This window comes from bacterium (Candidatus Blackallbacteria) CG13_big_fil_rev_8_21_14_2_50_49_14, assembly GCA_002783405.1.
Taxonomy (GTDB): Bacteria; Cyanobacteriota; Sericytochromatia; order UBA7694; family UBA7694.
The window spans coordinates 1-50,167 of record PFGG01000059.1; the positions used below are offsets into that span (position 1 = coordinate 1).

The 50,167-nt window shown below is 45.1% G+C and carries 43 protein-coding genes; 25 read left to right on the plus strand and 18 right to left on the minus strand.

The window, feature by feature from the left end:
- The first annotated feature begins 367 nt into the window (after positions 1–367).
- From COW20_14100 to COW20_14115, 4 genes are all read left to right on the plus strand, one after another.
- A complete protein-coding gene (locus COW20_14100) occupies positions 368–1,150 on the plus strand; it encodes a hypothetical protein (GenBank protein PIW46889.1) in 783 nt (260 codons plus the stop codon).
- Between the two features lie 440 nt (positions 1,151–1,590).
- Positions 1,591–2,556 (plus strand): hypothetical protein, encoded by a 966-nt coding sequence (locus tag COW20_14105; GenBank protein ID PIW46890.1) that lies wholly within the window; start codon positions 1,591–1,593, stop codon positions 2,554–2,556.
- Positions 2,556–3,353: a phosphoesterase gene (locus COW20_14110; GenBank protein ID PIW46891.1), complete on the plus strand. Its 798-nt coding sequence runs from the start codon at positions 2,556–2,558 to the stop codon at positions 3,351–3,353. Before COW20_14105 ends, COW20_14110 begins: the two co-directional genes overlap by 1 nt.
- A gap of 64 nt (positions 3,354–3,417) precedes the next feature.
- Positions 3,418–3,906 carry a glutathione peroxidase gene (locus COW20_14115; protein ID PIW46892.1) on the plus strand — a complete coding sequence of 163 codons (489 nt, stop codon included), beginning with the start codon at positions 3,418–3,420 and terminating at the stop codon, positions 3,904–3,906.
- Between the two features lie 4 nt (positions 3,907–3,910).
- Here COW20_14115 and COW20_14120 read toward each other — a convergent pair whose 3' ends face one another.
- Both COW20_14120 and COW20_14125 read right to left on the minus strand, forming a co-directional pair.
- Positions 3,911–4,702: a hypothetical protein gene (locus COW20_14120; protein PIW46930.1), complete on the minus strand. Its 792-nt coding sequence runs from the start codon at positions 4,700–4,702 to the stop codon at positions 3,911–3,913.
- A gap of 508 nt (positions 4,703–5,210) precedes the next feature.
- Positions 5,211–7,022, minus strand: a complete 1,812-nt coding sequence (locus tag COW20_14125) for an excinuclease ABC subunit C (protein PIW46893.1) — start codon at positions 7,020–7,022, stop codon at positions 5,211–5,213.
- A 264-nt stretch (positions 7,023–7,286) separates the two neighbouring features.
- On the opposite strand from COW20_14125, the gene COW20_14130 reads away from it, so the two are divergent.
- The 15 genes from COW20_14130 to COW20_14200 all read left to right on the plus strand — a co-directional run bounded on the left by COW20_14130 (position 7,287) and on the right by COW20_14200 (position 26,582).
- Positions 7,287–8,429, plus strand: a complete 1,143-nt coding sequence (locus tag COW20_14130) for a hypothetical protein (GenBank protein ID PIW46894.1) — start codon at positions 7,287–7,289, stop codon at positions 8,427–8,429.
- Positions 8,426–9,928: a hypothetical protein gene (locus tag COW20_14135; protein ID PIW46895.1), complete on the plus strand. Its 1,503-nt coding sequence runs from the start codon at positions 8,426–8,428 to the stop codon at positions 9,926–9,928. Before COW20_14130 ends, COW20_14135 begins: the two co-directional genes overlap by 4 nt.
- Positions 9,925–10,833, plus strand: coding sequence for an esterase (locus COW20_14140; protein ID PIW46896.1), 909 nt, complete (start codon positions 9,925–9,927; stop codon positions 10,831–10,833). The genes COW20_14135 and COW20_14140 overlap by 4 nt, the downstream gene beginning before the upstream one ends.
- A gap of 94 nt (positions 10,834–10,927) precedes the next feature.
- Positions 10,928–12,076, plus strand: coding sequence for a hypothetical protein (locus COW20_14145; GenBank protein PIW46897.1), 1,149 nt, complete (start codon positions 10,928–10,930; stop codon positions 12,074–12,076).
- A 185-nt stretch (positions 12,077–12,261) separates the two neighbouring features.
- Positions 12,262–12,906 carry a hypothetical protein gene (locus tag COW20_14150; protein ID PIW46898.1) on the plus strand — a complete coding sequence of 215 codons (645 nt, stop codon included), beginning with the start codon at positions 12,262–12,264 and terminating at the stop codon, positions 12,904–12,906.
- 6 nt (positions 12,907–12,912) lie between these two features.
- The gene (locus COW20_14155) at positions 12,913–14,511 is read left to right on the plus strand and encodes a hypothetical protein (GenBank protein ID PIW46899.1); all 1,599 of its coding nucleotides are present in this window, start codon (positions 12,913–12,915) and stop codon (positions 14,509–14,511) included.
- Between the two features lie 151 nt (positions 14,512–14,662).
- Positions 14,663–15,970, plus strand: a complete 1,308-nt coding sequence (locus COW20_14160) for a hypothetical protein (GenBank protein ID PIW46900.1) — start codon at positions 14,663–14,665, stop codon at positions 15,968–15,970.
- 68 nt (positions 15,971–16,038) lie between these two features.
- A complete protein-coding gene (locus tag COW20_14165; GenBank protein ID PIW46901.1) occupies positions 16,039–16,584 on the plus strand; it encodes a hypothetical protein in 546 nt (181 codons plus the stop codon).
- Between the two features lie 43 nt (positions 16,585–16,627).
- Positions 16,628–18,859 (plus strand): hypothetical protein, encoded by a 2,232-nt coding sequence (locus tag COW20_14170; GenBank protein PIW46902.1) that lies wholly within the window; start codon positions 16,628–16,630, stop codon positions 18,857–18,859.
- Positions 18,860–18,867: 8 nt separating this feature from the next.
- Positions 18,868–19,323, plus strand: a complete 456-nt coding sequence (locus COW20_14175; protein PIW46903.1) for a hypothetical protein — start codon at positions 18,868–18,870, stop codon at positions 19,321–19,323.
- Entirely contained in the window at positions 19,313–20,767 is a 1,455-nt protein-coding gene (locus COW20_14180) for a hypothetical protein (protein PIW46904.1), read from the plus strand. Before COW20_14175 ends, COW20_14180 begins: the two co-directional genes overlap by 11 nt.
- Positions 20,760–21,296: a hypothetical protein gene (locus tag COW20_14185; GenBank protein ID PIW46905.1), complete on the plus strand. Its 537-nt coding sequence runs from the start codon at positions 20,760–20,762 to the stop codon at positions 21,294–21,296. The genes COW20_14180 and COW20_14185 overlap by 8 nt, the downstream gene beginning before the upstream one ends.
- Positions 21,297–21,324: 28 nt before the next feature.
- A complete protein-coding gene (locus COW20_14190) occupies positions 21,325–23,370 on the plus strand; it encodes a hypothetical protein (GenBank protein PIW46906.1) in 2,046 nt (681 codons plus the stop codon).
- 25 nt (positions 23,371–23,395) lie between these two features.
- A complete protein-coding gene (locus COW20_14195) occupies positions 23,396–25,522 on the plus strand; it encodes a hypothetical protein (GenBank protein ID PIW46907.1) in 2,127 nt (708 codons plus the stop codon).
- 52 nt (positions 25,523–25,574) lie between these two features.
- Entirely contained in the window at positions 25,575–26,582 is a 1,008-nt protein-coding gene (locus tag COW20_14200; protein PIW46908.1) for a hypothetical protein, read from the plus strand.
- Between the two features lie 8 nt (positions 26,583–26,590).
- Here COW20_14200 and COW20_14205 read toward each other — a convergent pair whose 3' ends face one another.
- The 5 genes from COW20_14205 to COW20_14225 form a co-directional block, all read right to left on the minus strand.
- Positions 26,591–27,028, minus strand: a complete 438-nt coding sequence (locus tag COW20_14205) for a hypothetical protein (protein PIW46909.1) — start codon at positions 27,026–27,028, stop codon at positions 26,591–26,593.
- Positions 27,029–27,063: 35 nt separating this feature from the next.
- Entirely contained in the window at positions 27,064–28,704 is a 1,641-nt protein-coding gene (locus tag COW20_14210) for a hypothetical protein (GenBank protein PIW46910.1), read from the minus strand.
- 19 nt (positions 28,705–28,723) lie between these two features.
- Complete coding sequence (locus tag COW20_14215) at positions 28,724–29,320, minus strand: hypothetical protein (protein ID PIW46911.1); 597 nt, start codon at positions 29,318–29,320, stop codon at positions 28,724–28,726.
- A gap of 302 nt (positions 29,321–29,622) precedes the next feature.
- Positions 29,623–30,057 carry a large conductance mechanosensitive channel protein MscL gene (mscL, locus tag COW20_14220; protein ID PIW46912.1) on the minus strand — a complete coding sequence of 145 codons (435 nt, stop codon included), beginning with the start codon at positions 30,055–30,057 and terminating at the stop codon, positions 29,623–29,625.
- Positions 30,058–30,102: 45 nt separating this feature from the next.
- Complete coding sequence (locus COW20_14225) at positions 30,103–31,743, minus strand: hypothetical protein (protein PIW46913.1); 1,641 nt, start codon at positions 31,741–31,743, stop codon at positions 30,103–30,105.
- Between the two features lie 81 nt (positions 31,744–31,824).
- Between COW20_14225 and COW20_14230 the strand changes: the two genes are divergently transcribed.
- On the plus strand, positions 31,825–32,502 hold the full coding sequence (locus COW20_14230) for a hypothetical protein (protein ID PIW46914.1): 678 nt from the start codon (positions 31,825–31,827) through the stop codon (positions 32,500–32,502).
- Positions 32,503–32,577: 75 nt separating this feature from the next.
- Here COW20_14230 and COW20_14235 read toward each other — a convergent pair whose 3' ends face one another.
- The 6 genes from COW20_14235 to COW20_14260 all read right to left on the minus strand — a co-directional run bounded on the left by COW20_14235 (position 32,578) and on the right by COW20_14260 (position 38,676).
- The gene (locus COW20_14235; GenBank protein ID PIW46915.1) at positions 32,578–33,210 is read right to left on the minus strand and encodes a site-2 protease family protein; all 633 of its coding nucleotides are present in this window, start codon (positions 33,208–33,210) and stop codon (positions 32,578–32,580) included.
- Positions 33,207–34,487, minus strand: a complete 1,281-nt coding sequence (locus COW20_14240) for a hypothetical protein (GenBank protein ID PIW46916.1) — start codon at positions 34,485–34,487, stop codon at positions 33,207–33,209. Before COW20_14240 ends, COW20_14235 begins: the two co-directional genes overlap by 4 nt.
- A gap of 79 nt (positions 34,488–34,566) precedes the next feature.
- Positions 34,567–36,231, minus strand: a complete 1,665-nt coding sequence (gene groL / locus COW20_14245; GenBank protein ID PIW46917.1) for a chaperonin GroEL — start codon at positions 36,229–36,231, stop codon at positions 34,567–34,569.
- Between the two features lie 19 nt (positions 36,232–36,250).
- Positions 36,251–36,550: a co-chaperone GroES gene (locus COW20_14250; protein ID PIW46918.1), complete on the minus strand. Its 300-nt coding sequence runs from the start codon at positions 36,548–36,550 to the stop codon at positions 36,251–36,253.
- A gap of 228 nt (positions 36,551–36,778) precedes the next feature.
- A complete protein-coding gene (atpB, locus tag COW20_14255) occupies positions 36,779–37,786 on the minus strand; it encodes an ATP synthase F0 subunit A (GenBank protein PIW46919.1) in 1,008 nt (335 codons plus the stop codon).
- A gap of 215 nt (positions 37,787–38,001) precedes the next feature.
- Positions 38,002–38,676: a uracil-DNA glycosylase gene (locus COW20_14260; GenBank protein PIW46920.1), complete on the minus strand. Its 675-nt coding sequence runs from the start codon at positions 38,674–38,676 to the stop codon at positions 38,002–38,004.
- A gap of 192 nt (positions 38,677–38,868) precedes the next feature.
- Between COW20_14260 and COW20_14265 the strand changes: the two genes are divergently transcribed.
- Together COW20_14265 and COW20_14270 are read left to right on the plus strand one after the other, a co-directional pair.
- Positions 38,869–39,441, plus strand: a complete 573-nt coding sequence (locus COW20_14265) for a hypothetical protein (GenBank protein PIW46921.1) — start codon at positions 38,869–38,871, stop codon at positions 39,439–39,441.
- Entirely contained in the window at positions 39,438–40,529 is a 1,092-nt protein-coding gene (locus COW20_14270) for a peptide chain release factor 1 (protein ID PIW46922.1), read from the plus strand. Before COW20_14265 ends, COW20_14270 begins: the two co-directional genes overlap by 4 nt.
- 13 nt (positions 40,530–40,542) lie before the next feature.
- Here the strand turns inward: COW20_14270 and COW20_14275 are convergent, their stop codons facing one another.
- A complete protein-coding gene (locus COW20_14275; GenBank protein ID PIW46923.1) occupies positions 40,543–41,373 on the minus strand; it encodes a hypothetical protein in 831 nt (276 codons plus the stop codon).
- Position 41,374: 1 nt separating this feature from the next.
- A complete protein-coding gene (locus tag COW20_14280; protein ID PIW46924.1) occupies positions 41,375–41,878 on the minus strand; it encodes a hypothetical protein in 504 nt (167 codons plus the stop codon).
- A gap of 189 nt (positions 41,879–42,067) precedes the next feature.
- Here COW20_14280 and COW20_14285 point away from each other — a divergent pair, with 189 nt between their 5' ends.
- Complete coding sequence (locus COW20_14285) at positions 42,068–44,803, plus strand: hypothetical protein (GenBank protein PIW46925.1); 2,736 nt, start codon at positions 42,068–42,070, stop codon at positions 44,801–44,803.
- A 113-nt stretch (positions 44,804–44,916) separates the two neighbouring features.
- Here the strand turns inward: COW20_14285 and COW20_14290 are convergent, their stop codons facing one another.
- A complete protein-coding gene (locus tag COW20_14290; protein PIW46926.1) occupies positions 44,917–46,152 on the minus strand; it encodes a hypothetical protein in 1,236 nt (411 codons plus the stop codon).
- Between the two features lie 45 nt (positions 46,153–46,197).
- Complete coding sequence (locus COW20_14295) at positions 46,198–47,325, minus strand: hypothetical protein (GenBank protein PIW46927.1); 1,128 nt, start codon at positions 47,323–47,325, stop codon at positions 46,198–46,200.
- 278 nt (positions 47,326–47,603) lie between these two features.
- On the opposite strand from COW20_14295, the gene COW20_14300 reads away from it, so the two are divergent.
- Positions 47,604–48,491 carry a shikimate dehydrogenase gene (locus COW20_14300; GenBank protein ID PIW46928.1) on the plus strand — a complete coding sequence of 296 codons (888 nt, stop codon included), beginning with the start codon at positions 47,604–47,606 and terminating at the stop codon, positions 48,489–48,491.
- Positions 48,492–48,755: 264 nt separating this feature from the next.
- A complete protein-coding gene (locus COW20_14305) occupies positions 48,756–49,826 on the plus strand; it encodes a leucine dehydrogenase (protein PIW46931.1) in 1,071 nt (356 codons plus the stop codon).
- 86 nt (positions 49,827–49,912) lie between these two features.
- Here the strand turns inward: COW20_14305 and COW20_14310 are convergent, their stop codons facing one another.
- Complete coding sequence (locus COW20_14310) at positions 49,913–50,080, minus strand: hypothetical protein (GenBank protein ID PIW46929.1); 168 nt, start codon at positions 50,078–50,080, stop codon at positions 49,913–49,915.
- Positions 50,081–50,167: the final 87 nt, after the last annotated feature.

Below are 50,167 nucleotides of genomic sequence, written 5' to 3' on the forward strand. Positions count from 1 at the left end.
GATTGGCGGTGCAGTGGGTGGTTTGGGTGCCGTCACGATCGGTGGCTTGGGCAATCTGGCGCTGGGCTCCCTGGGTCTGGCCGGCATGCCCTTAACGATTGCAACCGTGGCCTTGGGGGCTGTCGGTGGTGTATTGGGTGGCCAACTCGCCAAACCCATGACTGATTCTTTCTAAAATTAAAGTTTATTTTGTAAAACTCATCATTACTCCCTTGTGTCTGGAAATCTTGCCCAAGATTTCCAGACATTTTTTCTTTTTTGAACACCAATTTTCTTGGAAATGAGCCTGTTTTCTTAACCAGAAACAAGCAAGTTCTTAACCTTTTCTTCTATAACTTAACTAGGAATATTTTCAAAGAAGAAAGCCATGATAACCCTTCAAGCACTTCCTACAACACCCTCTCTTCCCGCTTTGGGCCAACTGCCTGTCAGCGCGCCGACAAAACCTGTCGTTACGCGGGAAGATATCGATTGGGCACAAAAGCTTGATAAAAAGATGGAAATTGGCTATGTTCCCAGCCCAGAGGATCAGAAGCGCTATAATCAGATTGTGGCCAACCTTACCGCCGTTAAGGATGGCGGAGGCTACGCCTACCAAGACACCACTTCTTTCAGCAACAATCCCCGTGGTTTCTCTGCGATTGGCAGTTTGGTCGGACGCACCCTTTCAGGGGGCTATGTGGGTTATGCCTATGGCGCAGAATTTGCAACGGTTACCCAGTCTACTTATCAAACCGTTAAGAACGGAATTGTGGGCGGGCAGTTCGGTCAGGCCTTTAAGGGCTTGGCGGGAGGCCTGAAGCAAACAGGAATTATTTCACTCAAGGCCGGTGGTATTTCGAGTGCCATCAATGCCGGCACTTCTTTGATTTCCAACGCGTTTGAAACCATTTCCGGCCGCCAGACAGCCAAAGAAGCTGTGGGCAATGTGGCTGCAGATACGGTGGGCGGCTTTCTCTCGGGGGCTGGTGCCGCTGTCTTTTCGGGCATGACCACTTTGGGGGTTTCAATTGCCGGAGCAGGCAGTTTGCCGCTTACGATTGCCAGCGTCGCTGGCGGCGTGGTGGGAAGTTTGTTGGTAGACAAGGGTTTCAAAGCTTCAGGTCTGTTCACCATGTTGAAAAACAAAGTCACCCGGATGTTTGAATAGCTCATTTTTCGCTGGCTCCAAGGGTTTACGCATTTCACGCTTTTCTTTCTGATTTTCATCCCTTTCACGCTTTTGCTTTTTCCGTGCTCTGAGTTTTGAGCGCTTCTTCTCTTCACTGTGCTGCATTTAAACTGGGCTCGTCTTGCTTGTTTTTGAGTTTTACAGGCTAAAATTCGTTTCTATCGCCCATCAATCAAGCGCCCTCTTGCTGCCCGCCTTCGGATTTCTCTTTTCTGATTAGAATGCTTGTGGCTTGTCTTTACTTGGTTTTGGCTTTGTAGGATCTGTATGAGATAGGTGACGACTTGCTTTGCTCGAATTTCGCACAAGAGTTTAAAAATTTAAGCAAAAATAGTTAAAAATTGCCAATCGCATATTTTCTTTTTGAAATGATTATGATAAGATTAAGAAATAGTAAAGCTTTGTTTGGGTTAATCGTAATGAAAAAGTTAAATTTAAGGTTGTCAGTTTCCTTTCTTTCTTCACTGTTTGTGACAACCGCTCTCATGGGCTGTAATGCCTTGCCCAGTGTGCAGGTTGTACCTGCCCAGCTTCAGCGTGCAGCTGCCTCACAGCCTAAAAATCAAACAGATCGTTATCTGTGCAGCGTTGAAAACCGTGAAGGCAGTGCAATTGTTAAAATTCTCGATCTGCAACAACAGGGTGTCCGTTCGGTCATGATCCCCGGGCGTGTAAAAAATATGGATGGGGTTCAGAGCGAAGGAAAGCTCTATGTCAACGCCATTCCAGCAGGCAGCCAGGATCAGACGATCTACGAAGTCACCATTCAGACGGGCCAGGTACGCCGACTTCTGTCGTTCTCTCAGATTGGTTTAAATACCGAAGACTTTCTGATTCAAAATGGCAAACTCTATGCTGTAGGTGTTCAGAACCACCGTACCACCTTGATGAGCTATGATTTTAAAGCCTATGGCTGGCAACCCGTTGTTTACGATTTTCAACCGGGTGTTCTGCAATTTGGCAATCAAAGTCAGGATTTGCAGGTTTTGCATTTTGGTTCAGGCATTATGACCCGCACGATGGTGAACCTTGCCAACCGTCAGACCTATTCCTTTAACTATTCGTTCAATTACAAGGCGCAAGGCACTGAAGATTATCTCTACAGTGGCATTATTTCACGCAATGGGCGTTATATCTTTGCCAGCATCAATGATAAAATTGAGCGCTATCAGCTGGAAGACAAGCAGGTCAACCGTTTGGCTCCGATTACGCTGCCCCATGCCCTGCCCCGCTATGTCGCACTTTCTCAGGATGGGCAGCAACTGTATATTTCACATAATCAGGAAAACCGAATCAGCAGAGTTATTTTTAATCCCGATGGCGTCACCTATCGGATTGAAGATTTGGCTTTTCCAGGACATCATCAGGAATTGGCTGTTTTTTAATGCAGAAGCCCCTGGCTTGGGCCACAGATATCCATTTGGATCATTGTGACGCGAATGTGATTGCAGAATTTGCAACGCAGATTCGCGCCACGGGAGCCCAGGTGCTTTGTCTGACAGGGGATTTGGCTGAGTCTCAGAATCTTGTGGACTATCTTCACTCCCTGGCCGAGATGATTCAAATGCCGATTTATTTTGTCTTGGGCAACCATGATTATTATCATGGCAGCATTGCTTCTGTACGTAAAACCCTGGCCGATCTCCAAATCCCTGCGCTTCATTGGCTGCCGCATACGGGGCCTGTGGAGCTGGGGGCAAAAGTTTGCCTGATTGGGCATGACGGCTGGTCAGATGGGCAGCACGGTGATTTTTCACGCTCTACGATTCGCCTCAAAGACTATCGCTTGATTGAAGAATTGGCGCAGGCAGGTCAAGCGGGGTTGCTTGCGCAATTGCAGGCTTTGGGAGCTGAGTCTGCGGCGTGGTTCCGGGCCCGATTGCCTGAGGTTCTTGCGCATTATCAGCAGGTTTATCTGCTCATGCACCCCCCGCCTTTTCGCGAGGCTTGTCTCTATGGCACTGAGATTGCTGATGATAATTGGGCTCCCCATTTTATTTGCAAAGCAGTCGGAGATTTGCTTTTGGAGCTGATGCCTCAGTTTCCCCAAACCCAGTTGACTGTTCTGGCGGGGCATACTCACAACCCCTGTGATATTCAGATTTTAGCCAATCTGCGCGTGCAGGTGGGCAAGGCCGAGTATGGGGCACCGGCCCTGGCAGGTTTGTTTGATATTTTTTGATTAAACTAGGTCTCTGCTTGGGGGCCGTGTTATCTTAAACGTATCATCTGCAAGGAGATCCGCTATGTCTGCATCGGTCTATGATTTTGAAGTCAAAACGATTACGGGTGAAACAACCACCTTGGAGCCCTATCGCAACAAGGTGCTGGTGATTGTCAATACGGCCAGCAAATGTGGTTTAACCCCACAATATGAAGGGCTTGAAAAGCTTTACAGGTCCTACCGTGAGCAGGGACTTGAAATTTTGGGGTTTCCCTGTAACCAGTTTGGTTTGCAGGAACCTGGCAGCGAAGCTGAAATTCAAAGTTTTTGTCAATTGAATTTTAAGGTTGATTTTCCCATGTTTTCTAAGATTGAGGTCAATGGGTCTGATACCCATCCGCTCTATGCCTATTTAAAAGATGAAGCTCCGGGTCTTTTGGGATCTAAGCCGATCAAGTGGAATTTCACCAAGTTTCTGGTCAACCGTGAAGGCAAAGTTTTAAAACGTTTTGCACCCACCGATACCCCTGAAAGTATGGAGTCTGAAATCAAACGGGCTTTAAAGAAATAGGGGTTTATCTGAACCAGGGCAGGGGATCGACCGGCGAACCATTTTTACGCACTTCCAAATGCAGGTGGGGCCCTGTACTGTAGCCAGTGCTGCCCACGGCCGCGATGATTTGGCCCTTACGCACTTTTTGACCCGGTCTGACATAGAAGGCTGAGGTATGGGCATAAAGCGTGACGATGCCTTGCCCATGGTCGATCATGACGGCTTTGCCATAGCCTCCCATCCAGGAGGCATCGAGCACAACCCCGTGATCCGCTGCGCGGATCGGTGTGCCTGCGCCTACGCCAAAGTCCATGCCTGTGTGTAAACGCCGTGTGCCAAAGATCGGGTGTACACGCCAACCATAGGGAGAGGTCATCGTGCCGCCAAGAATAGGAGACGAGAAGCGACCTGAGCCGAGGGGCACTGTGCTCATGCGGTTGCTGCGTGAAGCATAGAGTTCGCGCAGATAATCCGCAATTCTGCGCGATTCAGCTTCTAAGGCTTTCATTTCCCGTTCGTAATAGGCTTTGTCTTTTTGAACCTGTAAAAGTCGGGCCACTTCTTTTTTCTTCTGGTACTCGTGCTGGGCTTTGGCTTCGGCTTGTTTTCGCGCTTTAATACCCAAATCCTGGCGTTTGATCATTTGCTGGTATTGCAGGCGTTCCAGTTTTTCTTTTTCCAGGCGCATTTCTTCGAGCATTTTTTTGTCCTGAAGCGCCAGAAATTTGAAATAATTCAGGCGCCGCATAAAAGAGGTCAAATTTTGAGCCTCGACCAATTGGTTAACCTGGGAATAGCGGCGCAGTTTATACATTTCACGCAGGCGATCCTGGGCGCCATCGAGACGGTTTTCCCAGGCCTGTTTGGATTTGAGCAATTGTTGGGTAATTTCTTCGACCTCTTTTTGGGCCACTTCATAGCGCCGGTTGGCTTTGTCGAGTTCCAGCTTGGTTCTTTCAAGCTCTTGCTGAATATCTGAAATATTTTCTTTGGATTCTTTGGCCTTGAGTTCGAGCTGTTTGACCTTGTTTTTGAGGGCCTTGATCCGTGTTTCGTTGTCTTTGAGCTCTTGTACTTTGGTGCGCACTTTTTGCTTGGAAGGCGCACTTTGAGAGGGCAGAGACAGAGACAAGACAAGACAGGCCAAGACGAGGGCCGCAGATCGTGAAAGATGTTTGGAGAAGCGCATAAGCTTATTTTACAAAAAGCTGGCGAGGGATACAACCAGACTCAAAAGGACACTGAAGACCATGGCGGTGATAATGAACCAAACAACGATTTTTTTATTGTTTTGACGAGATTTACGTGACATAAAGCGAAAATTATTTCCTGAAATATTGGTAAACAGTTTGCGCCACTTTGCGTGGCAGACCGCCTTTGAGCATCAATTCCTGAAGCTCAGCTTTTTTTATTTTATCGAGGGAGCCAAAGACCTGCAATAAATGCACCGGGCGATGCGCTCCAATACCGGGTACGCGATCCAGTTCAGAGTGCAGGGTACGCTTCTTGCGCAGACTGCGATGATAGGTCAGGGCAAAGCGATGGGCCTCGTCTCTTAACTGTTGTAAAAGTTTCAAGGCGGGGGAATGACGCGGCAAGCGAACAGGTTCGTGGCGATCCGGGAATATCAGCAGTTCTTCTTTTTTTGCCAATCCTACCAGGGCCGGGGGTTTCAATCCTGCTTTGTCAAAGGCGCGCATGGCAGCGCTGACCTGACCTTTGCCTCCGTCGATCAGAATTAGATCGGGCAAGGCCTGGTTTTCTTGAGCCAGTTTACGGTAGCGCCGTGAAACCACCTCTTCCATGGAGACGAAATCATTGGGAATGCCTTCTGCGCTGCGAATTTTATAACGGCGGTAAAGCGCCTTGGCCTGCATTCCATTTTCAAGCGCCACGAGTGAAGCAACGGTTTCCTGGCCTTGGAAATGCGAAATATCAAAGCCTTCGATCAGATGGGGTGGGTGTTTTAGTTCCAAGAGTTGCCGCAATTCCTCAAGGCCTTCCAGGGCCAAATCATAGTGCGCATCAGATTCTGCTTTTTTGAGACCGGCCAAGGCATTTTTTTCAACCATCTCCAGCAGGGCTTTCTTTTCGCCTCTTTGGGGGCAATGCAGGCCCACTTTTCCCTGACGGCGTTCACGCAACCAGTTTTCCATTAAGGAGGGTTCTTCTAATTCCTGGGGCAATAAGATTTCAGGGGGAATATCAATATCCCGTGAATAAAACTGATAGAGAAAACGGGTCAGTATTTCAGAGGGTTCATCTTCCTGGCGAATACTGAAAGTATGGGGTAAGGGGGTTTGTAGAATGCCTTCGCGCACTGGAAAAACCGCCAAATGGCACATCAGGGGGTTGCGGGCCATATGAATCAGATCCAGATTCCATTCGGGTTTCCCCACAATTTTCTGGTTTTGGGTTGGCACGATATAGCGTTGCAGGGCTGCCAATATATCGCGCATCTGGGCGGCCTGCTCATATTGCATCTGGGCGGCATGGCTGCGCATGCGGGCTTCGAGTTTTTCGCGTAAAACCTGAGATTTGCCTTCGAGAAAAAGGCGTATGTCCTGCAACATGTCTTTGTAAGCTTCAGAACTTACTTTTTTTTGACAATGCCCCAAACAGCGTTTGATTTGAAAATAGATACATACCTGTTTTTCTTTGCGGGGATCTTTGCATTTTTCAACGGGAAAAATTTCACGAATGGCGGCCAAAAGACCATTGATGGCACTGGCACTTGGGTAGGGGCCAAAATAAAGCGATTTGTCTTTGTGCTGGCGTTGTCTGACCATTTCTACCCGTGGGTAAGCATCTTGCCAGTTGATGCGGATATAGGGAAACCCTTTGCTATTTTTGAGCAAGGTATTGTATTTGGGTTGGTATTTTCGAATCAGCTGTTCTTCTAAAACCAAAGCTTCGACTTCAGTATCGGTGATAATGGTTTCGATCCGCGTGACCTGTTCCACCATTTTTTCGATTTTGGGGCCGTGCAAGGGCCGCCCTGTTTGAAAATAACTGCGTACCCGGTGCGTGAGTGAACGGGCTTTGCCAATATAAATAATTTGGCCCGCGTGATCATGCATTAAATAAACACCTGGCTGAGAAGGAATGAGTTTGAGTTGTTCCTGAAGATCCATTATCTCAGTTTAACAGGCGAGGTGAGCGTCTGAGAGCAGAACTTTTCAGGATATTTTCAAGCGACACAAATGAGAGGTGCTATAACCCGATGGCGAAACGATTCAAGCAGGCATTCTCAGCGAAGTTGGGGCAAATTATGGTAAAGTATTTTCAGATGGCTGGGGTGGGCTCACCTTTTTTGATTCCTGTTTTAAGCAGATGCATTATTCAGGCCCAGCACTTAAACCGGTGGAGACTCAGAGCATCATGAAACTCACAAGCGTATGAATCCCAAGCTGAGGGGTTGGCTGACCCTTGGGTTTTTTCTGGGCCTGGCGGGCTTAATTTACCTGATTCGCGATATTTTACTGCCCTTTATTTTCAGTGGTCTGTTTGTCTATTTATTGGCCCCTTTTGTTGATTATCTATCGCGTCAGAAATTTTTGGGTAAACCTGTTTCGCGTGGTCTGTGTGTCTTGCTGGCCTATATTTATGTGTTTATTGGTTTTGGTATTTTAGCCGTGATTGTTTTGCCGCCTTTATACCAAGAGGTGGTGCGCATTGGGCGGGATTTGCCCAATCAGTTTGAGCATTTGCGGGCTGTGACCTTGCCGACCTTTCTTCAGCAATTGGAGTATCTCAATACCCGGTTTCAGTTGCATCTTGATGTGCAAACCTATGCCAATCAAGGGCTTGAGACTCTTTTAAAAGCCAGTGAGGGTCAATTCGAATCCTTGGCCATGCATATGCAGACTTTGGTCAAGCTTTTATTCTCGGCTTTGAGTACCTTTCTGGTTATTTTTATCGTCACTGCTTTTGTTTTGATTGACCTGCCCCAAATCAAGCGTGGCTTATTGGAAAATATTCCGGTTCGTTATCGTTCTGGCATTTTGGATCTGGTACATGCCATTGATAAGGATCTCAGCGGCACGATTCGCGGGCAATTGGTGATTTGCATGATCAATGGCTCTCTGACCACTTTGGGACTCGTTTTATTAAAGGTTAAGTTTGCCATGACGATTGGTTTGGTGGCAGGGGTCTTCAGTCTGATTCCTGTCTTTGGTGCGGTGATCAGCACCGTTCCCGCTGTGATTATCGCCTTGACTCAGTCTCTGTGGACCGCCCTGGCTGTGATTGGTGTGATTATTATCATTCATTTGATCGAAGCCAATCTTTTGAATCCCAAGATTTTGGGGCATACGGTAGAGTTGCATCCTGCGATTATTGTGTTTGCAATTATTGTTGGAGAGCATTTCTTTGGGGCGGTAGGACTTTTGTTTGGGGTGCCTGTGGCGGCTATTCTGCGTTCGATTTTACGTTATCTTTATCGCAAATACTTTGCCGATGAACTTCTTGACTCCCCAGCCCCCGATCCTGCTGTGGAGCAAAACCTTGCCGAAAATCTCTTGAAGGGAGATCTGGGATGAGCAAAGAAAAAAGCGGCGACTATTTTTCCATGTCGGATGAGGAGCATGCGCCCTCTCAAAAACAACCTTCACGGGGTCAACAGCACAATCTTCGCAGTCAGTTTCTTGAAAAAGCAAAACAATTTATGGATGATACCGCTCTCGGTGAAACCAAAGGTTTGCTCAATCAGCTTTTGGGAAAAGCTGAGGAGCCCCAGGCGCTTGAGCCTGAAACAGAAGTGGTGCAGGAAGATTGGGAAGATGACTGGGAAGAGGATGAAGAAGAAGAGTTTGATTATTCTGATCCTGAATCGATTCGGGTAGGTTATGCCAAACCGGGCAGTAAGCCGCCCCCCAAACGTAAAACGCTGGATGAAGCACGGGATGAAAGCTTTGATATGAAACTGGAAGGCCTCTCTGGTCTTTTGAATCGTTTTGGCGCTGAACGTGTCGAGGAAGAAAAGCCCGAACCCAAAAATACAGCCCAGATCGACATGGCTTTGTTTTCTGGGCAGATGCAGAAGATCTATGCCTTGATGGCTGAACAGTCGGGTGAAAGTGCCCAGACCGAATGGCTTCGGCCTGAAATTCTTTCGCTTTTGCGAATTTCTAACAGCCCTGAACTGATTATGGAGTTTGTGATTGCGGGGGTTTTTGCTGCAACCCCTGAAAATTTTATGGCACAGAGTGATGTGGATTATATTATCCGTCTTTTGCATCAAATTGGGATTGACTTGCCTGCAGAAACCGTCATGGAGGCCATTTCACAAACCTTTATGTTTGCAGAGCGGGTGCACCGTCTTTATGCCAAATTGCTTGAAACGCCTCCGCAATTAAGTGCTGAACAGGTGGCCCGCCAAAAAGAAAATCTGGCCAAACTTTTTATTCATCAAGTGGCTCATTTTTATGAGACAGATCATAAGAGTGTGATTCGCACCTTGGCTGAACGTTGGACCGCCACTTGCAAAATGCTGGTTGAAGATCTAAGTGAAATCGAGCGGATTCACCAACAGCTTTCACTTTTTAAAGAGCGAAAAATGGCCTCTGCGACGATTTTTCAAAAATCCATTCGGGCTGAGGAACGGGCTTTGGCGCAATGGGAGTTATTGAGAAAAATCGCATGGGATATTTCGGCCTTAAAAAAAGTCACCCTGCTCTTAGAAGAGCATGAAGCACTTCAAAAATTGCAGATTTTTCCAATTCAGTATCTGCTGCCTGAAGAGGCGACTCTTGCTTGGGATGTGGTTCCTACATGGCAGGATATTCAAACCATTTTTGCGGTTTTTCAAGCGCATAAAATTCAGCCTTCTCAGCACAAACAGCCTGAATTTCAGGCCCAGTCACAACCTGATTTATCGCCCTTAAACCAGAAAAAAATTGTGACACGGGCTAAAAATGGTGAAGTCAGAGCGCTGAAAGAAATTACAGCCTATAAACATGTGCGTATGACCCAGATTCGGAATGATTTGGGCCGCCCCAAAGGCGAGAAGCAAGGGCCTGCTGCGGTGCATGAGGTATGAAAAAAGAGTCTTTGCCTCCGGCGATTGAGGCGCTCTTGGCACCCTCAGCTTCGCTTTACCCCCAGGCTGAAGATTGGAAACCCACCCAGAAAAAACACAGTTTGAGTGGGGATTTTCGTTTGCACCGTCAATTTCCTTCGGCCTATCTGAACTATGCGCGCGATATTATTGTGTATCTTCCACCGGGTTACAAACGTACCCGTTTACGTAGATATCCCGTGCTTTATATGCATGATGGCAATAATATTTTTGATACAGCCACTTCTTTTGCCGGGATTGAATGGCAGGTTGATGAGCATGTTGAACGCTTGGTGAAGGCCAAGCAACTTGAAGAAATTATTGTGGTGGGGATTTATAATTCACCCGATCGCGAATTTGAATATACCTGGACCCCTATGCTTCAGGCCGATGGCGTAACAAGAGGGGGGGACGGGCGAAAATATGCGCGTTTTTTAACAGAAGAACTGAAACCTTTTATAGACCATGTTTACCGTACCCGACCTGAACCTGAGTATACCGGCGTTGCAGGCTCTTCATTGGGGGGATTGATTTCTTTTTATTTGGGCATTTACTACCGGCATGTCTATTCGCGGATTGGGATGCTTTCTCCCTCGTTGTGGTGGAACCATTACCAGATTTTAGAGGAAGTCCAAGCTTTAGATACAGGTTTAAAAATTTGGGTTGATATGGGCACCGAGGAAGGCGCTTCGCCTGAAGAGACGATTACCTGGACTACCCGCCTGGTGGCACGTTTGGAGCATCAGGGCTATACCTGCGATCAGGATTTGCGTTTCTGGTTGGATTATGGCGCTCAGCACAATGAGGCGGCCTGGGCCCGGCGTGTAGGAGAGATGCTTTTGTTTTTTTATCCCAGACGGCCCACCCTCAAAAAAACAAAGATATAAATAAAGCTTAAACTGAACTAACCTTTCAGTACGAAAAAAAGCTTTGTTTTGGGGTATAAAAACAAAACAGAGTTCATTTCTTGAGGAGAATCCTATGCAAGTTGGCCAAAATCCGCTGAATCCAACCTTCGTCAATCAGTTGCAACAAATCACGTCAGATGGAAAAATCTCTCGAGATGAGTACAAGCAATTGAAGCAGATGGTTCAGAATTTGGATGTACCAGATTCTGAAAAAACCGCTTTCCTGAAAATGGCTGACAAAATGAAAAATTTGACCAATATTGGTTTCTTTAGCAATGGAACGCTTGAAAAAAGTGAAATGGCCAATCTCGAAAAGATGGCGGGTGAGCTGAAAGATTCTCAGTTGGTACAGGAACTCTTTGGTCAATTTAAAGATGCAGCCAATCCTGTTGCGGATAAGTCTTTGTTTGGCTCGATTGGCGAGTTCTTTCGCAATCTTTTTTCATCCGGCGAACCCGACGACAGTTATCAGGAAGCAGATTGTCGCATTGATAATTCAGGCTATGGACAATCCTGTTTTGATCCCAATGGTTTTCAAATGCCACAAACGGGAACTCCGGGAGCGAGCGATCCCAATGCTCCCCAAGGCCCGGCAGGGGTCAGTGGGCCTCAAACCGTAGGGGCTCCTCCCCAGGCTCCAGGCAGCAGCAATACCTATACTTCGCAATGGGAAGAACGTCAGGCGGCTCGGGCGGGTCGTTTAAGTGGCAACCCCGCTGTCTATGCACGTGAATCACAGGCCAATTGTGGCCCCGCTTCAGCTTCTATGATTATGAAACAATTTGGGCTTTCAGCCCCTTCTTTGCACGATATCCGCCGCAGTGTAGGCGGGCGTTTATCTACCTCTGGAAACGAAAGTGGAGCCTTTGCCTTGAGTACGGATCAGGTTGCTTCAGCCGTGATTAAACAGGCTGCTGCCCAAGGTAAGCAAGTGACGGTGAGTACCCATTCGCTCTCCAGCAACGGTCGCCAGGCCTTGGCCCAGATCAAAGAGCGCTTGGATCGTGGCGAAAAGGTGATTCTGTTAACCGGGGGGTTTGGTGGCACAGCAGGACACTATACGGTGATCAAAGGAGTGAACCCTGATGGTACGTTTATTGTGGATGATCCTGCCCGCGGCCCCAATCAGATCCGCACTGCTGACGAGTTGCAACGGGCCATGACCAACCGCCGCGAAGCGGGTCGAGGGGTTAGCCAAATCATTGCCTTTCAAGGGGCTTGAAACACGTTTGTAGATAAGGGTTTGAGTTTAAAACCGCAGGGGAGTTATCTGAACTCCCCTGCGGTTTTTTGTATTAGATTTGATTGATAAGAATCAATAATAAAAGTTCAAGTCTAAAAAGCTTTCGCTTTCTCCCATGTGGTTTAATTATAGGTAGCTTATGTAGCCTATTTTTGGGGTCTGTTATGCTGAAAAAATTATGTAAAAGTGCTGCGATTTTAATCTGTCTATGTTCCTACTCAGCTTGTTCTGAGCCTGTTTTGCAATCTGAAAAAATAGAAGCCTTTCAGGGGGTTTTTAAGCAAAGATCTGATTTTTTAACCGAGCAAAATCCTGCTGTTCCAGATTTTTTAAAAATTCTGGAAGCTGAGCTCTTACAGGATTTAAAAAATGGACATCGTTCGCTTTATCAAAATGAGACAGGTTTTTCTGTTTTGCTTTTGGCTGGCAGTGAGGGAAGCCATTTTGTGCCTGAAAATGCTCAAACCGAATCGGAAGTTGTTTATCCCGCGATCTTGGTGACTGCACCTCTGGCTGGACAGGCAGAGGTTTTTAAAGGGACATATCGTAACCACACTTTTCTGTCTGCAGATGCTGGAGCGAAATTGCATTTTACAGGGGCCGCCTGGTTGCTTGTCGCAAATGAGCAAGAGAAGGTTCAGATTTCGCAAGGTGAACTCTCTGCTCAAGACAGTGCCAACCAACCTCCTGCAACCAATCCCACGGTGCGTGCTGTGATTACGCCTGGCGAGCGTCATGCACATGAAGATTTGGAGACTGCGGCAGAGGAATACCTCGAGCACCAGGATCCAAATTATCAGGAAGAATAAGCTTCCATGAGACCTGTTCTGAAAACAGAGCAAGTAATTAAGATTCGCAAAGCCAAATTGGTTTTGCGAAATCTTTTAGAGCAAAGTGGCCTGAAACATAAATATGTCATGGAGCGTCTGGTCGAGGCTGGTTTTGAAATTAAAAAATCGACCTTTGCCAATTGGTTTGGAACGGCCGATAATAACTTACACCGTCCACCAGAAGATGTGTTGGCGCCGCTGGTTCGTATATTTCTACAAAACCAGTCCCAAATTTCTGAAGCAGAAACGCTCGAACAACTGTGTTATTTATTGGGATACCGAGCGCCGGTTTTGAAAACTTCAGAAGAAATTCTTTCTCAGCTTTCAGCTGAATTGGAATGGGTGGGGCTGGAACAATTGGAGCACCGGCAAAATCAGCTGCAAATCTATATCGATCGTCTCGATCAGCTTTTAAGCAAAATCGAACCCCTGGTCATGGATTTTGACAAGGGTGCCCCTGTGATTCGGATTCCCTATGGTGAAGGGCGTCAGGTCACTGCCCTGACAGGGAAAAAAGGGTCTGAATTACAGCAGTACCGAACGTCTGAGGGCTATGAAGTTCCCTTAACGCATATTCAGTCTCTGGATATCCTCAGTGAAATTATCAACCAGATGAATGAGGGTATTCATATTCTCAGAACCTATGTTGAAAACTTGCTGATGGGAGCCGACGAAATCTCTTCCGCTTGTTTTCAAAGGGTTGAGGATTTTGTCTCTTATACTTGGGAGATCTCAGATCGTCTGCTTTATAATAATTTTTTATGCCGTTCAAATCCGCTCTTGCGTAAAACGCTTTTGCGTATGATGGCGACTTGCCAGGGCATTCGCTATTTATTGCAAAGCCAGGAAGGCAATTATAATTTTCAACCCTTTAAAGCGATTCTCAGCCACAAGGGAGATTTGCACTCCTCAGAAATTAATTGTGCAGTGGCTGTCTATACAGGAATTATTGCCCGTCAAATCATTAAAACCTTTCGCTCTCCCAATTCTCTTCAGCAGGGCTTGCAGCTCTTTGAAAAATCCAGAAACAAGCTCGAACGCTGTGCCCAGTCTTTATCGTTGGAAGAAGATCGCTATTTTTTTCTGAAAGAATTGGCGAATTTATACCATGATATTGCCTCTTTGATGCTGACGCATCAAGAGCATCTACCCCATATCATGGAGCAGGCCAATGAATGGATGGGGAAAGCCGCTTTTTATTATGATCAGGTCTTATCCGAACCCAATGCTTTTACTTTGGGTTTGAATCCTCCTCGTCTGCTGCGTTTGCAATCCTTTCGCTTGATGGCCAAGGCCTGGGTCTGTTCAGACCCAGAAACCGTACTTTCTGAATTGAGTCTGATTCAGGGGGTGGACGATCTTTCGGGCACCTATTGGGTCACCATGATGTCACAAGCGATTGTTTGGGGGATTTTGGCCCTGCGTTTTGATGCCCAATTGCCAAAAGCCAAAGAACAAGCCTGGGATGCGCTGCGCAAAGCGAGTTTGGTGACGGGTTTGTCACAGCGCACAGAGCAGGAAATCCAAAATGATTTTGTACTAAAGTCTCTTTTTAGTAACAAAAATATAAAAGTTCAAGCTTAAGTTTAAATCACTGTTTCCTAAATGATGTAATAAGATCATTTGGTAGGAAAGGTGTATTTATTTCGTTATAAAATAGCAATTCCTTTTATTAATATATGATCTAATGTAATAATTTTTGCCCAATTATTGATTCTTGAGGTGTCATTCTGTCATGCAAAAAAATTTGAAAAAAATGTCTTTAAGTTTAAGTTTGAGTGTTTTGTTTTTAACTGCCCAGGCTTGGGCGCTGCCTGCTGCCCAAGCCGCAGATCCCTTGACTGCTGCAGCCCAAGCTGCTTCTGACGAAGAAGAACCCAATTTAGATGATATTGAAGAAACTCCGTCAACAGAAGAGCCGACTCCTGAAGCTTCTTCTGAACCCCAATTGAAATTGCCTGATGAAAAACCAACGGATCCCAATGCTGCATCCATTGATGAAATTGATGAACTTTTGAACAGTGAAATTGCCTCTGGTAAAACAGGGTCTTTTGGGGCACGCTTGAATGAATTGGGCGTATCTACCTATCTTCACGGTTATGCGGTGATTGATGCCAATGCAGAATTAAGTCCGGCGACTTTTGATATGCATTATTTTAATATCTTTGTGGGTGCCAATATCAAAGACCTTTTGATTGCTGAAATTCAGCTTGAAAAAGAGCACGGGGGCGATGACCAACAGATTCGTTTTGGTCAATTGGATATTGTGGCCAGCCCCTTGAGCATTTTCAGAGTGGGTAAATTCCTGGTGCCTATCGGCTCTTTCAATACCTATCTCTATCCTGAATATATCAATAAAATGCCTGACCGCCCCTTTGCCATGCAAGAAGTAATTCCTGTCTCCTGGGGGGATGTCGGTGTTCAGGTCTTTGGGCGTTATGATTTTGGCATTGACCAGAATATTAACTATGCGCTTTATGCCATTAATGGTTTGCATGATGCCACCGAAACCAGTTCTGATTCAGATGATGCCAAACTCAGTTCCGGGTCTTTGCGCAAAATGCGCAATAACCATATAGATAAAAATCTGGACAAGGGTTTGGGCGGACGCGTAGGCGCACGCTTGCTTCCTGGCTTGGATTTGGGTTTCTCTGCCTATACCGGCGCGACCAGCAATGATGGCAAATTGCGCACCAGTATCTTTGATTTTGATTTGAACTATGAAGTGGGTAATTTTGACTTCAAAGGGGAATATGCCATGGCCCTGCAAGGCACAGGCAGTGGCAATATCACCAAACAGGGCTTTTATCTGCAAGGGGCCTATAAGGTCTTTAACTGGCTTGAGCCTGTTCTGCGCTACGACATGATCAATTACAGCAATTCAACGGCAGAGAATAAACAACGCGTATCCGTAGGGGTGAATTTTTATCCCTTTGCAGATACTTGGTCTCTGTTTATGTTGAAAACCGCTTACTCCTATACCCTGCAGGAGAATAACCAGACCCCACATTCTCTGATAGCCCAAGCAGCAATGGGCTTCTAAGGTGGTTCTGCCGCGTGTGTCTTGAATACACGCGGCAGGCCTGTTTTTTTATCAAAAAGGAGTAATTCATGAAAGCAAAAATTAAAACGTATTTTTCAATTTGTCTTGTTTTTATGTTGGTGATGGGGTTTTCTGGGGTCGCAGATGCAGCCTCTTATAAAGTGATTTCTGATAAAACCGGGGTTGTTTTCTTTGCAAAATTGATTCGTTTTGTCAGTACTCTGCAGGGAAAGCCGATCAAGGTCGGTATTGTTTATGATTCCGTAAACTCAAGTTCTGTTTCCTCAATGAAACAAGTCAAAGCGGGTTTAGGCGCCTATGGCTATGAAACTTTCCCTGTGCCCCAGAACGCGGTTGGAAATGCCCCGTCCTATGGCATCAATGTCTTTTATTTTGCAAAAGGTTCTAATGCGGCTGAAGCTGCATGGGTGGCAAATGCCAGCCATATTTTTACCTTTACGACCAATGTGCGTGAAATTCAATCAAAATCTGCTTCGCTCTGTGTGATCAACTACAAGGGCAAGAACCGTATTGTCGCCAGCCAAACGGCTTTGTCTCAACAGGGGCATAGTTTAAGTTCTGGTATTTTGCGTTATGTTTCAATGCTTCCCTAACCTGTCTGTGAATATTTGAAAGTTTTTTTTGAGGTGAGAAAATATGTTTTTTGGCGGTTCTAAACTCAAGCTGAGAATTGAAGAGCTTGAGAAAGAGTTTCAGACTGAGAAGAAGAAAGTTGAAGAACTGTCTTCTGAAAAAGTGGCTTTAAAGGCACAAAAAGATGAAGTCGAAACAGAAATTCAGGCACTCAAACAGAAAGTTTCTCAACTCAATCAACAGCTTGATCAAAGCAAAACAGACAGAGAGTTTCAGTTGAAAACCCATCAGGATCTTCAGCAGAAATACGCTCAACTGCAAAAAACAGTTCAGGAGTTGGAGCTTAAAAATCTTAAATTTTTAGACGCCGACTCAAAGATCAAAAAAGCAGAAGATTCAGCCCAAAAGTATAAAGATGAGCAAGATCGTTTAAGCCTGCGCCTCAAGCAAAGCGAATCTGATTTGCAGGGGGCCCAGGCTGATCTTGAGACTTTGTCTCAAAAACACAAAGAACTTCAGGATCAGTATCAGAAGATCAAGCCTGAATTAGAGAAGTTGAAAAAACTGCATGAAGAAAATCAGCGTTTAAAAGAGGAGGTTCAGAAGCTTAAACAAAAAAGTCTCTCAGACAATTCCACTGTGAAAGCCGCTCCGGCCCCTGTTGAGCCCAAAAGCCCTCAAGGGTTTACAGGAAAGGTTGATGATATCACCCTCTTTGACCTCTTGCAGATGTTGGTGAATGCCCATAAAAATCAGATTGTTAATTTTAAGGACCGCGCAACAGCCAAAGACGGACAAATTTATGTGCGCAATGGTGAAATTATTCACTCAGAGTTTGCGCATTTAAAGGGTTTACAGGCCTTTCTTCTGATCATGTCAAGTAAGCATGGTTCTTTTTCTGTCTCCGCTTGGAAAGAGCCAACAGAAGAGACGATTCAAATGCCTGCAGCCAATTTGTTTATGGAAGTGGCGCGTGTCATGGATGAGCGCGAGGCCTATCTGAATAATTTAGAAGTGCCTGTCGGCTCGATTGAAAATATGTCTGAAGAAGAAGTTTTGGCGGCTGCCAAAAAGATTGAAAACACGATTCAGATAGGAAAATCTTTGGTGAAGTCAGTTGCTGGCAATATTGTCAGTGATGAGCCGATGAAGCAGGCCATTCAAAAAATTCTGGTGGTGGATGATTCCGCTACCATTTTATCGATTATCAAGAAATATTTACTTTCGCAAGGTTATACCACTTCCACCTGCACCTCGGCCAAAGATGGCATTGCCCTGATGCAGAAAGAAGAGTTTGATTTGGTCATTACTGATTTGGATATGCCAGAAATCAATGGGGTGGAGTTTTTCCTGTGGATTAAAGGCAATAAGCCCCAAACCCAGGTGATCATGATGACGGCCTTTGGTTCCGAAGATATTCGTGAATTTGCAAATTCCGTGGGAATTCTTCGCTATTTTGAAAAACCATTGAATATGAAACAAGTCAAACAAGTCTTGGACGAAATCAGTGAAGAGCACAAAGTAGGGGGAGATATTACCAATGTCAGCCTGCTTGATTTTATTCAAATGCTGGTTTTGTCACGCAAACAGAAATTGGTAGAGGTGATTGACCCGATTACCAAAACCAGTGGAAAAATCTATTTGGCCTTTGGTGAAATTGTGCATGCCGAATATCTCGATAAATTAGGTGAAGAGGCTTTTTATCCTTTGATGGCGATGAAAAGTGGACATTTTCAAGAGTTGAGTTGGGAAGAGCCTGCTCAAAAAAGCATTGAAACCAGTCCGATGAGATTGTTTATGGAGGCTGCACGTCGAATTGATCTGGAAGATATGAACTTGAAAAATATGGCCCAGATTGACGATATGTTCCAAAGCACGCTTGCTGAAACGGCTGTTGAGAGCAAGCCTGAGTTGCAAAAAGCAAAAGAGGAACACGATTTTACGATCTATGAAAGTGGCAAGGTCTTAAATATTCAGGTAGGTTCAAGCAAGAAAAACGAAGTGCTTGAAATTTTGAGTGCCTTTACACAAAATCTGAATGAGAGCGCAAAAATGCTTGTGCTCAAAGAACTCACCCTGTCAGTTATCTTTGAGTCTGATTTGGTTTCTGAAATCAATATTGGCCCCCGTTACCCAGGCGCAACGGCCAAAGGCTTGAAAATGGGCGATAGCATGGAAAAGGCTGTTGGCTTATACGGCACGCCCCGCCTCAGTTCGAATCGTGGGGTTATTTGGGACAGCATTTCTGTCTTTTCTCAAGATTCTGAAACGATCAATACGATTCGATTGGCTTGATAATTCAAATGACAGTCGAAACACAGGCCATCTTGTTCAAAAGCAAACATTTTCTCTTTGCGATAGAAGTTGAAAATATTGTTGAAATCACGAGGATTATTAATTTTGAGCCCGTTTCCTCCCATGGCGGATGTGCTCAGGGTTATTTCTACTATCGGCAGGAAACCCTGCCTGTAGTAGATGTTTGCCGTTATTTTAACTTTAATCACGGGCCATTTTTGATTGAGAACCTGATTGCTGTGGTTTCTGGCCCAGAAAATAAAAAAGCGGGTCTTCTCTTGGACGAAGTTCTTGATATTGTCAATCCTTCAGAGTATCCCAGGGTGACCTCTTATCAGATTGCTCCCAAATATTGCCGATATGCGATTGAATTAGATAAAAATAAGATACCTGTTTTGAATATCTCGAATATATATCTTGAGCTTGTTCAAAACTTATCTTCGTCACGTCAAAATGCTTCTTAGTGAACACGTCAAAATGACGAGATCTTTGGAACAACTTTCTGTTCAATTAACCCATGAGTTAAGTCAAACCTATGGTTTGGCCATTGATCAGAAAACAAAAAAATCTGTTTTACGAATTTTGCTTGAGCATCAAATCGATATTCAAACAAAGTCTTATGCAGATCTTTGCCAATGGCTGATCAATGAGATGTCAGTCAATGAAACTTATTTTTTTAGAGATCAGGTTTTAACCCAGTGCTTTATTAAATATTTGCATCAGTGGACGAAATCTGAAAACAGGGATTTAACCATTTGGTCGATGGGATCCTCAAGCGGTGAAGAAGCTTATACCTTTGCCATGTTGCTCGATGATTACGGCGTTTCTTCACTGGCCAATGCAAAGATTCGGATTTTAGGTTTTGATATCAGTACTCGCGTTTTGGAACAGGCAAAGTCAGGTCGTTATCAAGAGTTATCCTTACGGGCCACCAATTCTTATTATCTTGCCAAGTATTTTAAGCGAGAGGGCGAGAGCTACCTTTTAGCGGATCAAATTCGAAATGCTGTGCAATTTTTTCATTTTAATCTTGCCAAAGATATTTTTAATCAGCCATTGATTGACGAGTTGATTGCTAAAAATGGGGTGCCCGATATTATTCTCTGCCGTAATATTTTAATCTATTTTAAAAAAAGGTTGGCATTGAATATTGTTGGCCAGTTTTCTCAAATTCTGCAGCCCGATGGCTATTTTATTACCAGCCCTCAAGAGGCATTTCTCTATCAAATACCACCGTTTTTGTCTCAAAGCAAAGAAACTGCTTTTATTCTTCAAAAATCAGACCCCAGTCTTTGCCTGCCAAAATCACGTTCTCACGAAATCAAAAAAGAAGAACCCGATTTTGTTGCTGTGTCTGAGCCGGTTTGCTTAACAGGATCTTTAGAAAATCAAGCTCCTGAAATTTTACCCAAGCCACAGCATTTGATGTCACAAGAGACAGATTCTGATTTTGAACCTATTTTACGTACCTTGACGGATCAATCCTCGTGGGAAAGAGTGTTCTTACATGAGGCTGTTTTAAAATTTCAAAAACAAGAATATCAACAGGCCGATCAGATTTTGGGGCGGATTATTGAACGGGATCCTACCTGTTACTGTGCCTATTTGGTTCAGGCTTATCTTTCACAAAAGCAAGATTTCTGGGAGAAATCATTTGAGTATATTCGAAAATCAAGATTTGTACGGCCTGATACGGTTTTGGAGCATTATTTACTCAGTCAGTATTTTCTGAACTCTCATAAACATGAGAAAGCTTATCAGTCTGCAAATCGGGCTTTGAGTCTTTACCAAGATTCTGAAATTTCGCCCTTGGAGTTTCAGCTATTAGAGTGGCTTGGAATCAGTCTTTCAGATTTACTGCCAGCTTTTTATCCAGCCCAGAAAAAAGGAGAGACCTTCCATGTCTGAGCGTAATCCCTATATTCTTTTAAAAAATGAAAAAGAAACAGAATTACTGAAATCCCGTACCCAAGCGCTTGCACAGTCCTCTGCCGCGATTGAAGAAGCCTTGATGCGTTTGGGGGCTGTTGAATATTTGATCTTTTGGGCTGGGAGCCACCGCTATGCCCTGGATGTCCGCTTTGCGGGAGAAGTGCATGTAGAAGTGTATTGTGAGCCTTTGCCCTATGTACCGGAACTGATCCGGGGGATTGCCAATATTCGCGGCGAGATCATGGTACTGATCGACTTAAGTTTGCTGATGGGGTTTGAGCCCCAAGCCAAGCGCAGCCAATACAATGTGATTCCTCTCCATTTCAATGGGCGTAAGTTGGGGATCATCGTCGATGAATTTGAAGACCTTTCAAGTATTCCGACCAAACATATTCTAAGTGAGGCTGCTGTTCCCCGGCATATTCAAGGTATGACCATCAGCCAGATTTATATTATTCAAGCCCAGTCGCTTATTTATGATGAAAGAATTTATATTGTTGATTAATTTGCCCCAAAAGAAAGGTATTTAGCGAATGAAATTTAAATTAGCTCAAAAACTAGCCATTATTGGAGCTTGCTTTTGTCTTCCTACAGTTGGGCTCTTGACTTTTTCAGTGACTAAAATGAATGCTGAAACCCAGGCGGCTCAAGAGGAAGTTCGTGGATTGAAATATGTTTCGATTTTAAAAACTGTTTTTGAAAAAATAACCGCGCATAAAACTCTTGTGCAAAAATTAGCCGGTGGTCAACAGGAATTGAGACCTCAAATTATGAACCTGCAAAAAGAATTGTCTCAACTCTTTACTGAAATACAGGAAATCAATAAGACCAACAATAACCGTATCGATTTAGTCAAAGATATTAGCGCTACTGCAGCAAAATGGAATGAACTGAAAAAAGAAGTGCTTGAATTTTCAGTGGAGGGCAGCAATCAAGCGCATCTTGAATTTTTATCAGTACTTAAAAAATTGATTATTGCTGTGGGTGATAGATCAAAATTAATTCAAGACCCAGAGATCGCTTCGTTTTATTTGGTGGATTCAACCTTGAATAAATTGACTTCAAAAGTACAAATGAATGCCCAGGTTACAGAGCTGATTGATAAAATTATCGAAGGCCAAGGACTTTCTGCCGATGATTTGAGCAGTGCCGCTGAGTTGGAAGATTTATTGGGAAATAATAAAAACAAGGGCCAGATTGATACCGACAATACTTCAAAAGTGGCAATTTTCGCTGGTTTATTGAGTACTTCAGCCCGTGATTTGAATTCGGGTTATGAAAAAGTACTTGCTTCTCTTGTCGGAAAAAAAGGGCAAGTTTATCAAGATTTACAGGAAAGTCTCAAAAAAGATCAGGCTTTAACGAATAAGTTTTTGGTCTATATCAATACGAATTTTATTAAACCTAAAAAACCAGTCGTGCGTGTTGATGAATTCAATGCGCTCAGAAAAGAATATCTTCAAGCAGATTTCACATTGTGGGACAGTTCTCAAAGTTTGCTGCAAACGATTTTGCAGGAACGTATTTCAAGCTTGAATCAAAATAAATGGATCAGTATTTTACTGTCCTTGTTATTGACTTTGATTGCGCTTTCTTTGGCTGTTTACATGACCCGTTTGATTCTGGTTGCGATTACGCAGTTAGAGCAGGCTGCCAATAAGGTGGCTGAAGGGGAATTGGATGTTCAGGTTTCGCAAATCTTAACCGGGGATGAACTCGAAAGTCTGAGCAAAGCTTTCAACCAGATGGTTCAGAATATTGCTTCTGCCGATTCACAATTGCGTGAAGGCACGGTGAGCATGGAATTATTAGAAGAGAAAATTGACAGCTTGAATCAGCTCACAGAGCAGATCAACCGTGCAAAAGAGGAGTCAGAGCGTAACAGTTATTATTTGCAGTCTCTGATCAAAACCACTTCTACTTCGATCTATGAAATTAAACAAACTTCAGATTTGGTGGCCGATAATGCCCGAATTGTAAGAGATGTGGCTGAAACCTCGGTGAATATCTCCTCTGAAGGACAGAGTGCTGTTTCCAATTCGATTAACAGCGTTGAAAAAATCAAACAACAAATGGAAACCATTGCCCATACCATTCTCAATTTGAGTAAGCAGACCCAGGCCATTGGCGATATTATTTCCACTGTAAATGATATTGCCAAACAGTCGAAATTGCTGGCATTCAATGCGACCATTGAGGCTTCTAAAGCAAATGAATATGGAAAAGGCTTTTCTGTGGTTGCCAATGAAATTCGTATTCTCTCAGAGGAATCCCGTGAAGCTACTTACCGTATTTCAGAAATTTTGGGTCAGATTCAAGGGCTTACCAATCAGGTCGTGATGCTGGCTGAAGATGGTATGAAACTCTCCGATTCTGGAGTTCAACTTTCACTGACCGCTGGAGAAACGATCGACAAACTGGTCGATTCGATTCGCAACTCTGCTGAAGTGGCCACCCAGATTGCACTTTCTTCTCGCGAGCAAAAAGAGGGCATGGAGCAACTCGAAGATACCATGAGAAGTATCAACCTCAAAATTCCAGATGAGGCTGAAATTTTGAATATGATAGCGACTGCCTAAACCTCAATCATCCAGGAATTAAATTATGAATGATATGGATTTTGAGCTCAGTGTAGATCCTGAAATTTTTGAGATATTTCGTACCAGTGCGCAAGAGCATTTGGAAAAGATTACTGAACATTTGTTTCGACTTGAAAATGACAGTAGTCAACTGACTCAGGTATTAATCGAAATTTATAGAAGTGCCCATACGCTCAAAGGAGATTCCAATTCAGTGGGTTTGACCCAGGTGGGCACGATTGCCCATGGAATGGAATCGTATATCGGCAGCTTACAAAAAGAACAAGATTCTTTTGATGCGGTGAAGTTAAACAAGCTGTTTACGTTTGCCAAAGATATCCGTGAAAGTTTGGCAGAAGAAGAGCGTAAATTGGGGTTGGCGCCTGCACTGATCGATGTGGATGTGGCGGTTCAGGAAGAAACGCCTCCCGAAGATATTTCTGCGGGAATGCCTTCTGATACTTCAAGCAAGGCTCAAAACTGGCTGCGTGTCAATGCCAATAAGCTGGATTTCCTGATTAACCGTACAGGAGAATTGGGAACCTATCGTGCCGTTTATGATACCTATATTGCAACGGTGAAAGAATGGGTCTACGCTTTGCGTCGCAGCCAGGAAGAAAGCCGCTTGAAAATTCTCAAAAATAGAATTGAAACAGAAGCTGCGGATCTCCTTGAGCAGATGCGCCACCACGCGCTTGTTTTTGACTCCTTATTGGATGATTTGAGTATTGAGCTGGCCCAGATTCGCCTGCTTGAATTTAAAACCCTGTTTAATTCTTTGCGTGTAACCGTTAAGAATACTTCTCTTTCGTTGGGGAAGTCGATTCAGTTTGTCACCGTGGGTGAAGATATCAAAGTGGACAGGTTTATTCTCGAAAAATTAAAAGAACCTCTGGATCATATTGTCAGAAATGCTTTGGATCATGGCATTGAAAGTGCTCAAGAACGGCTGCTTCAGAATAAAAATGAAACAGCCAATATTCAGCTGCGTGTGGGCTTGAGCGGGGGAGACCTTTTGATTGAACTTGAAGATGATGGCAAAGGTCTTGATTTTCATAAAATTAGAAACAAAGCGCTGCACTTGAATTTATTTCCTGAAGAAAAAATCATGGCGATGTCTGAACAGGAACTGACCGATTTGCTTTTTGTTCAGGGCTTTTCAACTTCAGAAACCATTACCAATGTCTCAGGACGTGGTATGGGGTTGGATATTGTTAAAAATATCATTGAAAATACCCTTCAGGGTTCTATTTCAATTCGGTCTCAACCCGGACGGGGAACACGTTTTTCGATTCGGGTTTCATTGCAACTTACCAATTTCGAATCAATTTTTATTCAAGTTTCAGATCGTATTTTTGCCGTTCCAAATACTTCGCTTGAGTCGATTGAGGCCTTGAGCTCTCAATTGCTTCTGCGTGGAGAAGAGGGGCAAACCTTTTTTAACTACCGGGATCAATCGGTTCCACTTGAAGATTTAGCGGCTATTTTGGGAATTGAGCGTGTTCGGCCGGTGGTTTACGATCAAGGATATGTCATGATTTTTCAGCGTGAAAGTAAAATTGCGGCTGTGATTATTGATGAAATTCTTGAGAGCCGCCAGATTTTTATGAAGCCTTTGGGGCAACAAATTACCAAGTTAAAAAATGTTTCTGGAGCAACGCTACAGGCAGATGGAAAGCCCGTACTGGTTTTAAATCCGGTTGAAATCATCGATGAGGTATCAGGTTTCTCTAAACTGGTGGTTCATTCTGACGAAGATGCCCAGTTTTCTGTAACGCGTAAGAAGGTCTTGGTGGTGGATGACTCGATTACTACCCGCACGTTGGAAAAAAACATCTTAGAAACCAGTGGTTTTGAAGTGGTGATTGGCACCAATGGGGAAGAGGGCTGTCAATTGCTTGCGCAACATCGTCCTGATATCGTGATTACGGATTGTGAAATGCCGTTGATGGATGGCTATGGCTTTACGCGTTGGATTCGGGCTTCGAAATATAAACATTTGCCTGTGATTATGGTAACCTCTCTTGCCGATGAAGAATTTAAACGCAAGGGGGTGGAAGCTGGGGTGGATGCTTATATTGTCAAAGGTGAATTTAACCAACAAACATTTTTGGAGCGCATCAGTAAGCTTTTGCAGCAGTCCTTAGAATAGCTCCTGTGCTATACTGGCTTTTATTTTGACTTATTTAAGGAATTTAATTGGCATGGGTCCTGCTCTTAAGGTTTTAGTTGTGGATGATTCTCTGGTTGTTCAAAAATCCTTGGGTAAATCTTTAAGTGGTTTGGAAAATCTCGAAGCGATTGATTATGCCTGCAATGGCGTAGAAATGTTGAATAAAATCAGTATTTTTCAGCCAGACGTGGTGATCTGTGACTTAAGAATGCCCTATTTAGATGGAATTGATGCTGTTGCAAAATTGCAGCAGGAACTAAAAAAACCACCGATCCCGATTATTTTTTTCTCAGCAAATTTTGACGATCAGCAAATAGGCTCTAAACTCTCTGGTTATCTTCATTATGATTGGGTGCGTACCGTAAATAAGCCCAAAGGCTTGCATTATGATGGGGTTGCTCAGGAATTGAGAGATTTGTGTCTTACGCTCAGTCAACGTTTTCCCCAACATTATCGAAAATTAGAAGAAAATCAAAAAATTGAAATTATTTGTTTGGGGGCCTCTGCTGGTGGGCCTGATGCATTGTGTGAGTTATTTCATGTCATGGGTAAAGTTTCTTTGCCTATTTTAATTTTGCAGCACAATACGCCTGGTTATAGTCGAAATTTTAAAGAGTGGTTGAAGGGGTGTACCCAGATGCCAATTCAAGTCGTTGAGCAAAGGCAAGACATTCACGCTGGAGTTATTTATTTGCCGCTCGATAACCATCATTTATGGGTCAGCCCTGATCGCAAATTGAATTTACGAAAAAATTCAGAACAGGATCGTTTTTGTCCTTCGATTAATTTAACATTGAGTTCAGTGGCTTCTGCTTATGGGGCTTCTACAATGGGCGTTTTGCTGTCAGGCATGGGAGACGATGGGGTGGAGGGTTTGCGGGATATTTTTAACTATAAGGGTGTCACGATCGTGCAGAACCAGGCCAGTTGCAAGGTATTTGGCATGCCAAAATCGGCTTTGCGGCAAAATATCGTACAAATGACGCTTTCACCTGAAGAAATTGGACTTTGGATTAAACGGATAGCTCAAGTTGATTGAGTTAATTTTTAGCGTCCAGATTCGTTTTTAAGATAATTTCGAATCGATTCTTTTGAAATACTGCAAACCAGATTGAGTTCAATCATTTTCTCTGCCAGTGTACGCAGACTCCACGTTTTTTGACCTTTTGGCGGGGGGCCAGAAGCCAACCGTTTGAGGGTAATCTGAGCTGTTTGATCCAATTTCGGCGGTTGACCACTGCGCGGTTTATCTTTGAGACACAAACCTTCGGAGCAATAACGCTTTTTGATATTGATAATGGCCTGTTCCGACAAGCCCGTTTCTCGGGCTATTGCCTTATTGGATTGTTGATCATCGGCCATTAAAAGCACTTGTGCTCTTCTAAATTCCCGCTTTTTAGTTTCCTTCGGGGATAAGATGAGTTTCTCAAGCTCTTGTTTTTCTTGTGTTTTTAAATGGATGGTATACTGTTGATTTTGTTTCATCAGACGACTTCACTGTTTATTTTCATTTCAGCCTCTTAAAAATTCCAACTTGCTGAAAGATTGAAAGAGGGGGAGGCTTGATCCGATGACAGTTTTAATTCTGCCACCAAAGGGATAGCTTGGGTTCCATCACCATAAAGCCTGATACTGCTGTCCCACTTTGCTTGCCCCCCTTGTGGAATATACCGTGAATATTTACAATCCATAGCAACGCCATCATCGGGGCGTTGGGTAGAATAGCTAACGGTATAGTTCCGATTATTCAGTTGTGGATCAATTTTGCTGCGTTCCTGATCTATTTGAAATTCCCATTTGCTACTGACAGACGAATAGGGCAAATCAGCTTGTGGGGCAGGTGTTTCTGCGCCTGTATTTGGATCGACGGCTGTATCTGTAGTGGGCTCCGGCGAGGCAGGATCGGTGATGGTCAATTTGGCAGAGTAAAGTTCTGCATTATTGACTTTATTGGTGTATGAGAGTGCACCGCTCAGATACGTATTGAAGGTGTGTTTTAAATTGACTTGATTTGATTCTGTTGAATTGACCACACCCGATTGTGAGCTACTGGTTAAGACCTCTCGTGAATGCACGTAGCCCAGCGTGGTGGCTTTGCTGATTTCATAATCTAAGTTTGCATCTGTGCTGGTGGTCGTATTGCGCCCTACGATTGAGTTGCCATTGCTGTCGCAATCCAGAAATGAAGCAACAGTTTGTTTTTGACTGACGCCGACTGAAAGATCTTTCCCCAATTTGGTATTGGCACTGATGTTTTGTTGGGTTTGGGGGAGTGCAAATCCTTCTGTAAGCTGGGTGGGATCAATCCGTTCCTGTCCATAATTGATGCTGGTATCACCATAGGAAACACCTGCGCTCAGGCTTTGTTTATGGGCCTCGAGGGTTTGGTTCTGCTGAATTTCTCCGGAAACAGAAAATGTTTTAGGGTCTGGTGGGGATGCTTGTTCACCTTCAGTTTTGGAGGGGTTCTCAGTTGTCGCTGTGGCTTGACCTTCTGGTGGATCTGGGAGCTTTTCGGTATGGCTGTAATTAAAACCCAAGGTGGTGGTTTGGCTGTCTTTTTCCGTTGCATAGGAGCCATTGAGCTGCAGATCCGGGGAGGCGTGATAAGTGCCTGCTGTTTCGGTGGCTTGGTCGCCATTCTCTAAAAAGCGTTGGGTATGATCGATTGCAAAGAGCTCATTTCCTTCTGCATCCCGTTTGGTCATACCCAATTGAACCGAGACATCTGTTTGGGTATAGCTTGGCTTCTCCGATAAACGACGAACACCTGAAATCAGAGGTGCAGGGGTATCGCTGCTACCTTTTTTCAGTCCCATACTAATTTTTTGACGAAATTCTAAACTGCCTTGGCTGTCTGTTTTTTGGTTGGCCCCGAAATTAAGTTGAGAGGCTTCAAAATCGGCCGAAGTAGGACGTACTCCTTGCCACGTGCCTTGAAGATCTGTTTCTGTGGAATAAACGGGCCCCTTTGATTCTGTACCCAAATCCGGTAGATGAGAGGGCGCATTTTCGGTGTCAGTAGATACTTCTGAAGGACTCCAGGTACTTGAGTTGGAAAGGATACTCCCGCCCTGTTGTCCTTTTGAGACACTGTCAATATCTGTGCGGGTATTGACCAGGTATTGGCTGGTAGAAGAAAAATTGGAAACGTTTGGCATTGTAGAATTACCCTGAATCCTAGTTTTCTTGATTCAAAAGCAAATAATGGCTTCTGGATCTCTCAACCTGAAGTTGCAATTTATCGACCACTGTATTTTGCTGTTCGAGTGCCCAGCGTCCCTGTTCTGTTTCCGCATGCAGGCGCTGCACTTCAAATTTGAGCGTGTTTATTTTTTGTTTCAGTTCTGAAGGGGCATTTTTTCCGGGGTGGATCTGGCTTTGATAATCTGAAAGCAGATCCTGAGCTTGTTCATAGCGGCGGAAGCTGAGCAGATATTTACTTTGAATTTGGCTGAATTTGTCTTGGGCCTGGTGGAGGGATTTTTCGTCTTTGAGCAAGCTTTGCTTGGCCTTTAGTTTGCTCTCTTCTAAAGCTTGTTCTTTGGCTTCGGTTTGCAGGTCTTCTGGTTCGAAGAATTGAATATTCATTTCTTCGGTGTCTATTTTATTGGGGGATTCCAATGATTGTGGCCATTGCAGTGAGACTTGATCCTGGGGAAGTTGGAGATCCAGACTTTGATTGACAAGGCTCTCTTTTGCGGGCATGGCCGTGGGATTGGGGGGCCAGATCTGGTTTTGTAAAGGTTCTGGCGAACGGTTGATATTGGGTAACATGACTGGCTCCTGTCAGTAGCTATATACTTTGATCCTAGCAGTTCAAAAAACCTAAATTGTGTTTAGATTTGTACTTTTGAGAGATTTGATTTGTCTATTCTGAGGCATTTGTCTACAAGGTGATTTGAAAATAGGATATTTGAATACTTTGGTTTAATAGGTGTTGTTTTTTGAGAAAATCGCGATATATTTTGTTGGTGCATTATTTTTAGATTGTTTCAGAAGAAAAGCCCAGAAAATCACTCTTTTGAGTCATCTTCTGGGCGCTTGTTTTGGCCTTGATTTTAGGCGAGGAAGCTGAATTACGCTTTTTGTTTTAAGAGAGCATCGCGAATTTCGGTCAATAAAATCTCTTCGCGGCTGGGTTCTGGGGGCGCTGGAGGAGCAGCGGGTGCTTCTTCCTCTTTCTTTTTCAGGTTGTTGATCATTTTTACCATCACAAAAACGGCGAGGGCCATGAGGGTAAAGTCGAAGACATTTTGGATAAAGTTGCCCACGTTGAGGGTGACAGCTTCAGCCGTTACTTTGCCTGCGGCATCTAAAACGGCTGCTTTAAGCGGAATTTTAATTTCTGTAAATTTAATGCCTCCTGTGATTAAACCCAAGGGAGGCATCAGTACATCTGAAACCAGTGAGGTGGTGATTTTACCGAAGGCACCCCCAATAATGACACCTACAGCCAGATCGATGACATTGCCTTTGACGGCAAACTCTTTAAATTCTTGAATAAACCCCATATGATATCCTTTCGAGTGCGTATTCTTGTGCAGTATATAAAGAGTTTAACGGCGAGGGCCGGGATATCTTTGTAAGAGAAGCGGCGTGGCTCCTTTTGCTGCAATTACGGCTTGGTAAGCTGCGACGCCATCGGTTGGAATACGTTTCAGACTGGCATCGGTTTGGGCTTCAACCTGATACAGCCCAAAGCGGGAATCGAAATCTCCCCATTCATAATTATCCGTGATCGACCAGTGAAAATAGCCGATTACCTGTGCGCCATCCTGAATGGCCCTTTGCATATGGTAGACATGGTGAATGATATGGTCACTTCGTCTCCAGCCATCTGCACGGGGTTGGTTTTGAAAGGTTCCGATTCCATTTTCAGCAATTACAATGGGTTTGTGAAATCTGCGCTGATAATCCATCAAAACATTGTATAAACCTTCAGGGTAAATGGGCATGCGCCAAGTTTCATGTGCGTTCATGATTTGTTCAATTTTATTGAAGCGATAGTAGTAATCAAACGCAACATAATCAAAGCGGCCCAATAAGGCGACTGTGCCATTGTTGCGTGCGGATGTCTCGCTGGCGTAATGAACAGGTTTAAAGATCTGATTGGCATGAATCGCATAGGCAAAATCACCACTTTTGAGTCCGTCAATAAACCAGTCTGAATCAGCAAAGGCTTCAATTGTCCTGGCGTTCATTGGATCTGCTGAAGACGCATAGGATTTGGGTGTTTTTGCAAAAGGATTGTATTGAAATTGGAAGATATTTGCAGAGACCATGGCCTGTGGATTGATGCCGTGAATTCGATCATAGGCTCTGGCATGGGCTTTGAGTACATTCCAGCCTGATCTCAGAAAACCAAGGGGAGAATGGGTCCCGGGTGGGGTTTTCCCAAATAGATGGGCAATGGGTAGCCAGATATTGGGTTCATTAAAGGTGATCCAGAAACGCACATCGTTGCCCATTTCCCGAGCGATGCGATCTACATAGCGCAGATACAATTCGATAGTATCAGGATCTTCCCAGCCTCTCAAACCATCCCGATCGCTGTCCTCTAGAAGCCATTGCGGATAGGTAAAATGTACCAAGGTAACGAGAGGTGTCATACCATGCTTGCGTACGGTTTGAATTAGGCGTTTGTAATGGGCAATCTGATTTTCATCAAACTCTCCGGGTCGGGGTTCGATGCGACTCCATTCCACACTCAGACGGAAGGCATTGACGCCCATTTGCTTTGCGAGCAGAATATCTTCTTCATAGCGGTTATAAAAATCAACGGCTTTCCCACTGCGATGCTTGGTTTTGCCTGCCTGTTCCCAGAAATACCATTGGCTGTTGGTTTCATTGCCTTCAGCTTGATAACCCGCTGAAGAGACGCCCCACATAAAGTTTGAGGGGGTTTGGCGGAATGAGGTTGTTTTGAGGGTATTATTCTGTGCTGCAGGTAGGGCTTGAGGAAGGGGAACAGGGCTGCACGCTGCAAGAAAGATACAAAATGTAACAATATTTAAAAACAGAGGAATTTTTTTGAAATTCTTGGATTTCATGCTGACCATCGCACCAAAAGGGATTATTCTTAATAATATCTTAATTTCATATAAAAGTAAATTCAAAAAAAGCAGATTGAATTGATTTTGAATCCCATTTTGTTGACGCGGAATCCGTTTAAAGTGTGATCTGGGTCTATTGCTCATTCAGGATGTCTTGCCTACAATAGCCTTAGGGTTATTTTCAAAATTCCTTGTATTTACTAATTCAGGAGATCTGTTTTTATTATGAAGATGCGTTTTGCTTGTCTTTTTTTATTGAGCTCTTCGATGCTGATCGTTGGTTGTGACAATACCACCAATAATGCACCTAAAAATGTCGTGACGCAAACGACCAATAGCGCTCCTCAGCAAGTGGTCAACAATACTACAATTATTAATCAGGGTGAAACCCGGTCGGATGAAACCACACGTTCTACTTCTCCTTCTGCTGCCCCTTCTGCTCCTTCTACGGCTCCTGCTGCAACGCCGGCCCCTGCTGCTTCTAACTGTGGCAAGTTAGATATTCGCGATGACGGTTCCTGGCATTTTCCACGGCCAGATAAAACGCCACGTATTTTACAAAGAGGGGAGTATCAACTCTTTCAGGATGGTTCAGCAAAAATCACCAAAGCGGGTGAGCCTGATGTGGGAGCGGTGATTAAACCACCGGGATGCCCCACATCCAATGCTTCGCCGACGCCGACTACACCTGTGGCCAGTCCTGCCTCTTCTGGAACGACGACTCAGCCCACAAACTGCCGTCTGGATATTAAAGCTGATGGTTCCTGGTCTATTCCCCGCCCCCCCAGCGGTACGCCCCGTACCCTGCAAAAGGGAGAATACCAACTCTTTCAAGATGGTTCAGCAAAAATCACCAAAGCGGGTGAGCCTGATTTTGGGCAGATTGTAAAACCACATTGCTGATTTAAGTTTTTTAAAAGCCCTCCGTTTTTACGGAGGGCTTTTTTATGGTCGTTTGAGCTGGCTTTTGAGGCGTATTTAAGCCAAGAATGAAAAAAGATGCACCAAAAACTCAAAGATAACTTGCATGACCTTATAAATTTGTCCAAAGAATATATCCCGTACACCCGGCAAGAAGACCAAGGCAATTAAAATGGCGGGGCCATAGGGTAAGAGCTGATCAAATTGAATTTGCAGCCTGCGGGGCAGAAATCCTCGCAAGACCCCTGCACCATCTAAGGGAGGCAAGGGCACCAAATTAAAGACCATCAGCAGCAAATTGAGTGAAATACTGATGACCAAAGGTTCTTTGATAAAGTCCTGTCCTGTTTTGTTGCCCAGATAGAGCAGAATAATGCTCAGAATAGCCAAAAGCAGATTGGCCAAGGGGCCAGCCGCTGCAATAGCCGGCATTTGCCAGGCGGGGTTGCGCAGATTTCGCGGATCAACGGGCACGGGTTTGGCCCAGCCAAAGCCTACAAAGACAACCATCAGCGCGCCCATCAGATCGAGATGCGCTATCGGGTTGAGTGTGAGTCTGCCTTCACGGGCGGCGGTATCATCTCCAAAAATATGGGCGGCATAGGCATGGGCTGCCTCATGAAATGAAATGGAGATGATGAACAGGGGCAAGAGGATCAGCAGATCCAAAGGGTTTGAGCGAAAAATCATAGTACCTCTTTGAGTTCTTGGGCCCATTTTTGAGCCAGTGCAAATTCTTCTTCTTTTGAATGGACCAGGCCATCCAGTCGAAAATGGTGGAGCTTTTCTAAAATTTCGCGCATCTGGGGGCCTGGTTTGAGTATCGTTTTTAGGTCATGCCCAGAAATTTCAGGCTTGGACAGACGCAGCTCGCCCCAGAAGTATTCTGCGGCTTGTGCCAGTTCGCTTTCGGGAAAACGGGCCAACCAGAACCAAAGGGTGAGATCTGGGATGGGTTTAAGCGTTTGATACACTTGGTGAGGTTTGAGGGTTTTCCAATTCAGTGCCAGCATTTTTTCCGTTTGAACCACGATCGCTTCCCAGGAACGCACTTGGTGCTGATTGAGTTCCAAGTGTGGGATCAGCTCTGCTCTGCGCGGGACGCTCAGGGCTTCTAATAGGAGACAAAGCGGGGCAGCCCATTGGTCATGGGCTTCGGCAAACCAGGGTTCCCACTGTTCCAAACGATTGAGTGCACCGAGTAAATTTTCGTTGAGTCTCAATTCTGGATCCAGGCAACGCAAGACATTCAGCGCTTCCAACGCGAGAAGACTGGGAAGTGGATCTGCAAAACTTAAAACTTTGCGGAGCTCTGTTCGGATCCGGGGCGAGAAAAAGCGATCAAAAATACCTGTTTGCATGGTTTCAGAGATCAATTGCGCGGTTTGAGATTCTATTTGAAAACTTAAAGCATGTTGTAAGCGGCAGGCCCGCCAGCAGCGCACAGGGTCTTCTCTGAATTTATTCTCATGCAGGGTGCGCAGGAGGCGATGTTCGAGGTCTTGGTAACCATTGAAATAATCAATCAGTTCTCCAAACTCTCCGGGCAGCAGCGCAATCGCCATGGCATTGATCGTAAAATCTCTGCGTATCAGATCGGCGTGGAGATCACTGAAGCTGACTTTGGGATTCGCGCCAGGATGGGCATAGGTCTCTGTTCGGGCTGTGGCGATGTCCAGGTGAAGGCGCTGATCAAATTTAAGTTTGGCTGTACCGTACTGTTCAAAGATCTGAAGCTGGCCTCCACAGCGTCTTTGCATTTCCTGCCCAAGCGCTTCTGCTCCTCGGTGTTCAACCACCAGGTCGATATCCCAGTCAAACTCACGGTGGGGGAGCAGCAGATCGCGAATACTTCCGCCAATTAAAAAGACGCGCAAATCAAGAGCTGCAGCGCTTTCACCCACATGATGAAGGAGTTCCAAAACTTCTGCAGGAAAATAAGCCTGCATTGAACGAATCAGTTTCATAGCCGTATTTTACCAAAGGAAAAGGGGCCCGGAGGCCCCTTTTAGATTATCTTCGTGTCGGGAATCGGTGCCGGGAGGCTTACATCATGCCGCCCATGCCGCCCATTCCACCCATGCCGCCCATATCCATGCCAGCGCCACCGCCAGCCTTTTTATCGAGCTTTTCAACCACGAGAGCTTCAGTGGTCAGGAGCATGGCTGCAATACTGGCAGCATTCTGAATCGCAGCGCGTGCGACCTTGGCAGGATCCACAATACCGGCTTGGATCATGTTTTCGTAACGACGATCCAGGGCATTGTAGCCGACGCCTTGTTCAGCAGCGCGAACATTCTGAGCGATAACAGCGCCTTCTTCACCGGCATTTTCAGCAATCTGGCGCAGAGGAGCTTCCAGAGCTTTCATGACGATATTGAAGCCGACTTTTTCATCGGAACTCAGGGTTTGTTCATTTTTGATCGCATATTCATTGAGGTGTTTGGCAATCTGCAGCAGGGTGGTACCACCGCCAGCAACAATGCCTTCTTCAACGGCTGCTTTGGTAGCAGACAATGCGTCTTCGATGCGCAGTTTGCGATCTTTCAGTTCGGTTTCAGTGGCTGCACCGACTTGAATCACGGCAACACCGCCAGACAGTTTGGCCAGACGCTCTTGCAGTTTTTCACGATCGAATTCAGAATCGGTTTCTTCGATCTGACGACGGATTTGACCCACGCGTTTTTCAACGGCTTCTTTGTGGTCTCCACCCGCAACCAGAGTGGTTTTGTCTTTGGAGATGCGAACCTGACGGACAAAGCCCAGCATTTCAACGCTGATATTGTCGAGTTTCAGACCCAGATCTTCGCTGATGACTTGGCCACCGGTCAGAATAGCGATGTCTTCGAGCATGGCTTTGCGGCGATCACCGAAGCCAGGAGCTTTGACAGCAACGCTGTTGAGAACACCACGCAGTTTGTTGACCACGAGGGTTGCCATGGCTTCACCTTCAACGTCTTCAGCAATGATCACCAAAGGACGGCCTGAGCGAGCAACCTTTTCTAGAACAGGAACGAGGTCAGCTACAGCGCTGATTTTGCGATCGGTCAGCAAAACATGGGCTTCTTCATAGACGGCTTCCATCTTTTCAGAATCGGTCACCATATAAGCTGAGATATAGCCTTTGTCGAACTGCATGCCTTCAACCACATCCAGTTCAGTAGACATCCCTTTAGATTCTTCAACGGTGATAACGCCATCTTTGCCAACAGCTTCCATGGCTTCTGCAATCAGATTGCCAACGGTCAGATCGTTGCCAGCAGAAATGGTAGCTACTTGACCAATCGCGGTTTTGCCTTCGATGGGGGTAGATACATTGTGAATTTCTTCAACAGCCAGAGCGACTGCTTTTTCGATGCCGCGTTTGACCAGAATGGGGTTTGCACCTGCGGTTACGTTTTTCAGACCTTCGCGGATCATGGCTTGTGCCAGAACAGCAGAGGTGGTGGTTCCGTCACCCGCAACATCGTTGGTTTTGCTACAAACTTCTTTAACCAGTTGGGCACCGGTATTTTCAATCGGATCTTCGAGTTCGATTTCTTTGGCAATCGTGACACCGTCATTGATGATTTGGGGAGCGCCAAATTTCTTTTCGAGTACAACGTTGCGGCCACGGGGTCCGAGGGTTACTTTTACGGTATCGGCCACCGCATTTACACCACGCTCAAGGGCGTGACGTGCATCTTCACTATAAACAATTTGCTTTGCCATCTTAATTTATTCCTCCTGATTATCTTTCAACAATTGCGAGAATATCTTTTTCAGAGATAATCAGATATTCTTCACCCTGAGCTTTGACTTCTGTGCCACCGTACTTAGCGAAAATGACACGGTCACCTTCACGAACTTCCATGGCTGAGCGTTTGCCGTCTTCCAGCAATTTGCCGGGGCCTACAGCCAGAACTTCAGCTTCTTGGGGTTTTTCTTTAGCGGTCTGGGGCAACAAAATGCCACCACTGGTTTTTTCTTCACCTTCGATTACTTTTACCACCACCCGGTCACCCAGGGGCTTCAGAAATGTCTTTGCCATGTGTGTCTAAGACCTCCATTTGAGTTTGGCATATCGGAGAATTTATTCTTTAGCACTCATTAACATAGAGTGCTGATATATGTATTCATGATGATCGATTCTTTCAGGACTGTCAAGAGAATTTTGAGTTCAAAAGCAAAAAAATTATCACTCGCACAGTAAGAGCGCTAATTAAAATTCAAATAAAAAGAGGGGCTGTTGAAAACAGCCCCTCTTCCTGGGTTGGTTTTAGTGGTGTTCGGCGACAACCGCTCCGATATAAGATGCTGTCAACATAGAGAAGATAAAGGCTTGGATAAATCCAACCAAAACTTCCAGGGTCATCATGGGTAAAACGACCACGCTGGTGACGATCAGGGGAGCGGTTAAGAAGAGCAGAATCCCCATCACGATTTCGCCTCCGATGATGTTTCCGAATAAACGGAAAGTCAGTGAAAGAGGACGGGTCAAATCTTCCATCATATTGAGCGGGAAGAGAAACCACATGGGTTGAAAATAATGCTTGAAATGGGCCAGGCCTTTTTTACGAATGCCAAAATACCAATAGGAAATAACAGAGATGACTGCAATAGCGCCATTTGTATTTACATCATTGGTGGGAGAGGCAATTTCAAAACCATGGGGAGTGCCAAAGAGTTCAAGCACGCGCCAGGGCAAAAGACCCAGCCAGTTTGAACAGAGCACAAACAAGAAAATGGTGCCGATCAAAGGCACATAGCGATAGGTGTCTTTGTGAACCTGTGAAGAGACGATGCTGTTCGCCAGATCGACTACAGATTCAAAGAAAACCTGTTTTTTCTCGGGTTTTTTGCTGAGTTTGCGCGTGCCCATAAAGGCCAGCGCAATCAGAATGGCCATGACCAACCAACTGCCCATCAGGGTATCCAAATGGACTTTGGCTGGACCGATCTGAAGATTGTAGTGGCTGGGAGGATGATAAGAAGAACTTGCTTCATGGTGTTCTTCTGCTCCGCCATGTTCTTCTGGGGTGCCATGTTCTGTATTTGAAGCATTATGTGTTTCTTCGGCACTGTGCTCGGTCGTCATGGTGACGCTGCCGTGCTCCGTGTCGGAGGGCTTACCGTGAGTTTCATTACTGCTGTGCTCAGTACTGGAGACAGTGCCTTGCTCCGTGCTGGAGGTGCTGTGTTCTTCTACAGCGCTGTGCTCAGTACTGGAGACAGTGCCGTGCGATTCTTCGGCCTGATGGTGTTCTGTTGCAAATGCAGGCTGCACAACCGTTCTCCTTATATATATTGCTTGATTGGATGTACAGAGTAGTTAAGCTCAAACCTTGAAGCTCAATTTGGTGTAACCAGACAGTCTCAAACGTGTTTGACAGGAGGGTTTTGATTCCAGCGCAAACAAATCGAGGCAGGTACACACTGACTCATGCTCAGGAATTTTAGCATAGGCCAAGAGCCTCCCGCCAGATCATCACGCTTTTGAGATCAGTTCTCTGGGGGAAGGCTGGGATTTAGCTCCAGATATTTGCGTTTGATCTCTTTGAGATCCTGCCAGGCCAGCCATTTGGGAGACCCTTTCTGGCGGGAATCATTGCGTAAGAGATAGGCTGGGTGAAAAGTGGGCATACACCAAATCGCGTTCCAAAAAATCCACTTTCCCCGTGCGCGGGAGATAGATTGATTTTCGCCAAACAGACCTTTTAAGGCGGTTGCTCCTGTCAGGATGATGATTTGGGGTTGAACGAGCTGAATCTGTTGTTCCAGAAATGGGAGACAGGTCTGCATCTCTTGCTGTGTTGGGGTGCGGTTCTGGGGCGGGCGGCATTTGACTACATTGGCGATATAAGTGTCTTGCTGACGATCAAAACCCACCGAGGCAAGCATTTTTGTAAGCAATTGCCCTGCTTTGCCTACAAAGGGCACGCCAGTTTCATCTTCGTGTTGCCCAGGGCCTTCTCCTATCACCATTAAGTGGGCCGCTGGGTTGCCATCCGAAAAGACGGAAAAAGTTCGGCCCTTGTATAGCCCACATTTTTGGCACTGACTACAGGCTTGAGCCAGTACCTGCAGGGCTTGCTCTTTTTCACTCTGTTTTGGGGCGCTGAAATGCGCCCGATCCGAATCTGGATTTTGATTAGAGAATGAATTTTGATGGCTCATCTGATTGATAGATGGTTTTTTATCAAGATATTAATTGTAAAGGCTCTTCAAGATTATATCATGCTGTTCAGAGCTTCTGAAGATTGAATTAAAGGCGCGAATCCCCATTCTGACTTGCTTGGCAGTGGGATATGCTATGCTATAATAGACTTTCATAAAATTCGACCAAATCGGGAAGAGAGAAACTGCCCCATGAGCGATTCTGAGACCCAAATCTGGGAAGATGAAGACACCAATAGCATCATTCAGGAAGACGCCGTCTCTGATGCCCTGTCTTTTCTGGATGATCCAGAAGAAACCCCTTATGACTTCGAAGATGAGGAAGTGCAAGCGGCTTTGGAAGTGGAGCAGGGTATGGATGATGATTATATTCCTGCCATGGATCAGGATGACAGTCTGAATGAAGATTTTCCCGCAGAAGAAGCATCTGATAATTTTGAAATACAGAGTGATCTGTCTTTGGAAGAAGAAGTAATGAATACTGAAACCGAAATGATAGAAGAAGAAGTGCTTGAAGCAGAAAGTTTCGAAGCCTATCCCTCCTATGAAGAAGAACCTGCTGTCGAAGATGCCGCAGCCACGTCTGTCGAAGTTTCAGAACCCGCCCCTGCCGTGCAGGAAGGTGCAGATGATTTTAATCTTGCCACTTTAAATCAGTTGGTGGATGAAATCCGTCAGGAAAGTGAACGTGTTGCCGAAATGAAGTCTTCTGTGGCAAAAGCGTTGAGCCTGATCCAAGAAATGACTGAATCGCTAAAGTCGTGATAGCCCCTTTTGAAGCCATTCTACAAAAGCATCAGGAACTGACAGAGTTATTGTCAGATCCTGATGTGATTCGTGATCAGGAGCGTTTTCGCAAATACGCCAAAGCACATGCCGAGCTTGAAGAAAAAGTGGCGATTTACCATGAATTGGAAAAGGTCAATCAAGACCTTGCCAATACCCAGGAAATGGTACGTGAAGAGCAAGATGCTGATATGAAAGAGCTGATTCAGAGTGAACTGCAAGAGTTGACCGAACGACAGGCTCATTTAGAAAACACACTGCAGTTAATGCTTTTGCCCAAAGACCCCAATGATGAGAAAAACATCATGTTGGAAATTCGTGCGGGAACAGGGGGCGAAGAAGCTGCTTTGTTTGCTGCCGATCTGATGCGGATGTATACCCGTTTTGCAGATCAAAAACGCTGGAAAACCACCATTTTGTCCTTAAATGAAACGGGCTTGAATGGGATTAAAGAAGCGGTTTTGGCCATTGAAGGCGATAGCGTTTACAGCTATTTGAAATATGAGTCTGGGGTGCACCGTGTTCAACGGGTGCCCGATACTGAAGCTTCAGGGCGGATTCACACCTCTGCTGCGACAGTGGCTGTTATGCCTGAGGCTGAAGATATTGATATTGAAATCAATCCTGCGGATTTGCAGATGGATACCTACCGTTCAGGTGGGGCCGGGGGCCAAAACGTCAACAAGGTTGAAACCGCTGTGCGTATTACCCATGTGCCGACAGGTATTGTGGTGGCTTGCCAAGAAGAGCGCTCCCAATTGCAGAACCGCATGAAGGCGATGTTGATGCTCAAGACCAAAATGTTGGATCGCTTGACCCACGAGCAGAACCAAGAGCGTGCAGATGCGCGTAAGTCCCAGGTGGGCAGTGGAGATCGCAGTGAACGTATCCGGACCTATAATTTCCCAGAAAGTCGGGTCACCGATCATCGGATTAAGCTGACCCTGCATAAACTGCCAGAAATTTTAAATGGCGATCTCAATGAAATGATCGATGCCTTGATCACTGCCGATCAGCAGGCCAAGCTTGAGGAACTCACCCAGCAGGATGAAGTGGCTTTGGCCTAACGCTTCGCTGGTTTTAAGTTTTTTCAAAGTAAAAAGGCAATTTTTCACGAATCACGACGGGTGTTTCTATTGGGATTAATTCTGAAAGTTCAGTCACATCCTGATTAAACATGCGAACACAGCCATGTGAGGCTTCTGTGCCGATGCTGTTTGGATTATTGGTGCCATGAAGCGCATATCCCGACCAGTGCCTGCTGGGATAGGCCGATTTTGTATAGATCAACAGACGTCTAACCCCCCAACCTGTATTCGGGTAGGGCATGATTTCTTTTTTTCCCATGATAAAAAGTCCTGTAGGGGTGGGAGTACGTGGGCGACCCGTTGCAATCGGATAGGTTTTCTCAAGAATATCATTCTGTACATAATAAAGCGCAAAATTGTATTTATCGACCAGAACAAAGGTGGCTGCAGGGCGCTCTGAAAGATGGTAGAGGGTCAATTTTTGTTGATTGATAAGAGTCTCTTTGTTTTGGAGTTTTAGAATCAGTTCATTGCTTCCTGTTTCCAGGGCGATAGCGGGTAAAAAGAAAGCCTCACCTGCTTTTATTTTCTTTTGGAGGACAGTTTTTTGATTGAGCATTAGGCTTAGCTCAAAGTTCTCCGATGAAGTTTTTTCTCCCAGCACTGAAATCCAAACACCTTTTAAATTGGAAATGACCTGGTGATTGGCGAGTGCGACAGAGAGCCAGACGTTGGGCGGCTGCTCTGAAAGCGAAATCTGAGTTTCCTGCTTTTGCAGGGGAGTGGAAAAGGCTTGTATTTCATAGTCCGGTTTGAGGGGGAGTGCGAGGGCCGAAAGGTTCAGAAAACTCCAACAGAAAAGGGCAAGGCCAAGACGTTTCATTTTAATAATCCCGGATTAGAATTTGCGTGATCTTTTTGTTGCGTACGTAAAAATCGGTTCCTTTTCGGCCGCCCAGCGTATATTTCAAATAAATGGAACCCCGCTGAATTTTTTTGAGTTGTTTGCCATAGGCTTTCAGCAATTCTGCTTCAGAAGAGCCGACATGGATGCCTTCGGGGGTTTTAAACTCAGGAGTATTGACTTCGAAAATAAAAATATGATGTTTCACATCGCTGTAAACTTGCAGAGGATAACTGTTGTTTTCTTTGTTTTTTGTGCCAAAAAAGAAATAATAAACAATTTGCCCTTCATATTCGGTGTCTTTTCCAGTGAGTGTTGGTTTTGAGCCTAATTTCTTTGTGAGCTCTTGGATTCCTGTTGTATCAGGCATTCCCAGGGCAACATTTGCAATGCTTTTTCCTGGCTGGATCGGGGTGGGCGCAAATGCCAGGGCCGGAAAACTCAGCGCGAAGGTCAGAAACACAAAGGGTATTTTAAATCGCATACAGGAAACTCCTGAAAAACTTAGTCTGTTCAAGCTTCTGGATTCATTATGCCTGATCTTCTTGTCAGAGTCCAAACCAGAGTCTTTCTGGCTTGGACTCTCGCCTGAATTAAGGTAAACTGTTAATGTGAAATACAAGTATCAGCTTGCTATTTCCTTATTTCTCGGCAGAAAATCTAACAGATAATCGTGATACAACAATTCAAAGCTTTGTTTGTAAAAAATACCCCTGTCTTTGTCAGCATGATGGGGGTTTTGGTTGCTTTGATCCTGGTCAGCACCTATTTAACAGGTTCTTTGATTGGACCAGAGGACGCGCTTCAAGATTTTTATTTTAAGACCCGTTTTCGTACCTTTCAACCCCATCCTGATATTGTTTTGGTGGGCATTGACGATAAAACGACTTCCAATCCGAAATATGGCTACCCCCTTCCGCGTACGGAATATGCCGCTTTTCTGAATAAACTTCATGAGCAGGGAGCCAAAGCGATTGGTTTTAATATCCTTTTTGGTACGCCCAGCAAGGACCCCTCGGTAGATCAAAAACTGTTTGATGTCCTTGATAAAAGTAAAGACCACAAAAATATTGTGATGCCTTTTTTCTATGATTATTCTACTGGAAATACCAATACTCCCTTTGCTAAGTTACAAACCTATATTTCAGCCTTGGGGAATGTCTCTACCTATCCTGGAGATGTTACCCATTTTATTGAAGCCCAGGCGATAAATCAAAATGCTGTGCCCAGGCAAGTTCTTTTTCCCATGGGGTTGGAGCTGGCGCGCTTATATTTGGGTTTGCAGAGTACAGATATTCAGATTCATGGCAATGAATTGATTTTAGGCAATTATGCGAAATTCCCGCTTGAGAATAACAATCTGATTCGTTTGCCTTACCAAGGACAATCTGGATTCTTTCCTGTTTATTCTTTCGCAGATGTCATGTCGGGAGAGGCCAAAATTAATTTTCAAGGTAAATTGGTCATCTTGGGTGTTATGGCACCTACCCTGGGCGATGTCACGACCAGCCCATTTGGCGATCAGGCCAGTAAACCCATGTATGGAATTGAAATTCAGGCGCATTTGGCCCAGAGTTTGCTCAATAAACGCCCCCTTCACCACGCGAACTCCATTCTTTTGATCATTTCTCTTTTATTAATCGGTGGGCTTTCTGGCTTGGTTTTGCCGCGTTTTGCCCTTTCGCGTCAGATCATAATGCTCTTGGGCCTGTCGGTTGTATTTTTATTTATTGCAGTTTTACTGTTTAATTTTACCGATTTCCTCTTGGATATTGTGCCTGTCTTTATTTTTTCGGTGGCCATGATCATTGGCGTTACGATCATGATTTGGGTGCGTTCTAGTTTGGCTCTCAGTGAACAGATTCAGGCCATTCAAGAAGATCAGCGCAAAGTTCCCAAGCCCAATTTTAATCAAAAGATTGAACATACCTTGACCACTCTGTTGTATATCAGTCAGGCGGCTTGGGTGAGTTACCGTGAATTGAATCTTGATAAAAAGCAAATGATCTTACGTGAAGTGAAAAGCCGTGACGGCAAGTTCAGCGATGAAGAGCGCCTGGAAATTGACGAAGAGCTGGATGAAAAAGAATTGCCCACCCGTTACGAGCATTTACCACCCTATTATGAAGCGCTTTCTGCTCAGGAAGTTCCTTTACGTGCAGTGCCGATTGATTTTTCCCGTTTGCCTGAGAGCCTTCGTGAGGCCTATACCCAGCATCTTGATTTCAAACGCCGTTATAGCAATCTCAGAGAAAGTCAGTTTGTGCTTTTGCCTTTCTTTGATCCGCACCGTCAGTTGATCGGACTCTTTGAGATTTTCTATCCTGTTCATCTTGAAATGGATGAACTTTCAGGACAGTTGCTTGAAAATGTGCATCAAGCGGCCACCACGACTTTGCTGCAAACCTTTACCAAAGAGGGACCGGCCCGTGATTTGATTCCTGGCTTTGAAGAAAGAATCGAAGCCTTGCGCCAATTGCGCAAAAAAGCAGATGATGAAGCTTTGTTCTTTGAAACGGTTTTGCAAAGTACCACCAACCCCGTTGTGGTTTGCAATCAATTGGGCGAAATTAATTTCTACAATGAAAATTTTGTGCATACCTTGCGCCTGTCTGAGGAAGAAAATTTAACCCATGCCAATATTATTCAGCTTTTGGGACGTGTTTTCCATATGCAATCCCAGCAATGGCAAGATATTTGGCAGACAACTGTATTCAGACGCAAGCAAAAAGAAGTTCAGGTCACCACCGAGTGGGGGGTCTACCATTTGTCGCTTACGCCTGTTGTGGACAAGCGCGCAGAGGTAACCGGGGTGGTGATGGTCTTGACGGATGTTACCAAACTGCATCGCCAGGCCAATTTCGATAAGCTGACAGGTTTATACAACCGGCGTTATTTCGATGAGCTTTTGCTCAAAGAGTTTCAACGTACCCAGCGCAACCCTGACAAGCCGTTCTCTATTCTTTTAATGGATATTGACCATTTTAAAAGCTTCAATGATACCTATGGTCACCAGGTTGGCGATCAGGTTCTTGCAAGTTTTGGTCAGGTTTTGTCCAAAACAGTGCGACGAACGGATATGCCTGTGCGTTATGGGGGTGAAGAAATGGTCGTGATTTTGCCTGACACGAAATTAGAGCAGGCGGCAATCGCAGGTGAAAAAATTCGCAAGGTTGTAGAATCCATGCAGCTTTATGATTTGGAAGGCAATCCCATTCGTCAGATTACAACCAGTATTGGGGTTGCTCAATACAGTCCACGCGATCAAAAACCTGAAGATCTGGTTCGACGGGCAGATGATGCTTTGTATAAATGCAAAGGTGCGGGCCGGAATTGTATTCATCTGCATCGGGACAGCCAGGGCATTGTGAAATACCATCCGGGTCAGGTATCTTCCCCCGCAAATTAGTCTCCATTGTCTGGCTGTCTTTTGCTGGATTTCCAGAAAGATCTGAACTGCTTGTTTCTTTATGGGAGAGGTTTCAGGGGCTTGAAAAAGCTGTTGGCAGCAGGTCATTCTCTTTAATTTTTGTCAGTGAGACCTGAAATTGAGAAGGTTTCTACCCTGAAGATAAAGCCATTTTTAAGCGTCCAGATTTCGTAGTCATTGCGAACATCTCCCACCTGATCCATATTGAGATCGCCGGAGACTCCCTGGTAATCAATATCTTCTCCTTTGGCCAAGAGTGCGAGCGCCTGTTTTAGCCCTTCTTGCCCTGGCCGGATCTGGGTGCCGGGCGGACTGGCAACTTCCCGAATCGCCTGTCTTAAATCATGGGTTGAAGAAAAATGAGTGCGTTGTATGGCCAGGGCCGCCAATAGGACGGAGTCGTAAGTATTGCCGGCAAAGGAAACAGGAAAATCGCCATACTCTGCGATATAGGCATCCTGAAAAAACTGAAAATCGCCCTGTTGAGAAGATGCTGAAGGAATGGTTCCTATTGAAGTGTCTAATTTTTCAGGGTGTTCGACCCCTTGAACGATTTCTGAAGCTTTCAAGCCATCAGAAAAAAACCATTTGATATCTGGGGCGAGACCGCTGGACATCCAGGCATTGAAGATCGCCGGTGCTTCACCAGGATAGCCGATAAAACAAACAGCCTCTACGGGTTGCTTGAACAGGGCTTTAATTTCTTCAAGATAGCTTGTTTTGATGGCTTCGGGATAGGCTATTTCATTGAGAACTTCGGCGCCATTTTTTTTGAGGCCTTTTTTAATCACCTGATTTAAAGATTGGCCATAGGCATTATCAATATAGAGAGTGGCTATTTTTTTAAAGCCAAAATCATGTATTTTAGAAACTAAAATTTGTCCTTGGAAAGCATCTGAGGGCACGGTTCTAAAAAAATAATCTTCATCCTCCAGGCTGCTGAAGATCGCTGAGGTCGAAGCCGGGGAGATCATGGGGATTTTTTTTTCTTTTACAATATCGAGAACCTGGCGACTTTCCTGGCTGCTGGAGGGGCCAATCAAAGCTTGAATTTTGGGGTTTTGATCAAGCAAATCTTTGACGCGTTGAGCGGCCAATGTGCCGTTGGTTGCAGAATCAATATGAAAAAGTTTGACCGGCATATTGTGAATGCCTCCAGCCAGATTTAAATGCTGCATCGCCAGATCTGCTGCTTTGCGGCGCGAGGGGCCTTTTGCCGAAAGAGAGCCTGTTATGGGCATGGCAACCCCCAATTGTACGCTGGGCGACTCTTGTGGACTTGTGCCTGGCATTTGGCAGGAAAAACTCAAAAAACTCAGGGCGAGCATGATTGCTCGCCCGGAATTTCGAAAAACTGTTTTCACAGAATCAGACTAATAGACGTCAATCCGAATCTGATCTTTCAGGGTCGGATTGTCTACAGAAATGGCTTCCAAAACTGTACTGCCAGATTTAACGCCTAAGACAGTGCCATCTGCCAAGACATTCAAAATATCACCTTGAAGGGTACGCCATTGTACCGCTTGGGTTTTTTCTTGATTGGCGTAGGTCGTTGTGGCTGATAGTTGAAGTGTTTCACCTTTTTTCAGCTTTAACTGGCGTACTTCACTGTCTACACGAATAGAGGCAGGCTCAGAATAGGCAGGAATGCTATCTACATATTCATTGACAATGGCTTGCAACTGAGATTCACTCAGCTCGTTTTTATAGCGTTTTTGCAAAGCATCAGAAACTTTTTCAAGATCTTTCAGGCTTTTGTTCAAATAAGCCAGATTGACTTTTTTATTGCGAGCTTGAGCAGCTTGTTTTACCAAGTCGACAGCGGTTGAGCCTAAATCCAGATCTGAAGCGGCTGTTTGGCCAGCCTCTCCTGTTTGCAGGGTTGAACGCAAACTCAGGAGGGGGTGTTTGGCTTCTACTGTATAGGTTTTGTTGGGCGCTACCTTGGGCATGACATAGCTGGCCACGAAATAAGGTTGACCGTTGATATATTGCAGAACCGTATTGTTGACAAAGGCCTGCTGACCTAATTCTGGAATGACCAGACGGAAATTATCACGGAAAAACTCAGCCCAGAATCCAACCGCCAAGCCAGAGGATTTTACAGAGCGAATTCCAAATACGGATTGTGCGGGTAAAACTCCCAATGGTGGAGCGGTAATGCCCTGGGGGGGAGCCGTAATCCCTTGCGGTGGAGCGGTAATGCCTTGGGGCGGAGCTGTAATACCCTGAGGGGGAGCGGTGATTGAGCTCAGATCAGAGGGTGAGAGTACCAAGCCAGCAGGAATTTTCAATTGGCCGGTAACGCTTGCATTGCCCAAAGAGGGTTTAATCGCATAGCCTGGGACACTTTGAACCTCAATGGGAACCAGAGAGGCTGTTGCAGCGGTTTGAGTACCAGATATATTAACGGTAGAGGGGGCCTGTGAGCTTGAGCTACAAGAAGCCAGTAATGAAACCGTTACTGTGGCAAGAACCGATTTCGCAAATTTGTTTTTCACGTATATTTACCCATATTACGAAGAGTGTCTGTATTATAACATGACGTTTTGCAATTTCAATCTCTCTCCCAGATCTAATTTTTCAGAGCCTGATTAATTTCTAAGCCTCTCTTTATTACTTTATGGTTTAAATAGCGTTTTTCTCATCTCATTCCTCTTTTAGGGCGAATTGTGCCCGATGGGCATTGGGAGTATCATTCTAGAATGCGTTTCAGTCTTCGCTGATATCTTGGGTTAGAATAGTGCAATCCTAATCCTGGTTTTGTGGAGGTATTCAGATGCCGAAAGTTGATCAACATACACAAGTGGTTGGGTTGATGGGCTATCCCCTTTCGCATAGTTTTTCGCCCGCCATGCACAATGCAGCTTTTGAAGCCTTGAAACTGAATTATGTTTATATTCCCATGCCTGTTCCTCCAGGACGTTTAAGTGAAGCTGTTCAAGGGTTGCGCGCCTTAAATTTTGTGGGAGCCAATGTTACGATTCCTCACAAAGAAGAAATTATTCCTTTTCTGGACTATGTGACAGAAGAGGCCCAATTGGCAGGGGCTGTGAATACGCTTTTCTGGACAGAAGACAGCTATTTGGTGGGGGACAACACGGACGTCGAAGGTTTTCGGCGCACCCTGCAGGAATGGAAGATTGATCTGCAGGGCAGAACGGGAGCCATTATTGGTTCTGGGGGGGCTGCTCGTGCCGTGGCGATTGCCCTGGCCCGTTCTGGCGTGAAAGAAATTATTTTTTGGGCCCGTCGTTATGAAGCTGTACAGCGGGTGATTGAAGACCTTCAGCCTCTTTTTCCAGATTTGGTCTGGAGTTCTCATACCAAATCAACCCCTGTCTGGGCTGACGACCTGACACGTACTTCTTTGCTGGTCAATGCCTCACCTGTGGGCATGTTTCCCCATGTTCAAGATTCACCGCTCAGCCGATCCATGTTGGGAATGCTGCCAGAACAGGCCCATGTCTATGATTTGGTTTATAACCCGCAAGAGACGCTTTTGCTTAAAACTGCCCGAGAATTGGGTTCGCTCCAGACCCATTCCGGCGTAGATATGCTGGTTTTTCAAGGGGCTGTTGCCTTTGAACGTTGGACAGGCCAGGTCCCGCCCGTGGCATTGATGCGAAATATTATCCTGGAGCGTTTAAGTCTGGCTTCTGATTAAAGTTCAACCCAGTTTACTCCCCGTTGCAAAATATGACATAAATTTTGCTTGATTATTAAATATATGTAAATTAAGAAAATTATTTACGTATTGGTGATAAATATATTTCTATTGAAATTAAATTCCGGTAAAATGAGCATTATTAAATGAGGTTATATTGAGAGACCTCGACCTAATTTCAAGGGAACGCTCAAATATAAGGAGATGTATCCAATGTCTAAAGATTTCTCACAAACAGAAAAGGATTTGCGTTTGTTTTCTGAAATGTCCAGTCAGGGCCATGAACAAGTGGTTCATTTTTATGACGAATCCGTGGGGTTAAAAGCCATTATTGCCATTCACAGTACTGTGCTTGGGCCTGCTTTGGGAGGAACCCGCATGTGGCCTTATGAGTCAGAAGCCGATGCGCTTAAAGATGTGCTGCGCTTATCACGCGGCATGACCTATAAAGCAGCTGTAACAGGCCTCAATCTGGGGGGCGGCAAAGCCGTTATCATTGCTGATCCTAAAAAAGATAAAAGTGAAGCGCTGTTCCGTACCTTTGGCCGCTTTGTTGAAAGTTTGGGCGGTCGATATATTACTGCCGAAGATGTGGGTATCAATGTCAATGATATGGAATATGTTCGCACTGAAACGCGCCATGTAACGGGCTTGTCGCGTGCTATGGGTGGAAGTGGTGATCCTTCTCCCATTACCGCTCAGGGTGTCTACCAGGGAATGCGTGCCTGTGTGGAAGAACTTTATGGCAGTGATTCTCTGAAGGGAAAACGTGTCATGATTCAGGGCTTGGGGCATGTGGGCACTTCACTGGCTGAGCTTTTGGCCCAGGAAAAAGCGGAATTGATTCTTACAGATTTGGATATGGGGTATACCGAAGAAGTTGCTGCAAGATTGGGTGGAAAAGCCGTCGCTCCGGATGAGGTTTTCTCGATTGAAGGCGATATTTATTCTCCTGCAGCCTTGGGGGGCGTGATCAATGACCGCTCCCTTGAGCAGTTTGGTTATAAAATTATTGCCGGTTCAGCGAATAATCAGCTTGAAGACGAAATTCGCCATGGCTTGATGCTGAAAGAGAAAGGCATTCTTTATGCCCCTGATTATGTCATCAACGCAGGGGGGCTGATCAATGTCTGGAACGAACTGCAAGGCTATAATAAACGCAAGGTTTCAAAAGAAGTACAAGGCATTTATACGGCTTTAAAGCAAATTTTTCAAATTGCAAATAAAGAACATCTTCCTACCAATTTGGCCTCAAATCGTTTGGCTGAACGTCGGATTGAGCAACTTTCAAAACTGAGTCGGATTCATATTCCTGCTTCCTGTAGATCCTGCTGATTTTGCTACGTGTCAGTGTATTCGAAGCTTCAGATACGGTTTTAATAACCCGTCAACGATCCCGGCCTAAAGGCCAGAGCTTGTAACTAACCAAAGGAGATGTTCCCTTGAGTTGCTACAATAGGCTGGTTGAAGCACGAAGTGCGGATCGCACCGCGAGACAGCCCTTTAAATTGCAAATAATTGGCGCGAATATTAATCGCAGCATTGTGGTCTGCGTGGCAAGTGAATTTGCACACACGGCACTTAAACACAGACTGTTCAGGGCGATTGGAGCGGGAAACATGTTTGCACTGAGAACACTTTTGCGAGGTGTAACGGGGGTCAACAAAAACAACACT

Coding starts and splice junctions, on each gene's coding strand:
- COW20_14100 (PIW46889.1), top strand. CDS start 368: ATGATAACCCTTCAAGCACTTCCTACAACACCCTCTCTTCCCGCTTTG.
- COW20_14105 (PIW46890.1), top strand. CDS start 1,591: ATGAAAAAGTTAAATTTAAGGTTGTCAGTTTCCTTTCTTTCTTCACTG.
- COW20_14110 (PIW46891.1), top strand. CDS start 2,556: ATGCAGAAGCCCCTGGCTTGGGCCACAGATATCCATTTGGATCATTGT.
- COW20_14115 (PIW46892.1), top strand. CDS start 3,418: ATGTCTGCATCGGTCTATGATTTTGAAGTCAAAACGATTACGGGTGAA.
- COW20_14120 (PIW46930.1), bottom strand. CDS start 4,702: ATGTATAAACTGCGCCGCTATTCCCAGGTTAACCAATTGGTCGAGGCT.
- COW20_14125 (PIW46893.1), bottom strand. CDS start 7,022: ATGGATCTTCAGGAACAACTCAAACTCATTCCTTCTCAGCCAGGTGTT.
- COW20_14130 (PIW46894.1), top strand. CDS start 7,287: ATGAATCCCAAGCTGAGGGGTTGGCTGACCCTTGGGTTTTTTCTGGGC.
- COW20_14135 (PIW46895.1), top strand. CDS start 8,426: ATGAGCAAAGAAAAAAGCGGCGACTATTTTTCCATGTCGGATGAGGAG.
- COW20_14140 (PIW46896.1), top strand. CDS start 9,925: ATGAAAAAAGAGTCTTTGCCTCCGGCGATTGAGGCGCTCTTGGCACCC.
- COW20_14145 (PIW46897.1), top strand. CDS start 10,928: ATGCAAGTTGGCCAAAATCCGCTGAATCCAACCTTCGTCAATCAGTTG.
- COW20_14150 (PIW46898.1), top strand. CDS start 12,262: ATGCTGAAAAAATTATGTAAAAGTGCTGCGATTTTAATCTGTCTATGT.
- COW20_14155 (PIW46899.1), top strand. CDS start 12,913: ATGAGACCTGTTCTGAAAACAGAGCAAGTAATTAAGATTCGCAAAGCC.
- COW20_14160 (PIW46900.1), top strand. CDS start 14,663: ATGCAAAAAAATTTGAAAAAAATGTCTTTAAGTTTAAGTTTGAGTGTT.
- COW20_14165 (PIW46901.1), top strand. CDS start 16,039: ATGAAAGCAAAAATTAAAACGTATTTTTCAATTTGTCTTGTTTTTATG.
- COW20_14170 (PIW46902.1), top strand. CDS start 16,628: ATGTTTTTTGGCGGTTCTAAACTCAAGCTGAGAATTGAAGAGCTTGAG.
- COW20_14175 (PIW46903.1), top strand. CDS start 18,868: ATGACAGTCGAAACACAGGCCATCTTGTTCAAAAGCAAACATTTTCTC.
- COW20_14180 (PIW46904.1), top strand. CDS start 19,313: ATGCTTCTTAGTGAACACGTCAAAATGACGAGATCTTTGGAACAACTT.
- COW20_14185 (PIW46905.1), top strand. CDS start 20,760: ATGTCTGAGCGTAATCCCTATATTCTTTTAAAAAATGAAAAAGAAACA.
- COW20_14190 (PIW46906.1), top strand. CDS start 21,325: ATGAAATTTAAATTAGCTCAAAAACTAGCCATTATTGGAGCTTGCTTT.
- COW20_14195 (PIW46907.1), top strand. CDS start 23,396: ATGAATGATATGGATTTTGAGCTCAGTGTAGATCCTGAAATTTTTGAG.
- COW20_14200 (PIW46908.1), top strand. CDS start 25,575: ATGGGTCCTGCTCTTAAGGTTTTAGTTGTGGATGATTCTCTGGTTGTT.
- COW20_14205 (PIW46909.1), bottom strand. CDS start 27,028: ATGAAACAAAATCAACAGTATACCATCCATTTAAAAACACAAGAAAAA.
- COW20_14210 (PIW46910.1), bottom strand. CDS start 28,704: ATGCCAAACGTTTCCAATTTTTCTTCTACCAGCCAATACCTGGTCAAT.
- COW20_14215 (PIW46911.1), bottom strand. CDS start 29,320: ATGTTACCCAATATCAACCGTTCGCCAGAACCTTTACAAAACCAGATC.
- mscL (PIW46912.1), bottom strand. CDS start 30,057: ATGGGGTTTATTCAAGAATTTAAAGAGTTTGCCGTCAAAGGCAATGTC.
- COW20_14225 (PIW46913.1), bottom strand. CDS start 31,743: ATGAGCAATAGACCCAGATCACACTTTAAACGGATTCCGCGTCAACAA.
- COW20_14230 (PIW46914.1), top strand. CDS start 31,825: ATGAAGATGCGTTTTGCTTGTCTTTTTTTATTGAGCTCTTCGATGCTG.
- COW20_14235 (PIW46915.1), bottom strand. CDS start 33,210: ATGATTTTTCGCTCAAACCCTTTGGATCTGCTGATCCTCTTGCCCCTG.
- COW20_14240 (PIW46916.1), bottom strand. CDS start 34,487: ATGAAACTGATTCGTTCAATGCAGGCTTATTTTCCTGCAGAAGTTTTG.
- groL (PIW46917.1), bottom strand. CDS start 36,231: ATGGCAAAGCAAATTGTTTATAGTGAAGATGCACGTCACGCCCTTGAG.
- COW20_14250 (PIW46918.1), bottom strand. CDS start 36,550: ATGGCAAAGACATTTCTGAAGCCCCTGGGTGACCGGGTGGTGGTAAAA.
- COW20_14260 (PIW46920.1), bottom strand. CDS start 38,676: ATGAGCCATCAAAATTCATTCTCTAATCAAAATCCAGATTCGGATCGG.
- COW20_14265 (PIW46921.1), top strand. CDS start 38,869: ATGAGCGATTCTGAGACCCAAATCTGGGAAGATGAAGACACCAATAGC.
- COW20_14275 (PIW46923.1), bottom strand. CDS start 41,373: ATGAAACGTCTTGGCCTTGCCCTTTTCTGTTGGAGTTTTCTGAACCTT.
- COW20_14280 (PIW46924.1), bottom strand. CDS start 41,878: ATGCGATTTAAAATACCCTTTGTGTTTCTGACCTTCGCGCTGAGTTTT.
- COW20_14290 (PIW46926.1), bottom strand. CDS start 46,152: ATGCTCGCCCTGAGTTTTTTGAGTTTTTCCTGCCAAATGCCAGGCACA.
- COW20_14300 (PIW46928.1), top strand. CDS start 47,604: ATGCCGAAAGTTGATCAACATACACAAGTGGTTGGGTTGATGGGCTAT.
- COW20_14305 (PIW46931.1), top strand. CDS start 48,756: ATGTCCAGTCAGGGCCATGAACAAGTGGTTCATTTTTATGACGAATCC.